This is a genomic window from Paenibacillus sp. BSR1-1 (genome assembly GCF_030403775.1).
In the GTDB taxonomy this organism is placed as follows: domain Bacteria; phylum Bacillota; class Bacilli; order Bacillales; family Cytobacillaceae; genus Neobacillus.
In genome coordinates this window covers 114,465-172,135 of the sequence record NZ_JAQMWQ010000005.1, presented here as the reverse complement: position 1 = coordinate 172,135, position 57,671 = coordinate 114,465, and the positions used below count along the sequence as shown (strand labels likewise).

Annotated in this window: 68 protein-coding genes and 1 riboswitch (2 of these 69 cut by a window edge); of the genes, 8 read left to right on the top strand and 60 right to left on the bottom strand. The window is 37.5% G+C overall.

Going from position 1 to position 57,671, the window contains the following annotated elements:
• From folE to PH210_RS10865, 8 genes are all read right to left on the bottom strand, one after another.
• Positions 1-31: the start of a GTP cyclohydrolase I FolE gene (gene folE / locus PH210_RS10900; protein ID WP_223593495.1), read on the bottom strand. It extends 536 nt beyond the left edge of the window; only the first 31 of its 567 coding nucleotides appear in the window; the start codon lies at positions 29-31; its stop codon lies off the left edge, out of view.
• Between the two features lie 149 nt (positions 32-180).
• Complete coding sequence (gene hbs / locus PH210_RS10895; RefSeq protein ID WP_007084878.1) at positions 181-453, bottom strand: non-specific DNA-binding protein Hbs; 273 nt, start codon at positions 451-453, stop codon at positions 181-183.
• A gap of 363 nt (positions 454-816) precedes the next feature.
• Positions 817-2,295, bottom strand: a complete 1,479-nt coding sequence (gene spoIVA, locus PH210_RS10890) for a stage IV sporulation protein A (protein ID WP_289985293.1) — start codon at positions 2,293-2,295, stop codon at positions 817-819.
• A gap of 295 nt (positions 2,296-2,590) precedes the next feature.
• Positions 2,591-3,301 (bottom strand): YphF family lipoprotein, encoded by a 711-nt coding sequence (locus tag PH210_RS10885; protein ID WP_289985291.1) that lies wholly within the window; start codon positions 3,299-3,301, stop codon positions 2,591-2,593.
• Between the two features lie 32 nt (positions 3,302-3,333).
• Positions 3,334-3,519 carry a DUF2768 domain-containing protein gene (locus PH210_RS10880; protein ID WP_289985290.1) on the bottom strand — a complete coding sequence of 62 codons (186 nt, stop codon included), beginning with the start codon at positions 3,517-3,519 and terminating at the stop codon, positions 3,334-3,336.
• A 224-nt stretch (positions 3,520-3,743) separates the two neighbouring features.
• Complete coding sequence (locus PH210_RS10875) at positions 3,744-4,805, bottom strand: NAD(P)H-dependent glycerol-3-phosphate dehydrogenase (protein WP_289985288.1); 1,062 nt, start codon at positions 4,803-4,805, stop codon at positions 3,744-3,746.
• Positions 4,806-4,820: 15 nt separating this feature from the next.
• Positions 4,821-6,131, bottom strand: a complete 1,311-nt coding sequence (der, locus tag PH210_RS10870) for a ribosome biogenesis GTPase Der (RefSeq protein ID WP_289985287.1) — start codon at positions 6,129-6,131, stop codon at positions 4,821-4,823.
• A 177-nt stretch (positions 6,132-6,308) separates the two neighbouring features.
• Complete coding sequence (locus PH210_RS10865; protein ID WP_289985286.1) at positions 6,309-6,917, bottom strand: YphA family membrane protein; 609 nt, start codon at positions 6,915-6,917, stop codon at positions 6,309-6,311.
• Positions 6,918-7,025: 108 nt separating this feature from the next.
• On the opposite strand from PH210_RS10865, the gene PH210_RS10860 reads away from it, so the two are divergent.
• Complete coding sequence (locus tag PH210_RS10860; RefSeq protein WP_007084885.1) at positions 7,026-7,166, top strand: YpzI family protein; 141 nt, start codon at positions 7,026-7,028, stop codon at positions 7,164-7,166.
• Between the two features lie 56 nt (positions 7,167-7,222).
• Here PH210_RS10860 and PH210_RS10855 read toward each other — a convergent pair.
• The 16 genes from PH210_RS10855 to PH210_RS10780 all read right to left on the bottom strand — a co-directional run bounded on the left by PH210_RS10855 (position 7,223) and on the right by PH210_RS10780 (position 22,021).
• Positions 7,223-8,571 (bottom strand): IS3 family transposase gene (locus PH210_RS10855; protein ID WP_289985284.1). Its coding sequence is split into 2 segments (ribosomal slippage): positions 7,223-8,127 and positions 8,127-8,571, totalling 1,350 coding nucleotides; the frame shifts between segments, so codons are not numbered across the junction.
• A 70-nt stretch (positions 8,572-8,641) separates the two neighbouring features.
• Positions 8,642-9,697: a type 2 isopentenyl-diphosphate Delta-isomerase gene (fni, locus tag PH210_RS10850; RefSeq protein ID WP_289985283.1), complete on the bottom strand. Its 1,056-nt coding sequence runs from the start codon at positions 9,695-9,697 to the stop codon at positions 8,642-8,644.
• A 12-nt stretch (positions 9,698-9,709) separates the two neighbouring features.
• A complete protein-coding gene (rpsA, locus tag PH210_RS10845) occupies positions 9,710-10,849 on the bottom strand; it encodes a 30S ribosomal protein S1 (protein ID WP_289985282.1) in 1,140 nt (379 codons plus the stop codon).
• 152 nt (positions 10,850-11,001) lie between these two features.
• Positions 11,002-11,583 (bottom strand): lysophospholipid acyltransferase family protein, encoded by a 582-nt coding sequence (locus PH210_RS10840; RefSeq protein ID WP_289985281.1) that lies wholly within the window; start codon positions 11,581-11,583, stop codon positions 11,002-11,004.
• Between the two features lie 2 nt (positions 11,584-11,585).
• Positions 11,586-12,260 carry a (d)CMP kinase gene (gene cmk / locus PH210_RS10835; RefSeq protein ID WP_289985279.1) on the bottom strand — a complete coding sequence of 225 codons (675 nt, stop codon included), beginning with the start codon at positions 12,258-12,260 and terminating at the stop codon, positions 11,586-11,588.
• Between the two features lie 123 nt (positions 12,261-12,383).
• On the bottom strand, positions 12,384-12,572 hold the full coding sequence (locus PH210_RS10830) for a YpfB family protein (RefSeq protein ID WP_289985276.1): 189 nt from the start codon (positions 12,570-12,572) through the stop codon (positions 12,384-12,386).
• A 193-nt stretch (positions 12,573-12,765) separates the two neighbouring features.
• Positions 12,766-14,115 carry a germination protein YpeB gene (gene ypeB / locus PH210_RS10825; RefSeq protein ID WP_289985275.1) on the bottom strand — a complete coding sequence of 450 codons (1,350 nt, stop codon included), beginning with the start codon at positions 14,113-14,115 and terminating at the stop codon, positions 12,766-12,768.
• Between the two features lie 14 nt (positions 14,116-14,129).
• On the bottom strand, positions 14,130-15,035 hold the full coding sequence (gene sleB / locus PH210_RS10820) for a spore cortex-lytic enzyme (protein WP_289985273.1): 906 nt from the start codon (positions 15,033-15,035) through the stop codon (positions 14,130-14,132).
• Positions 15,036-15,125: 90 nt separating this feature from the next.
• Entirely contained in the window at positions 15,126-15,815 is a 690-nt protein-coding gene (gene prsW / locus PH210_RS10815; RefSeq protein WP_289985271.1) for a glutamic-type intramembrane protease PrsW, read from the bottom strand.
• Positions 15,816-15,918: 103 nt separating this feature from the next.
• Positions 15,919-16,875, bottom strand: a complete 957-nt coding sequence (locus PH210_RS10810) for an asparaginase (RefSeq protein WP_289985269.1) — start codon at positions 16,873-16,875, stop codon at positions 15,919-15,921.
• Between the two features lie 8 nt (positions 16,876-16,883).
• The gene (locus tag PH210_RS10805; RefSeq protein ID WP_289985266.1) at positions 16,884-17,855 is read right to left on the bottom strand and encodes a YpdA family putative bacillithiol disulfide reductase; all 972 of its coding nucleotides are present in this window, start codon (positions 17,853-17,855) and stop codon (positions 16,884-16,886) included.
• A 161-nt stretch (positions 17,856-18,016) separates the two neighbouring features.
• Entirely contained in the window at positions 18,017-19,294 is a 1,278-nt protein-coding gene (locus tag PH210_RS10800; RefSeq protein WP_289985265.1) for a Glu/Leu/Phe/Val family dehydrogenase, read from the bottom strand.
• Between the two features lie 193 nt (positions 19,295-19,487).
• Positions 19,488-20,072: a genetic competence negative regulator gene (locus PH210_RS10795; RefSeq protein ID WP_289985264.1), complete on the bottom strand. Its 585-nt coding sequence runs from the start codon at positions 20,070-20,072 to the stop codon at positions 19,488-19,490.
• 69 nt (positions 20,073-20,141) lie between these two features.
• Positions 20,142-20,933, bottom strand: a complete 792-nt coding sequence (locus tag PH210_RS10790; protein ID WP_289985263.1) for a metallophosphoesterase — start codon at positions 20,931-20,933, stop codon at positions 20,142-20,144.
• Between the two features lie 24 nt (positions 20,934-20,957).
• The gene (locus PH210_RS10785) at positions 20,958-21,326 is read right to left on the bottom strand and encodes a hypothetical protein (protein ID WP_289985261.1); all 369 of its coding nucleotides are present in this window, start codon (positions 21,324-21,326) and stop codon (positions 20,958-20,960) included.
• A gap of 59 nt (positions 21,327-21,385) precedes the next feature.
• Complete coding sequence (locus tag PH210_RS10780; protein ID WP_289985260.1) at positions 21,386-22,021, bottom strand: CBS domain-containing protein; 636 nt, start codon at positions 22,019-22,021, stop codon at positions 21,386-21,388.
• A 148-nt stretch (positions 22,022-22,169) separates the two neighbouring features.
• Here PH210_RS10780 and PH210_RS10775 point away from each other — a divergent pair, with 148 nt between their 5' ends.
• From PH210_RS10775 to PH210_RS10765, 3 genes are read left to right on the top strand one after another with little or no spacing between them, the layout of a single operon-like run.
• Positions 22,170-22,400, top strand: a complete 231-nt coding sequence (locus PH210_RS10775; RefSeq protein ID WP_289985258.1) for a spore coat associated protein CotJA — start codon at positions 22,170-22,172, stop codon at positions 22,398-22,400.
• Complete coding sequence (locus PH210_RS10770; protein ID WP_289985256.1) at positions 22,397-22,657, top strand: spore coat protein CotJB; 261 nt, start codon at positions 22,397-22,399, stop codon at positions 22,655-22,657. Before PH210_RS10775 ends, PH210_RS10770 begins: the two co-directional genes overlap by 4 nt.
• Before the next feature lie 22 nt (positions 22,658-22,679).
• Entirely contained in the window at positions 22,680-23,249 is a 570-nt protein-coding gene (locus PH210_RS10765) for a manganese catalase family protein (RefSeq protein ID WP_223591615.1), read from the top strand.
• Between the two features lie 107 nt (positions 23,250-23,356).
• On the opposite strand, the gene PH210_RS10760 is transcribed toward PH210_RS10765, so the two are convergent.
• The 5 genes from PH210_RS10760 to PH210_RS10740 form a co-directional block, all read right to left on the bottom strand.
• Positions 23,357-23,812, bottom strand: coding sequence for a YpbF family protein (locus PH210_RS10760; RefSeq protein ID WP_289985252.1), 456 nt, complete (start codon positions 23,810-23,812; stop codon positions 23,357-23,359).
• A 92-nt stretch (positions 23,813-23,904) separates the two neighbouring features.
• Positions 23,905-24,582 carry a LysM peptidoglycan-binding domain-containing protein gene (locus tag PH210_RS10755; protein ID WP_289985251.1) on the bottom strand — a complete coding sequence of 226 codons (678 nt, stop codon included), beginning with the start codon at positions 24,580-24,582 and terminating at the stop codon, positions 23,905-23,907.
• Positions 24,579-25,184, bottom strand: coding sequence for a CPBP family intramembrane glutamic endopeptidase (locus PH210_RS10750; protein WP_289985250.1), 606 nt, complete (start codon positions 25,182-25,184; stop codon positions 24,579-24,581). The genes PH210_RS10755 and PH210_RS10750 overlap by 4 nt, the downstream gene beginning before the upstream one ends.
• Positions 25,181-26,683 (bottom strand): RecQ family ATP-dependent DNA helicase, encoded by a 1,503-nt coding sequence (locus PH210_RS10745; protein ID WP_289985249.1) that lies wholly within the window; start codon positions 26,681-26,683, stop codon positions 25,181-25,183. The genes PH210_RS10750 and PH210_RS10745 overlap by 4 nt, the downstream gene beginning before the upstream one ends.
• Positions 26,683-27,720: a YpbB family protein gene (locus PH210_RS10740; RefSeq protein WP_289985247.1), complete on the bottom strand. Its 1,038-nt coding sequence runs from the start codon at positions 27,718-27,720 to the stop codon at positions 26,683-26,685. Before PH210_RS10740 ends, PH210_RS10745 begins: the two co-directional genes overlap by 1 nt.
• Positions 27,721-27,964: 244 nt before the next feature.
• Here PH210_RS10740 and PH210_RS10735 point away from each other — a divergent pair, with 244 nt between their 5' ends.
• Positions 27,965-28,213: a ferredoxin gene (locus PH210_RS10735; RefSeq protein ID WP_223591608.1), complete on the top strand. Its 249-nt coding sequence runs from the start codon at positions 27,965-27,967 to the stop codon at positions 28,211-28,213.
• Positions 28,214-28,324: 111 nt separating this feature from the next.
• Here the strand turns inward: PH210_RS10735 and PH210_RS10730 are convergent, their stop codons facing one another.
• The 18 genes from PH210_RS10730 to PH210_RS10645 form a co-directional block, all read right to left on the bottom strand.
• Complete coding sequence (locus PH210_RS10730; RefSeq protein ID WP_289985499.1) at positions 28,325-28,891, bottom strand: ECF transporter S component; 567 nt, start codon at positions 28,889-28,891, stop codon at positions 28,325-28,327.
• Between the two features lie 168 nt (positions 28,892-29,059).
• Positions 29,060-29,190, bottom strand: a riboswitch (FMN riboswitch).
• A 100-nt stretch (positions 29,191-29,290) separates the two neighbouring features.
• The gene (locus tag PH210_RS10725) at positions 29,291-30,043 is read right to left on the bottom strand and encodes a peptidoglycan DD-metalloendopeptidase family protein (RefSeq protein ID WP_289985243.1); all 753 of its coding nucleotides are present in this window, start codon (positions 30,041-30,043) and stop codon (positions 29,291-29,293) included.
• A gap of 175 nt (positions 30,044-30,218) precedes the next feature.
• A complete protein-coding gene (locus PH210_RS10720; protein ID WP_289985242.1) occupies positions 30,219-31,403 on the bottom strand; it encodes an RsiX family anti-sigma factor in 1,185 nt (394 codons plus the stop codon).
• Positions 31,378-31,929, bottom strand: coding sequence for an RNA polymerase sigma factor SigX (gene sigX / locus PH210_RS10715; protein ID WP_289985240.1), 552 nt, complete (start codon positions 31,927-31,929; stop codon positions 31,378-31,380). The genes PH210_RS10720 and sigX overlap by 26 nt, the downstream gene beginning before the upstream one ends.
• Before the next feature lie 201 nt (positions 31,930-32,130).
• A complete protein-coding gene (locus PH210_RS10710) occupies positions 32,131-33,915 on the bottom strand; it encodes an ATP-binding protein (protein ID WP_289985239.1) in 1,785 nt (594 codons plus the stop codon).
• Positions 33,912-34,628, bottom strand: a complete 717-nt coding sequence (locus tag PH210_RS10705; protein WP_289985238.1) for a response regulator — start codon at positions 34,626-34,628, stop codon at positions 33,912-33,914. Before PH210_RS10705 ends, PH210_RS10710 begins: the two co-directional genes overlap by 4 nt.
• 164 nt (positions 34,629-34,792) lie before the next feature.
• Positions 34,793-35,980, bottom strand: a complete 1,188-nt coding sequence (ccsB, locus tag PH210_RS10700) for a c-type cytochrome biogenesis protein CcsB (RefSeq protein ID WP_289985236.1) — start codon at positions 35,978-35,980, stop codon at positions 34,793-34,795.
• A complete protein-coding gene (gene resB / locus PH210_RS10695; RefSeq protein ID WP_289985235.1) occupies positions 35,981-37,603 on the bottom strand; it encodes a cytochrome c biogenesis protein ResB in 1,623 nt (540 codons plus the stop codon).
• Positions 37,604-37,623: 20 nt separating this feature from the next.
• Positions 37,624-38,148 carry a thiol-disulfide oxidoreductase ResA gene (gene resA, locus PH210_RS10690; RefSeq protein WP_289985234.1) on the bottom strand — a complete coding sequence of 175 codons (525 nt, stop codon included), beginning with the start codon at positions 38,146-38,148 and terminating at the stop codon, positions 37,624-37,626.
• A gap of 98 nt (positions 38,149-38,246) precedes the next feature.
• Entirely contained in the window at positions 38,247-38,984 is a 738-nt protein-coding gene (gene rluB, locus PH210_RS10685; RefSeq protein WP_289985232.1) for a 23S rRNA pseudouridine(2605) synthase RluB, read from the bottom strand.
• 118 nt (positions 38,985-39,102) lie between these two features.
• The gene (locus PH210_RS10680) at positions 39,103-39,639 is read right to left on the bottom strand and encodes a spore maturation protein (RefSeq protein WP_223591595.1); all 537 of its coding nucleotides are present in this window, start codon (positions 39,637-39,639) and stop codon (positions 39,103-39,105) included.
• 5 nt (positions 39,640-39,644) lie between these two features.
• Positions 39,645-40,232, bottom strand: coding sequence for a nucleoside recognition domain-containing protein (locus tag PH210_RS10675; protein WP_289985230.1), 588 nt, complete (start codon positions 40,230-40,232; stop codon positions 39,645-39,647).
• Positions 40,225-41,370 carry a D-alanyl-D-alanine carboxypeptidase family protein gene (locus PH210_RS10670; protein WP_289985229.1) on the bottom strand — a complete coding sequence of 382 codons (1,146 nt, stop codon included), beginning with the start codon at positions 41,368-41,370 and terminating at the stop codon, positions 40,225-40,227. Before PH210_RS10670 ends, PH210_RS10675 begins: the two co-directional genes overlap by 8 nt.
• Before the next feature lie 116 nt (positions 41,371-41,486).
• Positions 41,487-42,377, bottom strand: coding sequence for a superoxide dismutase (locus PH210_RS10665; RefSeq protein WP_289985228.1), 891 nt, complete (start codon positions 42,375-42,377; stop codon positions 41,487-41,489).
• Positions 42,378-42,686: 309 nt separating this feature from the next.
• Positions 42,687-43,175, bottom strand: a complete 489-nt coding sequence (locus PH210_RS10660; RefSeq protein ID WP_289985226.1) for a YpuI family protein — start codon at positions 43,173-43,175, stop codon at positions 42,687-42,689.
• Between the two features lie 32 nt (positions 43,176-43,207).
• Complete coding sequence (locus tag PH210_RS10655) at positions 43,208-43,627, bottom strand: hypothetical protein (RefSeq protein ID WP_289985224.1); 420 nt, start codon at positions 43,625-43,627, stop codon at positions 43,208-43,210.
• Positions 43,628-43,722: 95 nt separating this feature from the next.
• Positions 43,723-44,310, bottom strand: a complete 588-nt coding sequence (gene scpB / locus PH210_RS10650; protein ID WP_289985223.1) for an SMC-Scp complex subunit ScpB — start codon at positions 44,308-44,310, stop codon at positions 43,723-43,725.
• Positions 44,297-45,067, bottom strand: a complete 771-nt coding sequence (locus PH210_RS10645; protein ID WP_289985222.1) for a segregation/condensation protein A — start codon at positions 45,065-45,067, stop codon at positions 44,297-44,299. The genes scpB and PH210_RS10645 overlap by 14 nt, the downstream gene beginning before the upstream one ends.
• 187 nt (positions 45,068-45,254) lie before the next feature.
• Here PH210_RS10645 and PH210_RS10640 point away from each other — a divergent pair, with 187 nt between their 5' ends.
• A complete protein-coding gene (locus tag PH210_RS10640; RefSeq protein WP_223591584.1) occupies positions 45,255-45,344 on the top strand; it encodes a YjcZ family sporulation protein in 90 nt (29 codons plus the stop codon).
• A gap of 109 nt (positions 45,345-45,453) precedes the next feature.
• Positions 45,454-45,975, top strand: coding sequence for a DUF309 domain-containing protein (locus PH210_RS10635; protein ID WP_289985219.1), 522 nt, complete (start codon positions 45,454-45,456; stop codon positions 45,973-45,975).
• Positions 45,976-46,002: 27 nt separating this feature from the next.
• Here the strand turns inward: PH210_RS10635 and PH210_RS10630 are convergent, their stop codons facing one another.
• Positions 46,003-46,353: a GNAT family N-acetyltransferase gene (locus PH210_RS10630; protein WP_289985218.1), complete on the bottom strand. Its 351-nt coding sequence runs from the start codon at positions 46,351-46,353 to the stop codon at positions 46,003-46,005.
• A 447-nt stretch (positions 46,354-46,800) separates the two neighbouring features.
• Here PH210_RS10630 and PH210_RS10625 point away from each other — a divergent pair, with 447 nt between their 5' ends.
• Complete coding sequence (locus PH210_RS10625; protein ID WP_289985217.1) at positions 46,801-47,664, top strand: DUF1002 domain-containing protein; 864 nt, start codon at positions 46,801-46,803, stop codon at positions 47,662-47,664.
• A 38-nt stretch (positions 47,665-47,702) separates the two neighbouring features.
• Here the strand turns inward: PH210_RS10625 and lysA are convergent, their stop codons facing one another.
• The 12 genes from lysA to deoB form a co-directional block, all read right to left on the bottom strand.
• Entirely contained in the window at positions 47,703-49,007 is a 1,305-nt protein-coding gene (lysA, locus tag PH210_RS10620) for a diaminopimelate decarboxylase (RefSeq protein ID WP_289985216.1), read from the bottom strand.
• 160 nt (positions 49,008-49,167) lie between these two features.
• Positions 49,168-50,658, bottom strand: coding sequence for a spore germination protein (locus PH210_RS10615; RefSeq protein WP_289985214.1), 1,491 nt, complete (start codon positions 50,656-50,658; stop codon positions 49,168-49,170).
• Positions 50,645-51,220, bottom strand: a complete 576-nt coding sequence (gene spoVAEA / locus PH210_RS10610) for a stage V sporulation protein SpoVABEA (RefSeq protein ID WP_289985212.1) — start codon at positions 51,218-51,220, stop codon at positions 50,645-50,647. The genes PH210_RS10615 and spoVAEA overlap by 14 nt, the downstream gene beginning before the upstream one ends.
• 26 nt (positions 51,221-51,246) lie before the next feature.
• Positions 51,247-51,672 carry a stage V sporulation protein AB gene (locus tag PH210_RS10605; protein ID WP_223591575.1) on the bottom strand — a complete coding sequence of 142 codons (426 nt, stop codon included), beginning with the start codon at positions 51,670-51,672 and terminating at the stop codon, positions 51,247-51,249.
• Complete coding sequence (locus PH210_RS10600; RefSeq protein WP_289985210.1) at positions 51,662-52,282, bottom strand: stage V sporulation protein AA; 621 nt, start codon at positions 52,280-52,282, stop codon at positions 51,662-51,664. The genes PH210_RS10605 and PH210_RS10600 overlap by 11 nt, the downstream gene beginning before the upstream one ends.
• A 91-nt stretch (positions 52,283-52,373) precedes the next feature.
• On the bottom strand, positions 52,374-53,132 hold the full coding sequence (gene sigF / locus PH210_RS10595; RefSeq protein WP_289985209.1) for an RNA polymerase sporulation sigma factor SigF: 759 nt from the start codon (positions 53,130-53,132) through the stop codon (positions 52,374-52,376).
• A 12-nt stretch (positions 53,133-53,144) separates the two neighbouring features.
• On the bottom strand, positions 53,145-53,585 hold the full coding sequence (gene spoIIAB / locus PH210_RS10590; protein ID WP_289985207.1) for an anti-sigma F factor: 441 nt from the start codon (positions 53,583-53,585) through the stop codon (positions 53,145-53,147).
• The gene (gene spoIIAA, locus PH210_RS10585) at positions 53,586-53,936 is read right to left on the bottom strand and encodes an anti-sigma F factor antagonist (protein ID WP_289985206.1); all 351 of its coding nucleotides are present in this window, start codon (positions 53,934-53,936) and stop codon (positions 53,586-53,588) included.
• Between the two features lie 145 nt (positions 53,937-54,081).
• The gene (locus PH210_RS10580) at positions 54,082-55,272 is read right to left on the bottom strand and encodes a D-alanyl-D-alanine carboxypeptidase family protein (protein WP_289985205.1); all 1,191 of its coding nucleotides are present in this window, start codon (positions 55,270-55,272) and stop codon (positions 54,082-54,084) included.
• Between the two features lie 122 nt (positions 55,273-55,394).
• Positions 55,395-56,699, bottom strand: a complete 1,305-nt coding sequence (locus PH210_RS10575) for a pyrimidine-nucleoside phosphorylase (protein ID WP_289985203.1) — start codon at positions 56,697-56,699, stop codon at positions 55,395-55,397.
• A 39-nt stretch (positions 56,700-56,738) separates the two neighbouring features.
• The gene (locus tag PH210_RS10570) at positions 56,739-57,557 is read right to left on the bottom strand and encodes a purine-nucleoside phosphorylase (RefSeq protein WP_289985202.1); all 819 of its coding nucleotides are present in this window, start codon (positions 57,555-57,557) and stop codon (positions 56,739-56,741) included.
• A 14-nt stretch (positions 57,558-57,571) separates the two neighbouring features.
• Positions 57,572-57,671, bottom strand: partial view of a phosphopentomutase gene (deoB, locus tag PH210_RS10565; RefSeq protein ID WP_289985201.1) — the 3' end only. It continues 1,085 nt past the right edge of the window; only the last 100 of its 1,185 coding nucleotides appear in the window; the start codon falls outside the window, past its right edge; its stop codon occupies positions 57,572-57,574.

Here is a 57,671-nt window from a genome sequence, read left to right as displayed (position 1 = left end):
CTTCAATTTGGGCACGGTTCACTTCTGTCATACTGAATTCCTCCTATGTCCGTCAAAAATAAAATGACAAATACATATTAGCATAATCAGTAAACTTCAAGCAAAAAATAGAAAAAGGCCATGGAATTTCACCATGGCCTTAGCTCTTAAGCGTTCGCTTAAAGCAATAAATTTATGTAATTATTTTACTGCGTCTTTAAGCGCTTTACCTGGTTTGAAAGCTGGTACTTTGCTAGCAGCGATTTCGATTTCATCACCTGTTTGAGGGTTACGACCTTTACGCGCTGCGCGCTCACGTACTTCAAAGTTACCAAAACCGATTAATTGGACTTTATCACCATTTTTTAAAGCATCTAAAATCGCATCAAAAACAGCATCAACTGCTTTTGTAGCGTCCTTCTTAGAAAGCTCGCTAGCTTCAGCTACTGCATTAATAAGTTCTGTCTTGTTCATGCCATTCACCTCCTCCCAAAGAAATTATCAAGATTCGTAAATAAGATTACTTATCTACATTTCTAAACAATTTTTCTAATTTCTATACGTCATAGCAAGGTTTTCTTACTAAAGTTATACAAATTTGCCACTTTTATGGCTTAAATCTATTTTTTTAATAAAAAACCTTGAGAAATAAAGGTTTCAAGCACTATAACGTAATTCTGTTAAAAGATTATCATAATCAAAACCGCATAGCAAGAACATTTCATGAAATTATGGTAATCTTTTCTTTGCTTCTACAAAATTCTACTCTGCTGGGGTAATATTCCATATTTTTTAGCGAAAAAACAAAAAAAAGACTCCAGGTTGGGAGTCCATAGCTTAAAGGATGATGGCAATTAGACCGCCAGAACCTTCGTTTATAATTCTTTCTAGTGTTTCTTTTAGTTTATATCTAGCGTTCTCTGGCATTAAGGAAAGTTTTGCGTGAATGCCTTCACGGACAATGGAACTTAGGCTGCGTCCAAAGATATCTGAATTCCAAATTGACAGCGGGTCATCCTCAAAGTCCTGCATTAAGTAACGGACAAGCTCCTCACTTTGCTTCTCTGTGCCAATGATTGGGGCAAACTCAGACTCAACATCGACTTTTATCATATGAATCGAAGGTGCTACAGCCTTTAATCTCACTCCAAAGCGGGCACCCTGGCGAATAATTTCAGGCTCCTCAAGGCTCATATCTGAAAGTGTAGGAGAGGCAATCCCGTACCCAGTCTGCTTCACCATCTTTAAGGCATCAGAAATGTGATCATACTCTCCTTTTGCATGGGCGAAATCCTGCATAAGCTCCAGGAGGTGATCTTTCCCTCTAATTTCAACACCGACGATTTCTTTTAATATATCATCATATAATTCATCAGGTGCGATTAAATCGATTTCAGCAATACCTGAACCCATTTCAACTCCGGCAAGCCCAGCTCTTTCAATATATTCAAAGTCACTGAATGACTGTACCACCCGGTCCACATCTCTTAATCTCTTGATATCTTTTACCGTTTCTTTAACTGCTTCTTGATAGCTTTCACGAAGCCAATGATTTTCTCTTAACACCATGACCCAGCTTGGAAGATTTACATTCACCTCTAGGACAGGGAATTCATAAAGTGCTTCGCGAAGTACATTGAGAACATCACTTTCGCGCATGCTTTCAACGCTCATTGCGATGACAGGAATGTCATATTTTTCAGCTAAACTGGATCTTAACGTTTCTGTACTTGGATGGTAAGGCTGTGCACTGTTTACCACCATAATAAATGGTTTGCCTACTTCCTTCAGCTCTTCGATGACTCTTTCCTCTGCCTCTATATAATTGCTTCTAGGGATTTCCCCAATAGATCCATCTGTTGTAACGACAACCCCAATGGTGGAATGCTCTTGGATTACTTTTCTTGTACCAATTTCTGCTGCTTCATGGAATGGAATTGGCTCCTCATACCATGGAGTATTAATCATCCTTGGTCCATTTTCATCTTCATAACCTTTAGCACCTGGAACCGTATAGCCAACGCAGTCCACGAGCCTAATATTCACATTTAAACCCTCATCAACATGAACAGTAGCCGCCTGATTCGGTACAAATTTCGGTTCTGTTGTCATAATGGTTTTCCCGGCAGCACTTTGTGGAAGCTCATCGAGTGCCCTGGATCTTTCTGCTTCACTGCTTATATTCGGTAAAACAACAAGCTCCATAAATTTTTTAATAAACGTAGATTTTCCTGTTCGTACTGCTCCTACTACTCCTAAATAAATATCGCCGCCTGTTCTTTCGGCGATATCTTTAAATAAGTCGACCTTTTCCAAGTGATCCCCTCCCGATCATTGAGTAAAGTGGGATAATTTCATCCATTTAGGTATTTTTGGACAGTATATGTTTATGATGTTGTCCTATCTTGTTATGACTGTTTTCAAAAAAATATTTACCCCCTTCTTAAAATTTCCCCGATTTAATTAACTATCTGTAGTGTCTGAACGTTTGAATTTATGGAGGGTTTCTATCTATAGTCACGGATATAGGCTAAATGCCATATCTAATTTATTAAGCCAAAAAACCCTTCTCCTAAAATATATTTCATAGGAAAAGGGTTATGACAATTTCTTATTTTTCCAGGAATACAGGCTCCTTCGTTTTTTCATCCACGGTATATGGCAAGGAATAGGCAGGAACAAACATCGATTCATTTACCAATATGGAGCGGATATCATCTCCTGGTTTTAGCTGTGTATCTGTCTTTTGAAGGGCCTGATAAAGGTCAGGCCGGTAATCCACAAATACTTCGGCATTGCCGGTTATGACAAAGGAAAGATTTTGATTTGTAAAAGGACTAACAGCATAAGGTGCCTTCTCATATCCTAGCTTTTTGTAATCCAAAGAAAACACATTTTTAGCAATTTGTTCTTTATAAGGCGGGTAGCCCTTTGCTTTAATTCTTAAATTAATATCACGGATTGTTTCTGTAATCCGTAAATCCAATAACTTAACAGTTGGATTGGTTTCTACATCCACAAGCACGTATTGGAAAATACCGCCGTTTTCATAAGCATTCCCCGGAGGCTCAGAAAGATATTTTGGTGTAATTTTTTTGAAATCAATTGGATATTTCTGATAAATGGGAGTTTCAGCATCCTTTGTTTTGATTGGAAGGATACCTCCATTATCCTTTTTAAAATCATCTACAGCTGTTTGAACGGCTTGGATTTGATCTTTATATGGGATTTGATTTTTTGCTAACTCTTCTTTGGGATACATACAACCAGATAGTAAAAAAACAATAAGGACAAAAAATAAACCATGGACTTTCCATTTCATGACAATCACCTTTATACTATGTATTTGATCAATTATGTGAAGAAAACAATAAGAAGCGTAAGTCCAGCAATAATCATAAATATATACGCAAGAATGGCTGACAAGAGCCGAAATACGCCCTTAAGCTTATATCTGCTGAAATATATGGTGATTATGGCAAGGAACATCAGAGCCATGCCAGCAATTGAAATCCACATTTTTAACATTCCTGGTGACAAACATAATTCCCCCTTTTTTTCGAAAGTTATTATACCATAGCTTGGCCAAGACATGAAAAATAAAAAAACTGAAGTAAAGAGGGGCGATTTCTTTACTTCAGTCTACTGGACTAAATAACCCATACTCCAGGCGTCATACTACCAAGTTACTTCGTTGCATTGTATGCAAAGAAGGTAAAAAGCGTATCATCTAAAGCCTATTTTCTTTCTGAAAAAGCACATTTTTAATTTTCAAAGTTTCTTTCATCTAAAACATTAACTAAATCTTCCATTTCATGAGTTCTTCCGCGTGCCATTAATACATCAACCGCATCTTTTGCCTCTTTCCCATTAAAAAGAACATCATAAAGGGCAGATGTAATTGGCATTTTGACCTCATATTTTTGGGCAAGCTGATAAGCCGCTTTGGTTGTCCTAACACCTTCCACGACCATTCCCATATTGTCAAGTACCTCATCCAGCGTTTTTCCTTTACCTAACAAATTTCCGGCTCTCCAGTTTCTCGAATGAACGCTTGTACAGGTAACAATTAAATCGCCGATTCCAGCTAATCCGGAAAAAGTGAGGGGATTTGCCCCCATTTTTGTACCTAGTCGTGCAATTTCAGCTAATCCTCTTGTCATGAGCGCAGCTTTGGCATTGTCCCCATATCCAAGTCCATCGGTAATACCAGCAGCAAGGGCAATGATATTCTTAAGGGCACCGCCAATTTCAACGCCAATAACGTCAGAATTCGTATAAACACGGAAATTGTGATTAATAAAAAGATCCTGAATTTTTTCTGCAGCAGCCATATTTTCCGAAGCAACTGTAACAGTTGTAGGATGGCGCAGGCTTACTTCTTCAGCATGACTTGGCCCCGAAAGAACTACAACGTCCTTTAATAGCTCAACAGGCATTTCTTCTTTAATCATTTCAGTAATGCGCAATAAAGAATCAGGTTCAATACCTTTGCTGACATGCGCAATCGTAATAGGTTCTCGTAAAACTGCTCGGATTTTTCCTAGGACCTCTCGAATAGCTTTAGTTGGAACCGCCAAAATGACCGTTTCTATCCCAATCAGCCCATCATTCAAAGAACCATATCCAACAATCCGTTCAGGCAAGTCAACTCCAGGCAAATACTTTTTATTTGTATGATTTTCATTTATTTCCTTTACCTGATCTTCATTATGGCTCCAAAGACGGACTTCATGAGAATTGTCAGCTAATACCATTGCAAGTGCTGTTCCCCAGCTCCCTGCCCCTAATACAGCTACAGCTTCTTTTTTTTCTTGCACGGCCATCACACCACCTCATCATTATTTTCTTTCTCTTGCATAAATTTTGATAGGTGTTCCCTCAAACCCAAAAGCATCTCTTATCCTATTTTCTAAAAAGCGCTCATATGAAAAATGCAGTAATTCAGGTTCATTCACAAATACCACAAAGGTTGGAGGTTTTACGGCTACTTGGGTAGTATAATAAATTTTCAACCGTTTTCCCTTATCAGTTGGAGTAGGGTTCATAGCAACCGCATCCATAATAATGTCATTTAATACACTCGTTTCAACCCTCATTGAATGGTTTTCACTCGCTGTATTAATCATCGGAAGAAGAGTATGGATTCGTTTTTTCGTTTTTGCCGATAAATACACAATCGGAGCATAGCTAAGGAATAAGAAATGATCCCTAATTTTTTGCTCAAGCTCGTTCATGGTCTTCTCATCTTTTTCAATAGCATCCCACTTATTTACGACAATAACAACTGCTCGTCCTGCCTCATGGGCATAACCAGCAATTTTCTTATCCTGTTCAATAATACCTTCCTCGGCATTAATGACAACAAGAACAACATCCGATCTTTCTATTGCTCTAAGTGCACGGAGTACACTATATTTTTCTGTACTTTCATACACTTTTCCTTTTTTTCGAATACCTGCAGTATCTATTATGACATATTTCTGACCATTGTACGTATAGGGAGAATCGACGGCATCACGTGTGGTCCCGGCAATATTGCTGACGATAACCCGATCTTCACCAAGAATAGCGTTTACTAAAGAAGATTTCCCAACGTTCGGTCGGCCGATTAAGGAAAACTTAATGGTTTCTTCATCGTAATCCATTTGCTTATTTTTAGGAAAGTGTTTTGCTGCCTCATCTAATAAATCCCCAAGTCCTAAGCCATGAGAACCGGAAACCGGAATAGGTTCACCAAAACCAAGCGCATAGAAATCATAAATCTGCTCACGCATCTCTGGATTATCAATTTTATTAACTCCAAGTACAATCGGTTTTTTTGATTTGTATAAAATTTTTGCAACCTCTTCATCGGCAGCAGTTACTCCTTCTCTTCCATTGGTTAAGAAGATAATTACATCAGCTTCATCGATTGCTACCTCTGCTTGTTGGCGGATTTGCTCTAAAAACGGTTCATCGCCAATATCAATACCTCCAGTATCGATTACATTAAATTCATGTGTCAGCCATTCTCCAGAACTATAAATCCGATCTCGGGTTACTCCGGGAATATCCTCAACGATGGAAACTCGTTCCCCCACTATTCGATTAAATATCGTAGACTTTCCAACGTTGGGCCGTCCAACAATGGCAATAACAGGTTTCACCATTATGATCGCCATCCTTTCTATTCTTATATTAAAAATCTTAATTGTTCATTTATCCTAATAACAAATGAATTCACTAATACGAAGAAATAAACCCTTCTTTGTTTAGAAGGGTCTAACTTCAATAGTTTAGCAAATGTTAAAGCTTTCCCGCAATGATAAGCTTAATAAGTTTCAATTTCATGATGATTTTTGTTTTGCTTTTTCAAAAAAGTGAAAATGATTTTGGAAAATAGCTCCAGAATTTTCAAGAATACTCCAGGCAGACAACAATGCAGCAATTAAAGAACATGCATCTAAATATGCAAATGCACCGATGGGATAAGGAAAATCGTATTTACTTAAAATAAATGCATATAAAAATTCTCCCTGCATTGTGCCGCAGATGACTATTAATAACCTTCCTTTTAAGTTTTTCTGCAAAAGAATGGCTAAATAGCCAATCACTATCCCCATCATCCATTCCTTTTTGAAAATAATCCAAACTGGATCAAAAATTTCAAATAAATGAAAGGTCACATAGGCAATTGAAACAATTAAAGCTCCTACAAACAGATAGAGCAGTGCACCAAGTTTTTCTTTTCCTAAAAATAAATAGGAGAAAATTAATAATAATAAACCACTACTATAGATTTCCATGCTGCCAATGAAGAAATGATAATTTGAAAAGATAATAATTATGAGAACAATTGCAGAAAGTTTTAAACGATAGGGGTTTTGCTTTTCCATCATAAAGGTTAAATAAACCCAAAACGTCCAATAAATCCAATAAAACATTGTTCCTTCCACTACACACACCTCCTATTATTTTCATTATTGGTAATCCTTATGTACTTTCATACTTGTTCGCATAATATTTTCGGTCGTGATTCATCTTAAAAAGAGGAGGTGTGGATATTGGGAAAAGACCGCCAAGAAAAAAAGCTTAAGGCAAGCAGAAGGGTTGAATCAGATCGTGATCAGGCTTTACACTACCCTGGTGCAACAAAATTATCAAGCCCTGAGGAAGCACGGGGATTGAATGATGGTAAAAGATAAATAAGAAAAGCTCTCGCGGGTTGAAGTGACCCCATAAAGTTAGACAGGTTATTTCGTTAGGCAGCTTGTTGGGCCTGAACTCGGTATTGTACCGGGCTCAGGCCTTTTAATTTTGCCTTAATTCGTTTGTGATTATAGTAATCAATATATTTTGCCAGTTCTAGCTTGAAGTGTTCCACACTTTCAAATTCTTTTAGGTAAAGAAGTTCAGATTTCATGATCCCAAAGAAATTCTCCATTACGGCGTTGTCATAACAGTTCCCTTTACGAGACATACTTTGCGTAATGTTATGTTCACTGAGGGTATGCTGGTATTTTTTCATTTGGTAGTGCCAGCCTTGATCTGAATGAATAAGGAGGGTATCATCGTCTGTTAAACGCTCCAAAGCTTGATCTAACATTGTTGAAACTAGTGAGTAGGTTGGTCTTGAACCAATTGTATATGTAATAATTTCACCATTATATAAATCCAAAATTGGGGACAAATATAGTTTCTCTCCAAACAATTTAAACTCCGTAATATCTGTAACCCATTTCTCATTTGGTTTCTCAGCTTTAAAGTTTCGGTTTAAAATATTGGGAGCAATTTTACCAACTGTTCCTTTGTAAGATTTATATTTCTTCATACAGACAAGACATTTTAGACCTAATTCTTTCATAATACGCTGGACTTTTTTATGATTTACTTTATTCCCACGATTTCTAAGTTCATCGCGAATACGACGATAGCCAAAACGGCCCTCATGTTCATCATAAATGGTTTGGATCAATTCTTTTAGCTCCGCATCAGGATCTGGGCAACCGAATTTTTTCACCCAATAGTAATACGTACTCCGTGGAATCTCTGCGAGCTGAATAAGTGCTTTCACCGGAAATTTATGCTTTAATTCATAGACTACTTGCGCTTTGTCTTGTTTGGTGATTTTTCCTTGTTTTGAACTAAGGCATTCAACTTTTTTAAATAGGCATTCTCCATGCGTAAACTTTGTAATTCTGCTTGCAGTGCTTCGTTTGTTCTTTCAATAGGTTTTGATTTATTTGTATCCTTTTTCATAGTCGGACGCCCCTTTTTCTTTGATATGAGGGCGTCTTCTCCTTTTGATGAGAATTGTATTCTCCATTTACGGATTAAACCAGGGGAAGGGATATTAAAAATAGCCGCAGTTTCATTTGGAGACGTCCCATTATCATTCATATATTTTAGTACGTCTAGTTTAAACTCTGAAGAATAACTTGTATAGGACTTTTTAAACGCTTCTGGACCATTTTGCTCGTATTGCGTCACCCAGGTTCTAACCATATAATCAGTAGCTCCAATGGACGCTCCGATCGTACGATAGCTCTCACTACCTCTTAAATAGCGTTGAACTGCTGCTAATTTATCCTCTACATTAAATTTAGCCATAAAAAAACTACACCCCTTACTGTTAGATGGTGTCTAACAATTGGGGTGCAGTTCAGGGTGCGAGAGCTTTTTAAATGGTTCTTTGACCAAATGTTCTTGTATCTATTCCTCTTTGATTTAACCAATGGCAGGTCTCACCAGTGATGATAAGGGGAATTCTCTTTAAATCAGCAATTGTCCTTGCCCCTAGGGCCGTCATTATCATTATCATTTCTTTATGAAGAGTTTCGATTTCACCCATTAAGGAATCTACCCCTTGGTCAACAAGAATTCGTAAGAAATAACCAGCAATTCCAATCGCATCGGCTCCGATAGCTAAGCCCTTTACCATATCAATCCCGTTATTAAATCCCCCAGAACCAATGATGGAAATATCATTCGATACTGAGGATGCTTCAATTATGGAAATGGGGGTAGGAATGCCCCAATCTGCAAAGAAGGATAGTGATTTTTCCCTGCGCCTGTTTTCTATATCTGCAAAATTCGTGCCACCAAAGCCGCCACAATCCACCACTGTCACACCCACAGAATTAAGAGTTCTTACTGTTTCCATAGACATTCCAAATCCTACCTCTTTAACAATAACCGGAACTTCTACGTTCTTTACAATAGCTTCAATTCTTTTTAAAGCACCCGTAAAGTCACGGTCCCCCTCAGGCATCGTAAGCTCTTGAATCACATTTAGGTGAATTTGGATAGCATTTGCTTCGATCATGTCAATGGCAGATTTCGCTTCATCTGGTGTCGCTTCACTTCCCAAATTTGCGATGAGAACACCATCAGGATTTTCTTTTCGGACTATTTCATATGTATATTTTTGCGTTTTATCCTTTAACGCAGCCATCTGGGAACCAACAGCCATGGCAAGCCCTGAATGTTTTGCTACCATTGCCAGCTCTTTATTTATTCTATAGGTTTTTTCTCCGCCGCCGCCTGTCATAGCATTGATAAAAATTGGCGAACTTAAATAAAGTTCGCCAATTGAGTGGTCTAATCGAACATCGAGCACATTAATATTCGGTAAGCTTTGGTGAATAAACTTAATATTTTCAAAAGCGGATGAACCGTCTTGCCCATTTTCGAGGGCAAAACGAATGTGGTCCCATTTACGTTCAGATCTAGACACTTCTTATCACCATTATTTTCTTAGATTCTTTAATTTATCGCCAATGACTTCACCAAGTTGAAATCCTTTTGACTCTTCAGGAAGCTCATAATCAAGGTTTTCCTCAACTTCCTTTTCGAGAAGTTCTTTAATACTTAAAGATAGACGTTGATCCTGTTCATTAGTATCAAGAACCTTAACTTTTACTTCTTGTCCTTCTTTTAGTACTTCGTGAGGTGTGCCAATGTGCTTATGAGCGATTTGGGAGATATGAACAAGGCCTTCTACACCTGGAAATACTTCAACAAAGGCACCATAAGAAACTAATCTTTTGACTGTACCAGTTAAAATACTGCCTTTTGGAGCTTTTTCATTAATATTTGACCATGGTCCAGGAAGAGTTTCTTTAATAGACAAAGAAATTCTTTCATTATCGCGATCAACACTAAGAACTTTAACTTGGACTTTTTGACCTTCATGAACAACATCCGTTGGTTTACCAACATGTTCATAGGATAATTGGGAAATATGAACAAGTCCATCTATTCCGCCAATGTCCACAAAAGCACCAAAATCGGTAATTCTTTGAACTGTTCCATCAATAATTTGACCAACCTGAAGGGCACCTAAACGATTTTGTTTTTGTTTACCTTTTTCTTCCTCCACAACAGCACGGTGGGAAAGAATCAAACGGTTCTTTTCCTTATCAAGTTCTACAATTTTAAACGTAAGCTTGCGCCCTTTGTAATCAGAGAAATCTTCTACAAAATGAGCTTCAACTAACGATGCAGGTACAAAACCGCGGACCCCAAGGTCTACAACAAGACCGCCTTTTACAACATCCTTAACTTCTGTTTCAATAACTTCGCCGCTTTGGTATTGCTTTTCTAAGCTATCCCATGCTTTTAAAGCATCAACCTTCTTTTTTGATAGTATTAATGCTTCCTCTTCCACCTTTAATACCTCTAATTCAAGAGTATTACCTTCCTGGACAGCATCAGATGCCTTTTCAATATGAAGGCTGGAAAGCTCACTAATCGGGATGATCCCATCAAGTTTACTATCTTGAATGTCGACATATACCTGCTTTTCTTCAACTTTAGTTACTTGTCCTGTTACTTTGTCCCCAACTTCAAAGCTTTTCACTTCTACTTGATTTAACTCTTCCGACATATGTATTCCTCCTTAATCCATTAACTGCAAAATCTATATATGATTCGGTGGATACCACACAGTATACACCACATATAATAAACCATGTGAATTTTCAAAAAAAATCTCTTTTTATAAACTTCTTACAAATAGTCCTTTTTGTCAAGCAATAGCTATTGATGCTCTTTTATCAGTTTATGAATTTCTGACATAATTAATTCAGTAACCTGTTCGGCAGAAGCCTTTGTATTTCTGGCTTCATCCATTGCAATCGGTTTTCCATAAACGACCCTTAGCTTTCGTAAGCTTTTATACGGACCAATAATTGCACAAGGAACTACAGCGGAATTTGTCTTTAAGGCAAAAAAACCAGCTCCGGCTAATCCCTTACCTAATTCACCAGTTTTACTTCTAGTTCCTTCAGGAAAAAGACCTAAAACATGTCCATCCTTTAAAATACCTAATCCTTTTCTTAATGCTTCTCGATCGCTCATTCCTCTTTTTACTGGGAAGGCATTACATTTCCGAACAATTTCACCTAACACAGGGACTCGAAATAACTCTTCCTTCGCCATATAGTGGACAGGACGAGGAGCCATGATTCCCAATACAATCGGATCAAAATTATTAATATGATTGCAGCAAAGAAGGACACCGCCATCCTTCGGGATATTTTCTACTCCCAGGGCCTCAATCCTGTACCAAGGTTTAAAAATCCCATATGCAACTGATCTTGCAAAAGAATAAAACGTCACACTTATCCAACCCTTTCGTGCACCAGAGCCATAATTTTTTCTACAACTTCAGGAATCGCCAAAGAGGTTGTGTCGATTTCAATTGCATCATCGGCTTTTTTCAAGGGGGCAATTTCTCTTTCTGAGTCGATTTTATCTCTTCGTGCAATTTCTTCTTTTAATTGATCTAAATTTGATGTAAAACCCTTTTGAAGGTTCTCCTGATGCCGTCTCTCAGCTCTTTCATCTACACTAGCCAGTAAGAATACTTTTACTTCAGCATTTGGCAGAACATGGGTACCGATGTCACGTCCATCCATCACAACGCCTCCATCGAATGCAAAGGCTTGCTGCCTTTTTACCATTTCTTCACGGACTAGTTGATGTTTTGCAACGATGGAAACGGAATTTGTTACTTCTGAAGAACGTATCTCATCCGTTACATCCTGATTGTCTAAAAATACTAATTGTCCTCGTTCTGAAGGAAAAAGCTCGATACTAGTCGACAAAAGCATTTTTAGTAAAGTATCCTCTTCTTCAAGATTAAGATTGTTTGCAATTGCCTTATATGTTAATGCCCTGTACATCGCACCAGTATCGATATATATATAACCTAAATTTTCAGCAACAATTTTAGCTACAGTACTTTTCCCAGCTGCAGCAGGGCCGTCAATTGCGATAGATAGTTTCTTGTTCATAAATCCTCCTAATTGCAATCATGATTTCTCATAAGCTGTCTTCCTTTTATTTTACCATAAGATAAAGAAATGCTTCTTTTTTTTACTATTAAATTCATAAAAATAAAGCAGGTTTCCCTGCTTTTATTTTTGCCCTTGGAAGGTTTGAATAATTTCTGTAAAGGTATTCTCATTTACACCTTCATATTTTGTTAATTGCTTAATTTGCGGAAGGGCATCGAATTGATGAAATATTAGTTGTGAAAGGAATAGAAATAAAAATTGAATAATAATTATCTTGGCTAAAATTCTTTCTGCCTTTTCCAATACCACCACTCCATCTAGCTAAGTTACCCCTATTATTGGATTTGATAATTTTTTTTATTCTAGGCTCTGTTAAACTAGGTTGTTGATTTGCGCCGCAGGAGTCTTCGCGCCTTCCGCTCCAATCAACAGTGTTAAAAATCAACAATGTTCTTTAACACAGCCTTATTCTATGAAAAAAAGGATAAGCGTCTGCTTATCCTTATAACACATCTTCATATATTGCTTCGGCATTTTTCAGTTTTTCCACTTTTTCTTCTTTACCATCTTTTGCATTAATAAAGATACGGTAGGTATCATTACCGATTGTTCCAAGAAACTCATAACATGTCACTTCTTCATTGAGATCGTTTAGAATTACTGCCTGCCTATCTTCCATCACCTTTAATTTCGGATTTACTTTAGAACGTGCTTGTTGTAGTGAAATTGCCGGCTTATCGATTTTTCTAGTTTGGAAGGATTTTAAATAATCCTCAGCGGATTCACCCATGATGTCCCCGTTATCAAGAGCTACCTTCACCTTAACGGATTCAGGGTAAATCCTTATCCCATTGATACTCGTAACAAAATTGAAAACACCTATATTATCGTATTGCGTGCTTTCAAAAAGCTCCAAGTCTTTAAAGCCCGTTTCCTTTAAAAAGTTTTGTGCCTTATTGGTAGCGTCATTTAAACTTAAAATCTGTTTCTTAATATCTCGGTTGTTAATAAACCAAATGGGATGTCCAGCTTTTTTAGTAATATCCATACTTGCTTCCTGACCGGAATCTGGATTTTTCATTGATACACTGTAAAAGCCATAATCTGACCCTTTGCCGTTTTCTGTTACTTTAACTTTGGCATTTCCGTCAAAATTCATATATTTTTTGGCAATAGTAACAGCTTCTTTACGTGAAATAGTTTTGCCTTGTATCTTTTTGTAATTTTCATCCTTTTTTTGAAAGTTCACTGTTGTTGGTCCTTGATTGGTTTCATCAAAACCTGTCACAGTTTTCTCCACTGTTTTAAAACCATCAATTATGGTATTGTCCGTTTGCTCTTTTCCAGAAGCAAGCGCCAGCTCAACATCCATCCAGCGCAGGTTATTTTTTAAAACCATATGCTGGACATTTCGAAGTTCATTCTGAATGTCCCCCGACTGTTTATAAAGAACCTTTAAGTTTTCATACTCTTTATCAGACAATGGTTCCTTATCCAAATCTCTTACGGCTGTTCGATAGCTAAAGTTACCTATATTTGCTAGAAACTCTTCGGTTTTGTTAAAAGGCAATAATGTTAATGGTAGCTGCCCGACATCACTATGTGCTTCTGACGTGATTCTCCATACTTCAGTTAATGATGGTGACAGGGAATGCCTTGAGTTCATTGCCAATGTTGTCCCAATTTTATCGTGTAATAAATCCATTTGATAGGAAAGATCATGGAATGCCCGCTGATAGTTATTTTCAGCATTTAACAGAATCGCATTTTTTTCTTGGTGCTCTTGATAACCCCAGTAAGCTGTTCCGGCAACACCGACTGCAAGGACACCTATTAATATACCTCTTATCAATTTTACTCACCTCTCTACTTGCAAAAAATATGCTTTCCGATTCGTTTGATTTGCGGTCTGCCCCAAATCCATCCGCTTGTTGCTGTAGCAGGGTTAAAATAATACAATGCTTCACCTGTAGGATCCCACCCATTAATGGCATCGATGACCGCTTTCTTTGAAGATTCATTAGGTGTAAGCCAAATTTGCCCATCTGCAACAGCAGTAAAAGCTCCCGGTTCAAAAATTACTCCCGATACTGTATTTGGGAAATTTGCACTATTTACTCTATTTAGGATGACAGAAGCGACTGCAACCTGGCCAATATATGGCTCGCCCCTTGACTCCCCATGGACCGCATTCGCCATTAGTCGAATATCATTTTGTGAAAAACCATTAGGAGTATTGGCAGCTGTCGGTTTCTTTGGTGCTGCTTTTGGAGTTGCTGCTCCCTTTTTAGGTGCAGCCTTTGTAGCTGCCTTTGGTGTAGCTTTTGGTGCTGCGTTGTTAGTTTGTGTGTTATTAGCCGGTGCTTTTTTACTCGGAGCTTCTTGTTTGCTTTGGTCTACTCCTCCATAATGAGTAAATTTTCTTCCCTTATTTAAATTGGTTTTAACAAAATACTCATTATACTTGGATGCCTTTGCCAGTTTATTCTTAGTTGTTGTCCCTGCTAACCCATCAATTGGCAAACCGAATTCATATTGGAAATTTCGCAATGCCCAATAGGTACTCCATCCAAAAACTCCGTCAATTTGACCATTATAAAAGCCTAAATACTGGAGCCTTGCCTGAAGTTCAATAACATCTTCTCCAACAGCTCCCTTTTGGATTACTTGTCTGGAAAATGCATACGCCCCATCAGGATTTACCAATGACAGAGGCATAATGAAAACAGAAATTAAAACGAAAGACTTTATTAGGATGTTTTTCATATGCATGGAATAATAACCCCCGTTGTAAATCTTTTTGCAGTAACCCTATTTTTTGTCTAATTGGTGTTTTTATTCCAAAAATAAAAAAACCCTTCATCAGGAATGAAGGGTTTTTTGAACTGGATACTGTTTTTTTAAATGTTTGGCACTCAATATCTTAGCTTTTTTCACTTTTCTTAAGCCAAACCACCAAAGAAAGATCATAAACGGAAAAATAATAAACAGCCAATGTTCTTGTGAAATTAAAATAAAATCATAGAATCCATGGAGAATGAAAGGCAGTAGAAGCGAAAGGAAAATCCACTTTGCTTTGTTTCCATCCGTGAACTTCGCCTTTCCAAGATAAAAGCCCATTATAACCCCAAACAATGCATGACTTGATACTGGCAATAATGCTCTGGTCATCGCATGTTCAATCCCATTTGCAACTAGATAAAAAATATTTTCCACTGTCGCAAAACCAAGTGAAACGGAAACGGCGTATACAATTCCATCGAATGGCTCATCAAACTCAACATGCTGGTATATAGCATAAAAAAGGATAAACCACTTAAAAAATTCCTCCAGAAGACCGGTGTTTAGAAATGCATCGAACAAGTGGGTTTGAAGCAGATTTTCAGTTTCAAGAACATGCTGAATAAACATAATCGGAAACACCAATAAAGCACCGTACAAAAAGGTCCGAAGTACGAATGAAATTGGCTCTGGCTCATATTCATCTTTTAAATAAAAATAACTAAGTAAGGCCAGTCCGGGGGCAATCCCGGCAGATAATATCCCCAGCATGTTGAACCTCTTTTCCAATCCGTTTTCTTTATCGTAACATGGAAACAATATAAAGAAAATGATAGTTTCCTTCCACTTTATTTACAAGGATTTGTCTAATCATTTAAAAAATTATTTTTTCTAAGCCGCTTGCAAGTGCCACAGCCAATTTGATTCTAGCTTTTTTAGAATCATTGTCACTTCCTAAAATTACACCTTTTTTATAGAGATCATAAGCACTGCCTTCATAATCATAAGTAGTGTAAACAGCACCCTCTTCTGCGCTAGTTGTAACAACCAATTTAATTCCCTGCTTAATTGCCTTTTCAATTTCCTCCATCATTTGAGGAGCCACCTGGCCGCGGCCGACACCTTCAAGAACAATTCCTTTTACCCCAGCTTCACGTGCTGCTTTAATGAATTTTCCATCTGCACCAATATAGCATTTAATCAATTCAACTTGCGGGATTTCAGTCTGAATTTCATAATATTCTCTTTTAATCGGCTTTTGAAAGACATGGACTTGATCATTATCAATAATGCCAAGATATCCAAAACCAAAGGCATTAAACCCTTGTATATTAGAAGCATGTTCTTTTTTTACATAGCGTGCAGCGAATATCCTTTCATTAAAGACAACAACTGCCCCAGCATCATGCAGGTCAGTGGAGCAGGCTGAGTAAATGGCATGTCGTAAATTAATATAAACATCGCTCCCTAAATCTTCAGGAGAGCGTTGAGAACCTGTGACAACCACAGGCCGATGGTCTTTTATTGTTAAATCAAGAAAATATGCAGTCTCTTCCATCGTATCCGTTCCGTGTGTCACTACAACCCCAGCGACAGTCTCATCTTTAAAATAGTCCACTATTTTGTTTTTTAATGCAGTAAGATCTTCAAATGTAATATGAATACTTGCTTTTTGAAAAACAGATTCTACGATGACTTCAATGTCTTTTGGTAAATTACACATTGCAGCAAGTTCTTCCCCGGTAAGAGCTCCAGAAGCAAGTTTTCCAGTATCCTTATTTGGTTTACTAGCGATTGTTCCACCAGTTGTTAATAAAACAACCTTTTTCATCATCTCAATCACCCTTCAGCTTCTTTTTCTATGATAGAGTGCGCAATTTGTCCACCATGGAACCTGCCATTTTCGATAAATATTTCATTCGCATTGTTCCCGGCAGCAATTACCCCCGCTATATAGATCCCCTCCACATTTGTCTCCATGGTTTCAGGATTAAATAACGGTCTTCCTGATTCTGGATCAATTTTCACACCCATGGTTTTTAAAAATTGATGATCGGGATGATAACCTATCATCGCAAAAACAAAATCGTTGCTAATTGTTTTTTCAACTCCATCTTTATTATATATAACTTGCTCCTCATTTATGGCTTTAACATTTGCATTAAATTCCATTAATATAGTCCCTGTACGAACTAATGCTTCAAATTCCGGGAGAATCCAAGGCTTAATGCTTGGAGAATATTCTTTTCCGCGATAAAGTACGGTCACCCTCGCTCCTGCCTTCACCAATTCCAGTGCAGCATCGACACTAGAATTTTTTCCTCCTATAACACACACATCTTTATCAAAATACGGATGGGCTTCTTTAAAATAATGTTTAACTTTAGACAAGCCTTCTCCAGGAACATTCATGTAATTCGGATGATCGTAATAACCAGTTGCAACAACGACATAACGAGCGCAGAAACTGTTTTTATCCGTATTGATATGAAATAAATTATCTTTCTTTACCACTTCAATAACCTTTTCGAAGGCGTTTATACGAAGCTGCTTCCGCTTAGCTACCTCCCTATAATAGACCAATGCCTGATTACGTTTCGGCTTATAGGTATCTGTTACAAAGGGAATATCTCCAATTTCTAATTTTTCACTCGTACTAAAAAAGGTTTGATGGGTTGGATAATGATAAATGGAATTGACTACATTCCCTTTTTCTATTATTAATGGCTTTTTTCCAATCTCCTGAAGAGAAATAGCTGCTGCCATGCCGCAAGGTCCGCCGCCAATAATGATTATGTCCTCTATTTGCACTTTAGGTACACTCCTTAATAAATACATTAGCTGTGTTAAACTTGGCTGTTGATTTGCGCTCCAATCAACAGGATTTCAAAATCAGTTATATCCTTAAACAATAAAAAAACTCCTACCGTTTAATGATAGGAGTTTTTTCATTTTATTTCAATGTTTTGCGTTTAAATCCAGCCTCTGAAGCGGCTTGCTTCAGCCATCTTTCTAACCCCAACCATATAAGCAGCCAGGCGCATGTCTACCCGGCGTGTTTGGGCAGTATCATAAATATTTTTAAAGGATTTAACCATTACTTTTTCAAGCTTTTCTTCCACTTCTTCTTCTGACCAGTAATAACCTTGGTTATTTTGTACCCACTCGAAATAAGATACCGTAACCCCGCCAGCAGATGCTAAAACGTCTGGAACAAGCAGAATACCTCGTTCTGTTAAAATTTCTGTTGCCTCTAATGTAGTTGGCCCATTTGCCGCCTCAACTACAATGCTAGCACGAATGTTATGAGCGTTCTCCGCAGTAATTTGATTTTCAATTGCAGCAGGAACAAGAATGTCGCACTCAAGTTCTAGTAATTCTTTATTTGTAATTGTATTATTAAATAATTTTGTTACTGTTCCAAAGCTGTCTCTTCTATCTAAAAGATAATCAATATCCAGACCATTTGGATCGTATAATGCACCGTAAGCATCCGAAATCCCTACAACCTTTGCCCCTGCGTCATGCATGAATTTTGATAGGTAGCTTCCTGCATTACCAAAACCTTGGACTACTACTCTTGCACCCTCGATTTGAATTCCCTTCTTTTGGGCTGCTTCACGAATACAAATGGTTACACCTTTTGCAGTTGCAGATTCGCGTCCATGTGATCCGCCGAGAACAAGGGGCTTACCAGTGATAAAGCCTGGAGAGTTAAATTCATCGATTCGGCTGTATTCATCCATCATCCATGCCATAATTTGTGAATTGGTAAATACGTCTGGAGCAGGAATATCTTTCGTAGGTCCTACTATTTGACTGATAGCGCGTACGTATCCACGGCTAAGTCTTTCAAGTTCTCTAAAAGACATATCACGAGGATCGCAGATGATACCACCTTTTCCCCCTCCGTATGGAAGGTCGACAATTCCACATTTTAAGCTCATCCAAATTGAAAGGGCTTTCACTTCTGTCTCTGTTACTCCTGGATGGAAGCGAATTCCGCCCTTTGTTGGCCCAACGGCATCATTATGCTGTGCACGGTAGCCAGTAAATATTTTTATTGAACCGTCATCCATTCTAATTGGAATTTTTACTGTCATCATACGTAACGGCTCTTTCAAGAGCTCGTATACCTCTTCAGGATAACCTAACTTTTCAAGGGCCTTATGTATCACAGTCTGTGTTGATTTTAACACATCATGTTTTTCCTCTTGATTAGTCTTTTCATTAGCTTTTTCGGCTCCCATTTGTAATCCTCCTAGAAATTGCTTTTACGAATGTTGTCCGCTTTCAGACACAAGTATACACCTTTAAATGATTTATGCAAGAAAAAAAACATTCTTTTCATCAATAACTCGTTATTATGTAAACGCTGCCATCCATGATTAATTTATTGAATTATGGATAGCATTTGTCCAATAGGTTTCCTTCATCCATTTTTTATAATTTAAAAAAATGAAGAATAGTTTCCACCGCTTTATTTTCGATAATTCCTTTTCCATATTCCATAAGTACAAATGGACTAATGATTGAAGCATTGCCAAATTCAGAAAAAATACAAGCAGCTTGTTCGTTTATGTTAGAGTCTAATTTTTCCATTAAAAAGTAATAGTGGTTATTCATAAAATATAGGCTTCCGCCAAATATATTCATGTAAGATAGCCTTTGGGCTAGACTAATAATGTCTTCAAAATCCTCAAATTCATATATTAGGTCATCAAATCCTCCGACCCTGACCTGCATTTCAATAAATCCATCATATAATATCTCTTCATCTTCCTCTGCTTCGTTTACAGTAATGATCATAATCATCCCCTGTGCCTGAAGGGAGAATATTTCCACTGCCACAGACCCCTGGATATCTACATCAAATTCCTCACTAGCTTCCTCAAGCATATCATGAAAAAGCTGATTCCATTTGCTTGAATCCTTCCAAATATCTTCCTTGGAAAGTCCCCTATCAATTAAATCATCAGAGGTTAAAAAAATTTTAATTTTATTGGCTGTTAAGCGTTCTAAGCGCATGATTTTGCCCCCTGCTGTGACATCACTCTTGTTTGTAGTGTATGCCTCAGGGCTTTGTTGGTGAATTGTCTACATCACCTTATCCGGAGCAGGACCATTCCTAAGGGTAATGAGATGGCATTCTGCCGGTGCGCCTAACCTTAAGGGCACCGAAGTTGTTCCATATCCATTACTTATTAAAAGGATTGTATTTTGAAGTCTTATCAGCCTTCCACGTTTATAGGGACTATACCCAAAAATATGAATCTGACCTCCATGGGTATGTCCGCTTAGTACTAGACGTATTTCATGCTCTGGAAGAATTTTGTTTGTTATATTAGGATAGTGGCCTGCCAAAATTTTAAAACTGTCTTCCTCTGCATCTAGCAGAGCTAAATCAAGTCGGTCACGATTTTGGTTTAAGTCATCTACTCCAAGCAAACATAATTTTTCTCCTTGATTTGATTCAAAGGTAACAGAGGTATTGTCTAACACTTTTATCCCATGGTCCATAAGGACAGCATCTAGTTCATGATAGTCAACCTCATAATCATTGTTTCCCCATACAAAGTAAACAGGTCCAATTTGTTTTAAAGCGGTTAAATTGGTTTTCACCCTTTCCAAGGGGACTCCCTTCTCTGTTAAATCTCCCCCTATGATGACAATATCAGCCTTTCCTTTAACATTGTTAATGATGGTTTCTGAGATTGTTCTTCTATGTATATCTGAAATAAAAAAGATCTTTACTTCTCCAAACGTTGCCGGAAAGTCCGGAAAATAAATATCCTGTTCTATTACTTTATTTAGAAAAGCTTGATTTAGCATATATAAAAGCAAAAGTATGCCGCCTATAACCATCAAAGCAACTAATATAATAATCATTCCCTTTGTTCCCCTTATCAACGCTTAATTTTCTACCGAAATCATACCATAAAGAAGACTCAAACTAAAAAAAATGAGTGTTTCTTCCCAGCTAATATAAAAAAGAAGGAAAAACACGAATCCAAAACCACAATATTCCAATAACATTAGGATACTCCATGACGATTGCTTCTTCCTTGTCTTTATCGTCTTATTAATAATCCCATGAATTACTCCTCCGCTGATTAAAATCCCAATGAATAAAGCAATTGCGGCTGCGAAAAATTGCAATGGATTAATGACAATTCCGACAAAAAAGTCAGTAAGTGCATAAGGATGTGGTATTAGAATCCATTTAATCACTAAATATCCACATAAAAAAACTAAAGAAAAATGAACTAACCTGATAAACATAAAAACCCCCTCCCATAAAAATATATGAGAAGGAGTCTATTTTTTTCCTTTATTTGATTTTAATCATCCTCTTGAATACTTAAAATTCGGAATCCATGCTCTTCTAGTTTCTTTGTGAACCGATCTATGTTGTTTTTCTTTTCAACCTTCATCACAATTCTCCGAACAAGTCTATCTGTTTCATCAAAAGTAACAAGTGAGATGATATGCTCGTGGAATTGATGAGCAATTTCAGAGAGGCGGGCAATGCGTCCCTCAGTTTCTACCGATGTAAAAGCAATTCTAACACCTGGGCGGTTTACACCAAATGCACTTTCAAATGAGCTTAATACGTCAGACCGTGTAACAACCCCAAGAAATTGATGATTGGAATCAACAACGGCCAATAATGGAAAATCCTTCAAATCAAGGAGTGTCTTTTCAAATAATTCAGAGCCCTCTAGGAACTTTTCTTGGTGAGTGGCAATATCTTTCACTGTAGTTAAATTTAAATATTCATCCTTTTGTTTATTCGAAAGGAAATAATTTGCATAGATGCTGTATCTTGTGACTACACCTGCATATTGCTCACCTTGCAAAACCGGTAACCCATCAATTTGATGTTTTTCAAGACTTTCCAAAGCCTGTTTAAGGGTTACATCTGCTTGAACTGTAAAGCATTCATGCTTGGGTATCATAATATTTTTCACGAACAATTTCCATCACCTCAAAAGTTATAATCCTGACTCTTTTATTATACTTCTACAAGATAGTGAAATTCCCTTTCATATATTAAAGTTTTATGTCATGTCTTAATTTAAATTTCATATATTTAATTGATATTGAAAAAAAGGGAGGGTCACAATGCACACCCATTATAAGGTCTTTCATCCGTTTGCAAGTCAGTTTGATCCCTGCAAGCCGATACTTGAAAAAACCTATTCTACTCCACCCCATTTATATATAGGATTCCAGCCGCCAAATCTTCCGCAATTTTCCCCGCTTGAGGCTTTGAGAGCAGGCACACTTTGGAAGGATTTTTATGACCCGTATTACAATGCTTTTGAGAAAGCGGGAGGGGGACAGCCGACATGAGACAGGTTCCTGCCGAATATTATCAGATGATGGAACAGCTGCAAGCTGTCGACTTTGTCTTGGTAGAGCTTACCTTATACTTAGATACTCACAATGATGATCTTGAAGCAATAAACCAATTTAATCATTATGTGAAGGAAAGGAAAAGACTCAAAAAAGCATTTGAAAGCCAATTTGGTCCTTTACAGCAGTTTGGCAACAGTTACTCCGGATATCCTTGGAACTGGGACGATAGTCCATGGCCATGGCAGGTTTAATTTAGAGGAGGGATTACACTAAATGTGGATTTATGAAAAGAAGCTCCAATATCCCGTTCGAGTCAGTATTTGTAATCCGACTTTAGCAAAATACTTAATTGAACAGTATGGAGGTGCTGATGGAGAACTTGCCGCAGCATTACGATATTTAAATCAGAGGTACACCATTCCGGATAAAGTAATCGGTCTTTTGACAGATATCGGTACGGAAGAATTTGCCCATTTGGAAATGATTGCGACAATGGTATATAAATTAACAAAAGATGCCACACCAGAGCAAATGAAGGCTGCAGGTTTGGCAGAACATTATGCAGACCATGACAGCGCATTATACTACCATAATGCTGCAGGAGTTCCATGGACAGCCACCTATATCACCGCAAAAGGAGACCCGATTGCCGATTTATATGAGGACATTGCAGCCGAAGAAAAGGCACGGGCAACTTATCAATGGTTGATAAATATCAGTGATGATCCTGATATCAATGATGGTCTCCGTTTCTTGCGTGAACGTGAAATCATTCATTCCCAACGCTTCCGTGAAGCAGTGGAAATATTAAAAGATGAGCGTGGCAAAAAGAAAATATTCTAATGAGCAAAGGCTATTTTCGCTTAGTAAGTGAACCTTATGAGTTTTCAAAAAGTAACAAAGTTTACGAAAAGAGCCTTAGCAAAAGAAGCAGGAAAACTATCTGCTTCTTATTTCTTTTCATGATAAAGGTTTATATCATAATTTTTTTTCATAATCTCAAATACTAAATGGCGGTTTTTCCATTCTTCTTCTTTTTTCCAATAATCCTTGCTTCGGTCCACGATTTCACATCGTAATTCATGATACTCCTTTTCTGCTTTATCTTTTTTTTCTTTTAACAAATTCATCGTGCCGTACATACCAACCACAAAAACTAATAAGGTAAAATTATTCGAATCGTTAACAAAAGCAGAAAACATCGCGGCAAATGAATAAGAATATACGCTGGCTACGGTAAAGTACAGATAAATAAAAAAGCAGGTTGCTAAAATGATTGTTCCCCAGATAGATAAATTATGGCGGCGTTTGAACCTGTCAAACTTTTCTTTTCTTTTCCTTACATTTTCAAGTGCCTGTTTTGTGGCTTGATCCGTATTTTCAAGTAATTGGATTGGAGAATCCATTTTATCCCCTCCTTTATCTCCGTATATTAATATGAACTTGTCCGTTTTAATATGATTTTTTATATAAAAAAACCGATCTAAAGTTAGATCGGTTAGTTATTTAATGGTATTTTTAGCACTTGGCCTGCATTGATATTATCACCTTGAAAATGGTTGGCCTGTCGGATAATGTTCATTCCTGATTGAGACTTATAGTACTTCATCGCAATATGATATAAAGTTTCTTTTGGCTGAACCGTGTGGTAGACAATTTTACTTGTTTTTTTCGGTGCAGTTGGTTGGCTCTTTTTCGTTTCTTGTATTGGCTGACTATTTTTGTCTCCTGACTTATTTGCATCGATGTTGACAGGTCTCGGAGGTGTTGAAATTTCTTTTGTACTATTCTCTTCAGTTAAAGCCGCTTCGTTTTTTACTTGGTTACTTTCCATCTGTTGCTCATCGGCCTGCTTATTTTTCTCATCGATTTCAGTCTTTTCTAGATTAATAGTTTCATAGCCGACAGAATCCCCTGATGTCTTAACGGTACTGCCTATTCTCTTACCATCTATATATGATATCACGCTAAAAATAATGATAGGAAGAAGGATAAAGAAAAGAACCAATAGACGAATAACCGGGTATTTAAACTTCCATTTTGTTTTCTTCTTTTTTTGTCGGTGCAGCTGCTCCCTTGGGGGCAAATCACCTGATTCATCAATTTTTTCATTAATTTTTTGAATCCGTTGTTTTAACCTTTCAGCTTGATCTCGATATGGCTCCTCTTTATTCACGTAGAAACTCCTTTCTCGTCGTCATTACCTGGTGAACGCCTAAATTTTATATATACACCTAATAAAAAATCGATGATAAAATGCATGACAATTGTAACGGCTAAATTATCTGTCCACTCATAAATCATACCGATAAAAAAACTGAGGACGACAATATTTAAAAATAAAAACCAATTAAAAAGATATCGATAATGGATAATAGCAAAAATAATACTTGCCAGTATGAGACCAACTTTTGTTTGGATGATCCCACGAAATAACAATTCCTCACTAAACGCGACAATGGCAGCAATGATGAAGATATGAAGAATATTTCTATGTTTGAAAATTCTTTCATTTAATCCACCATCATCATAAAAGGAGGAAGGAAGAAACTTCATTAAGATTAAATCGACGATCACAACAACTGCTCCAGAGGGTATCCCTATTAGAACAATATTAAAGTCCTTAAAGTGCAAATGATTCAAATAGGAGAAATGATCAAATAAAATAAATCCTAATATGAACGATATGACTAAAAGGATGCCTTGCGTCATATAGAGATGAAGAAGCAACTCTTTGTCAGTTAGGTTTTTTATCAATTCATTATACTTCTTTTTCATTCGCTCAACTCATTCTTCATTAAAATTTTACCGAGATATTCCATCCAAGACAGTTCATTTGTTGTCGTTTTTGTATGGTCGATAGAAGAATGATAATCTTTCAGCTGAAGCCCGCACTGATCGCAGCAAGGAATCACCTTATTGGTTAATTCATCATCAAAGTATTCCATTATAAATTCTCTTCTACATACATTTGATTCTACCCATGTTTTCATGTGAAATATATTGTTCATTTTTGCAGTTAACCTTTTCTTTAAAAATAATTGAATGGTTTTCTGAAGTTCTTTTCGGTTATTTTGAGGTGTATCATTAATCAATTCTTCAAGGATACGCCATTGAATTTCATTAAAACCACCGAGCTCACATAAATGATTATTCAAATGGAGATTCCCATCCGTATACTTTACTTCCTGCTCTATTTTAGAAAAAAGCCAATCAATTTGCTGCTCAGATGGCAGTTCCCCCTCTGCCAACTGAATCGGAAGGTGCTCGTCCCCGGGGGAATACAATAAAATGGCAATGCTAAGCTTTCCATCACGACCTGCTCTCCCAATTTCCTGAAGATAGGATTCAAGTTGCATCGGCATATGATAGTGGACGATAAAACGGATATTTTCTTTATTTACACCCATTCCAAAGGCACTAGTAGCACAGATGACATCCAACTGTCCGTGAATAAATTGCTGTTGGATTAATACTCTGGTATTCGGATCTTGTCCCCCGTGATAAGCCATAGTCCGGCAAATCCCTTTTTCTGCTAGTAAAGAAGCCATTTGTTCCGCTAATTTTTTACTAGAAAAATAAATAATTCCCGGTTTCTGTAGTTTAGTAACCAACTCAACTACCCGATTTTGTTTATCATGGTATTCCGCTAATTTCTCCACTTTAAATGCAATATTGGGACGATCAATGGTTGTTTCTACTTTTCTACAATTTTCAATACTGAGTGATTGAATTATATCCTTCCGAACTTGCTTTGTTGCTGTGGCAGTCAGAGCAAGTGTCAAGGGATCCCCCAGCTTTTGGCGAATATCGCCTAATTTTGAATAATCAGGCCGAAAATCATAGCCCCACTGTGAAATACAATGTGCCTCATCTACAACGAATAAGGAGATAGATAACTCACTAAGCTTCCGTAAAATAAAAGGAACACTTAACATTTCCGGTGATATAAAAATAAATTTATATTTTTTTAACTGCCGCAAGACACTATTTTTTTCCTCTTGTGTAAGAAAGGAATTCAATGCAACCACTCTTTTTTCACCAAAGCGCTTAAATTGCTCTACCTGATCCTGCATTAGGGAAAGGAGGGGAGAAATAACTAAAATGTGACCACTAAGAATAAGCCCCGGAAGCTGGTAGCATAAAGACTTTCCAGTACCAGTAGGAAGCATAGCTAGAGTATGCTTTCCTGCTAAAATAGAAGTGATTACTTCCTTTTGTCCTATCTTAAATGAGTCATAGCCAAAATGTTCTTTTAATAGGATCTCTAAATTCATTATCGCTCACCATACTTCGCCAACACTAATCTTATTTGAAAGTAACTAGCCGTTTTCACTTTATCCCTGATAAACTTAAGCTGTCGTGAATTTATTTGCCGTGAAATTTCTAGAATTGTGTCCTGCAGATTTTTTTCAACATAGTCATCAATTGAAAAATCATTAATATGTAGGGCAAATTCTACGAAGTGGTCCTCAATTGTACTTAATTTTAAATGTCTTATGTCTGCAATCCTTTCAAGGGAATACCCCTGATTTAATAGGGTCCATGTTTTTCTGGATGAAATCGTTAATTCATTATTTTGCTTTAAATCCCTAATAAGCAGCGATAATAATGGAAAGTTCTTAGTTTCCCGATTAATCTTTTGCAGCAAGTAATGGATAATATTGATAAATTCAATATGATAATCGTGAATATCCATATTGAGCCTTTTAGCTGTCTGCTCAGGAGTTAACCCAATTTGTTGATACCCTGTTAATCGGAAGATTAACACAGAAGGATCGGCATTTTTTGCTTCTTTAAAACAATCTACCAGCTCGGAAAAAAGCATGCTTCCCATTTCCAGCCTGGGTACTTGGATTTCCTTTAATATTGTTTTTAACCAAAAATGAACATCTTTGTTTTTTTGTATGGGGATATATTGGTTTTCGTGGTTTACAAAATTCGAAGCTACTTGAACTAACAACGATAATCTTTCCCAAAAATCATTCGTAAATTGGTGATAAATCCACCCATTAAGAAAACTGGGTATATTGCTGTGAAATAAATTTACTTCACCTTCTGGTGTAAGGTCAAATCGCTGCTCCCCGCAATTGTTAATCCACTTTTTTTTAATCATATTTTGAATAATAATTTCGAAGGATTCCCGAGTTAGCGTATCGTAAATCCCAAATAAATGCTTCAGTGAAAATAAATGTGCATCCTGAATCGTTTGGGATGATTTTTTTCCATTTAACAGGTGATAGATAGAATAAATAGTCCTTTCCCTGTTTAATTTCTTTAAACAATATAGAGAAATCGATTCAATTTGTTTCATCAAGGGCCCCACACTTTTCTGACGTTATCGACAAATTACCCATTTTTTCTATCTTATTTTAACATGAAATGACAGAACTTGTTGCTCAAAATTATGTTAAAGTAACATAAACAAATCAAGATACCGGTTTATTTAAAAGCAACTTTCTATTGAAAAGTTACTCGTACAGTTTTACAATAGATATGAGTAATGCATTTCCATAAAATATGGATGAATTTTGTTATATTACTGGGAGGTTTTTTTCATGGCAAAGTACACAATTGTTGACAAGGAAACTTGCATCGCATGTGGCGCATGCGGCGCAGCAGCACCTGATATCTACGATTACGATGATGAAGGCATTGCATTCGTAACTCTTGACGATAATGAAGGAATCGTTGAAATTCCTGATGTATTGGTTGATGACATGATGGATGCATTTGAAGGCTGTCCTACAGATTCCATTAAGGTTGCTGATGAACCATTTGATGGCAATCCAACTAAATTTGAATAATATTTTGTCAATAAAATATTGTTAAGCTGCTAACCCTCTTCTGACTTTGAAGAGGGTTTTTCATTTTAAAATATGATAAAGGCACTTCACATTTGAAGTGCCTTACGTTAATTATACACTCTTTATTACGGATAATTTATTTATCCAAGTTTGCAGTCGTATGAATAATAACATAAAGATGGATGACATCAACACACCTTTAATAATGTTAAATGGAAGGATTGCAGGTACAACTATGTTACGCATGTCAGGATATTTCAATAAGGCTGTATATGCTGGAAGAATGACAAAGTAATTGGCAATACTCATGATCACAGCCATCGTAATTGTACCTAATACTAATGCAATGGTCATTCCCTTTCGCGTTTTCATTTTGTTATATAAATAATAGGTTGGCAAAACAAATGAGATACCCGCGAGAAAATTAGCTATATGACCAACTGGTATTCCTGTTGGACTTCCAGTCGCGAAATAATTTAGTACAACTTTTATAAATTCAACAACAATTCCTGCAATAGGCCCAAAAATTAATGCTGCAATTAACGCTGGGATGTCACTAAAATCAACTAATAAGAAATTTTGGAAAAACGGCAGCGGAAAGTTTAATAGCATTAATAGGTAGGCAATACTGCTGAGCATTGCAATTGAAACCATGGCCTTTACATTCGTTTTCTTCATTTTATTCATCTTCCTCTCTCCTTTTTTGATCCATCACCTTAGGAAGAGAGGTTCAGCATATAGACGCCCTGTAAATAAAAAACCCCCAAGTAAAATACACTTGAGGGAGTACAAAGGCATACTTAATAAACGTTCATAAAACCATTATTTTTTGAACGCTTGCAGAACCTCCATCTTCTCCCATCCAGACTATACTGTCGGCTTTGGAATCGCACCAAATCCTGCCTAAAAGGCTCGCGGGCTTAAGAGTAATCTCTAATACCGCCGATCGGGAATTTCACCCTGCCCCGAAGATAGATCGATATGAAATTATAAAATTATTATACTTGAGAAATGGTAATTTGTTAAGTAAAAAGAATGAAACCCGCAAACGATATCGTTCACGGGCCATGTTCTCCTTTATTCGATAAGCAATATTTGTTTCGGTTTTATTACATCAGAATGCAAATGATTGATATCCTTTAACCTCTTTACGGACATATTTCTTTTTTTAGAGATCGCGTAAAGGGTATCTCCTTGTTGAACAACATATTTATTTGCTTTTGCTTGTATTGAACGGCCTTTAGTTGAACTTTTGACATGTGAGCTTGCTTCAAGGACATTATATCCGCTGGCGGCAACTCCGCCTTGTACAAACTCACCCACATCTGCTTTTCCTAAAAGCATTTCAGGGTCGATAGCATATTTCTTATCATATCTCCATTCTAATTCATGTGTTTCAAAATGGAGGTGAGTTCCTGTAGCTTGTCCAGTTTGCCCCATTTTTCCAACCATGTCACCTTGTTTTATATTTTGGCCAACATTAACGTTACGTCTAGTTAAATGAGCATAAACAGTAACAACCTTACTTGGGTGTTTAATAAACACGACATTTCCGTATGTATTGGAAAAATATGATTTGATGACAATTCCGTCATCAACCGCCAGTATGGGCGTATCCATTTTCCCTGCTATATCTATTCCTTTATGTTTTCCCTGCCTTGTTCCATATGTATCAGAAATGACACCATCTGCGGGCCAAATCCAGTGTTCCTGTAATTCCTTCATTTCGTCCAAACTTGCAGCTTGTGAATGTTTCCCACCTAAAAACAATAAACTGACACAAAGTGCCATAATAATGGCAATCAAAAACCTCTTTATGTAGTCACGCATTCTAATCCTTTTCCTCCTTAAATCTTCTACTCAAATCCACCATATGTTTCCAGTATCTAGTTTAGAACTGAAACTAATTTGATAATGGACCCTGAGCATACTTGTTATAATTTGGAGACATCCACTATTTTATACATAAATAAAAAAATCAACCCATTATAGGTTGATTTGCAATTTATTGGATATTGCGCAAATTTGGAGCAATTGGCACTTTATTTTCCTTTGATAAATCAAAGGGCCCTATATGTGTTAACGGGGAATTCTTAACAATAATTTTCTCAACACCAAACTCCTTAGCGGTTAACATCAAAGCCTCGAATGAATATAATGTCAGTTGATTATCTTTTAACGTAGAATCGTCCTTAAGAGAAAGAGATAAAGTTTTATCTGAAATGGTTACATCATAAATCTGTAATGATGGCGACAGCGAACTTTTCAAACCATTTTCAGGTTGATCGGCCTTCATCGCCTCTAATGCAGTTCCAAAATCTTTATAAATAGTGTTGGTTGGAGTTAAGTAAGGTAATTTACTGCCTACAGGATAATAAAACAAAAAGGCATGTTTCTTTTGATCGGATTCAATATTTTGTTCTTGCATGCTCCCGTAATTACCTAATTCTATACCTGGTTCTCCATTTGTTTTGAACTTTATCTTTCTAAGGTTACTATTTGATGCTATATCTTTTTGTAATACATTTATAAAACTTGTTTCATTGGTTGATCCTTGTCCGTATAGATGGTTTGAAGGGACATCAACAATAACGCTATTATTATTTTTGTCTAGCTCCAATTTCGCATTTAGGGGGTAGAAATCACTTAATCCCCATTCTTCTTCTTTTAGAGAAGCCATTTTTTCTTCAAAAACAGTCAGCCAGGATTTATTGCCTGCGTCTGAAACAATAGTAGAAACAGGAATAAGAATCTGTGCTTGTTGGTCAGGTATCCAATAGGTCAACACCTTGCCATTTCCTACTTCATCATCATAAATCGCAGATTTCACGCTTTCAGTTCGTAAAAGTTTTACCTCTTTGGTACCAGAGTTTACCCCCTCCTTTGAGGTTGCTTCCTCCTTATCCATGGCAATTCCAGCATCCTTTTTAGCTGTTGTTTGCTCCAAGGATTTTTTTTCTTGGGCTTCATTAAAAGAATTATTTGTTCGATCCATTAAGTTAGGAACTAAAATAAGAAAAAGAAGCATGGCTGCTGCAGTTGCGATTCCTGGTAATATCCAGGGTATCAATTTGCGCTTTTTTATAGAAAGATTCTGGTAAATGTCACGAGGATCGCGATGATCTTGTATTTTAGGCATTTGCCTTATTAGTTCCTCGAGCTGTTTATCGCTCCACTCTGACTTTCTCACTAGTTAATCCCTCCTTTTCATAAAACAATTCCATGTGCTTCTTTAAAACTTTTAAGGATCGATGCTGTGTTGTTTTTACTTTACTTTCTGTCCAACCTAATGTTTTTGCTGTTTCAGAAATGGATAAATCATTTAAATATCGTAAAATGATTACCGCCCGTTGATCCATCGTGCAAAATTCTAAGCATTTATATATCCATTTAATCTCTTCCTTTTGAACGGTTATCTCTTCTGGAATTGGATAGTCATCCTTAACTTGGTTGGATGACCAATCAAATTTTTCAAAAATTCTTTCCTTCCATCCCTTTTGCTTGCGAAAAAAGTCTATTGCCACATTACGAGCAATAGAAAAAAGCCAGGTCTTTTCACTGCTTTTCCCCTCAAAACGATTATAGGACTTAAAAACTCTTATATAAACTTCCTGGACAAGATCCTCTGCATGTTCTTTGTTTCTAACCATATAAAAAAGAAATTGAAAAACGTCATGATGGTATTTTTGATAAAGTTCATCGAAAACGGAGTCCATCAATTCCCCTCCCCGTTCATTAATATTAGTCGATATTTATGTATAAAAGGTTTCACCTATAAATATAGACGTTTTTTAGATAAAAAGGAAGGTATTTATTGGAAGCACTTATCGGAAGCAAAAAAGCTCATCCAAACTGGATGAGCTTTAATAATGTTCCTCGTGAATCAAGAACAATCGGCAAAATATCTGATGTTTTTACTATTTTCGTGGAAGAAGGAAGGAAAATGTCGTCCCCTGTCCTAGCTTGCTTTGAACAGAAATATGCCCCCGATGGGCATCAATAATATTTTTGGCTATAGCCAGTCCGAGTCCAGTACCTGCCCTTCCCCTTGTCCTTGCTTTATCGGCCTTATAAAAGCGTTCAAAAACAAAGGGTAAATCTTCTTCAGGAATACCTGAACCTGAATCTTTAACTTCTATTCGTATCCCTTTGTCCTCTGAAGTTACGTTTAACCGAACTGAACCGCCTTTAGGTGTGTGTCTGATGGCATTGTCAATTAAGTTTGTTAAAACCTGTTCAATCCTGTCAGGGTCAAAGAAAACAACGGAAATTTGATTATCTATGTCTGCGTGCAATTGAATCGCATTATCTTTGGCAAGCCCTTGAAATTTATGGATAATCCTATGAATAAAAGTAGAAATATTTATTTCATCGATTGTTAATTGAATATGACCCGCTTCCATTCGAGCCAAGTCAAGAAGTTCATTAACCAGCCTTCCCATTCTAAGGGACTCATCATAGATAACCTTAGCCATTTCTTTTTTCTCTTCTTGGGATTCAGCAATATCATCCACAATTGCTTCACTGTATCCCTGTAACATCGAAATAGGGGTTCTAAGTTCATGTGAAACATTGGCAATAAAGTCTCTTCTCATTTTTTCCAATTGCTTTTCCTTCGTCATATCCCTTAAGACCGCAACAGCTCCACGAATAAAGCGATTGCTGTATAAAGGACTGACAAGGATCACCCAATGGCGGCCCTGAAGAGAAATTTCCCCGACCTGTTCTTTTTCTGTATCCACTGCCTCTTGAAAAAGCTCCATGACTTGAGATGGAATGGCCTCCGAAGCAGGTCCAAACTCACCATTTTCATAGTACCAGTATTGGAGAAAGCGGTCTGCCGGAGGATTGGTGATCAATATTGTTCCATCCCGATTAAACGTGATTACTCCATCTGCCATACTGCTTAATATACTAGAGAGCTGTTCCTTTTCCTGACTTAAGGCATTCATATTGAATTTCAATTGTCGCCCCATTTGATTAAAGGCAGTTGCCAATTCCCCGATTTCATCATGTGTAAGAATCGGTACCTTTGTATCAAACTTTCCTCTCGCCACTTCAAAGGCTGCCTCTCTCATTTTCCGTAATGGCGCTGTAATTCTGGTTGATAAAAAGAAGGCAAATATAGTGGTCAGAATTATCGCAACACCTGCAACAAGTAAGATAAATCTTGTTGTAGAGCGGGATGTTTCCTGCATATCTTCTAGGGATTGATAAATAAAAACAGCACCATTTTTATCATCAGTCAAATGAAGAGGTACACCAATAATGGAATAACTGGCATCTTCATTATTCCTAATCTTTTCCGATGAAAGGTTAGAGATTTTTTCAACAGTAATGTTTTTACTAAATACCTTAGACAATTCTGGATCATTTTTAATATCTGAAAGGGATAATTTCATCCCCTTTTCCGTGTTCGGAGAGTAATAGGTATCTTGATTGTTTTTAACAATTAACACTTTGGTATCATTATCAAGGACTTCCCAAGATATTTCTAACCCTAACGGAAATTTATCATCAGGATGGTTTTCGAGAACACGGGCAATTTTTTCTGCTGTGTGTGTCAAATCACTTTTTGTTACCTTGATGTTATTGTTTTGGGTGTATTCCAAAAGCATTACTGTTAGGATAAATAGTACAAATGATACTAATAAAAGGATGGTAAACCAAAGTTTACCTACAACACTTCTTAAAAAGGTCATTCATTAATTACCTCAAATTTATACCCTACGCCCCATACTGTAACGATCATACTTGCAGCCTGCTCAGACACTTTGTTTAACTTTTCGCGAAGACGTTTTACATGAGTATCAACGGTTCGCAGGTCACCGAAAAACTCATAATGCCAAACTTCTTTTAATAGCTGCTCCCGATCAAATACTTTATCTGGTGCCTTTGCAAGAAAATATAGCAATTCATATTCTTTAGGCGTCAAGCTTACCTCTTTGCCATCAGCTGCGACTCTATGGGCATCATTATCTATTGTTAAATGTGGAAACACAATAACATCCTTTGTTGTTGTCTCGGTTTGCAGGTAGCTAGTTTGCGAAGATCTTCTTAAAAGAGCTTTTACACGCAGGACAACTTCCCTTGGGCTGAAAGGTTTCACAATATAATCGTCTGTTCCTACTTCAAATCCTTGAACGCGATTAACTTCTTCACCTTTTGCCGTTAACATGATAACAGGAGTTGCCTTTTTCTCCCTAAGCTCCCGGCATACTTCTATTCCATCTTTACCAGGCATCATTAAATCGAGAAGAATGACATCATAGTCATTTTCTATTGCTTTGGTTAAAGCCTCATTACCATCTTCAGCTTCATCAATTGTATAATCTTCACGCTCTAAATACATTTTTAATAAGCGGCGAATTCTTTCTTCATCATCTACTACTAAAATTTTCACGTCTTTATCCATTATTAATCCCCCCATGAGGTTTATTTTACAAAATGGTAATGGTTTTTGCTATATTTTCAGGTAATTACTCCTATTAAAAGTGTCAATATTATGACAAGGTATTTTTTTTACAAAAAACTATTGCTTTTAAAAAAAACCTTCACTAATGTGAAGGTTTGATTCAATTAACTGCCTGCGTAGGAATGAAGTCCGGCAATAACTAGGTTTACAGCAACTAAATTAAACATAATAATAACGAAGCCTATTACGGCTAGCCACGCTGATTTTTCTCCATGCCATCCCTTGGATAAGCGAAGATGCATAAATGCCGCATAGAAAAGCCACGTAACTAATGCCCATACTTCTTTTGGATCCCATCCCCAGAACCTCGACCATGCCATTTGTGCCCAAATCATAGCAAAGATTAATGCCCCAAGTGTAAACACCGGAAATCCAATAAGTACTGATCGATAGCTAATTTCATCAACGAAATCAAGCTTAATATTTTTTACTAGCGGCTTAAGTGCAGCTGCAATCCGCTTTCTCAAAATAACCCGAATTACTCCATAAAGAATAAGGCCTGCCATCAAGGACCATATAACCGTATTTAATTTTTTGGCATTAATGAGAGCGGGCATTTCTACCAGGGGTTGAAATCCCTCTTTTGTTAATAGTTTTCCTTCATGCGGGCCAGTTAGGGCGGGCATTGTATATTCAAGATTTGCTTCATTTCCATGTTTATCAATCCAGGTAAATTTTTCATGATATCCTAACCCTGAAAATGTCGAGGAAATTGCAACAAAGCCTAGCACTGTAACTAGCGAAAACATGACTACTTCAAGCCAAAAGGTTCTTTTTGATGCTTTCGATTGATCAATTGCCTTAACCAGATAAATTAACCCCGCAGCAAAACTAATGGCTAAAATTGCTTCGCCAATGGCTGCAGTGGTTACATGAATATGAAGCCAGTAGCTTTGTAATGCCGGAATTAATGGGGTTATTTCTCTAGGAAACATGCTGGCATAAGCAATAACCAGAATCGCAACAGGCATTGTAAACAAACCGAGTAAAGTTGTTCGATAAATAAAATATATAACTATAAATGCACCAACTAAAGCCATTCCAAAGAAAGTGGTAAATTCAAACATATTACTGACCGGTGCGTGTCCTGCCGCTATCCATCTGGTAATAAAATAGCCCAACTGTGATATAAAACCAATAATTGTTAATAAGACGGCAATTTTCCCCCAGCGATTAGTTCCCTTCTTATCAATTGCCCCCTTCTTAGAGGTAATGGCTCCGCCGTAAAAAAGCGTTGCAACTAAATAAAGTATAAAAGCAATAAACAATAAATTACTACTTATTGTTACCAACTAAACTACCTCCTTATCCTGTTTTTCGATTTGAAGTTGATCCTCCGGTATATTCAGCTTCGTATCGGTTAAAACAGTTTCTATTTCTCTCTTTAGGCCGTACCAATTTTTATTCGTGTGTGCCGCAATCCAAACCTCACCGTTTTTATTTTGAACCCAAATCCTGCGGTGATTCCAATAGGCCCCTTGAATGACACCAATCATAAAGATAATGCCTCCTAATATGATAGCCCATAATGATGAATCCTTGCGCACGATAAATCCGGAAACATTTTTAGTTTCAATTCCTTTAAAGGACATTTTATAAGTATTATTACCTGACGGTTCAATTGTTTGCTTAATTGCAACGAAACTCGTTTCTCCTTTTGGATTTTCAGGAGATATCATCCGAAAAACAAAGGCAGGGTTATTGGGAACTCTTGATTTTGTAGAAGGTTCTCCATTTTTTCCAAACTCAAAATCAGGAAAATAACTAAGAAGTTTAACCGAATAGCCATTACCTAGGTCATAAACTGACTTAGGATTCCTAAGGTTGATTTTCATTTCTCCAAAGGATTGATTTGTCTCTTTATTGGTCAAGGCAAATGTCATTGCTTCTAGGTCACTTCTAAACGAAGCTTGGAAAATAGAATACCCTTCATAGGTTAAAGGATGATTTACTCGGACCTTATAATCTTTTATCGCTTCAAGCTTTGGTTTTTCTCCGGGAATATTTTCACCGACACGATTGTAAAGAATAACGTTAGATTGGTAATTTTTCACCACTTCTCCTGCTTCTTCAATCGCCTTTTTAAAAGTTTTATCTTTGTTTTTATCATAATGCTGCAAGATGAATTGATTATTTTTCAGATAAAGCTTTTCACCTGTCTCAGGCACAAGGGCCGTTTCGCCTTCCCTGACCCAAAGGTTCTCATTAACGTACATTCCAGGCACAAAACGAAGCATTCCGCCAAATAGGAAGATAATTAACCCGACATGGTTTACATATGGACCCCATCTTGAAAAACGTCCCTTTTCAGCTAAAATATCTCCATTTTCCTCTCGAACCCGGTATCGTTTTTCTTTTAGATGCTTCTTAATGACCGTAAAGTCGTCGTTATCCACATGTGTATTGATACCAAACACGCGCTGGCGCTTTAAGAAGCCCTCGTGTCTTGTAACCCGTTGGGCTTTTAATGCCTTATATAAAGGGATGACCCTGTCTAGGCTGCAAATAACAAGTGAGATCCCTATCATGGCAATTAATAATAAGTACCACCATGAACCATACAAATCATTGAACCCTAATTGATAATATAATTTTCCAAACCAGCCGTATTCCTCTTCATAATACACTTCCGGAGGCTGGTCAATATACATTTCCTGCGGCAGAATTGTGCCAAGGGCAGAAGCAATTAGGGTAATAATAATAAGCCAAACTCCAACCTTTACAGAAGAAAAGAAATTCCAAATTTTATCAATAATTGTTTTGTTATAGGTCTGTGAGCGGCGAGCACTGCCTTCGTAGCGCATATCAAGCACTGGATTCTTCTTCTCATTTTCATCCAGTACTTTTCCGCATGCTTCGCATAACACGGTTCCATGAGGATTTACGTGCCCGCATTCACATTTAACATCTTTCATTGTAAAAAACTCCCTGTAATCTAAGGTTTAATTTTCTCCATAAAATCCCTGACAGTATCCTCAGACATTTCTCCAGTACTGTATTTAATCACCTTGCCGTTTTTATCAATCAAGAAGGTAGCTGGCAATGGATCAATTCCATAGGCAGTCATTACTTCTTTATCAGTATCAATCATAATCGGAAAATCAAGCTTGTAGTGCTCAGCAAATTGATTAACAGCAAGTTCAGATTCTTGGATATCAACCGATAAAACCTGAACCCCTTTGTCCTTAAATTGCTGATATTGATTATTGATATATGGCATTTCCTTCTTACATGGCGGGCACCATGTTCCCCAAAAATTCAAAAATACCCCTTGTCCACGGTAATCTGAAAGGCGATGCTTGTTTCCTTGCATATCGGTTAAAACAAAATCCGGAGCCGTTTCACCAACCGCGACTTTTAATTTATTGTCTTTTGTAAAATTAGCATACAGCGTATAGATAACGGCTGCACCTAGAACAAGTAATATTACCGTTCGGATTACTAATCGCCGTTTTTTCATTCCCAACCCTCCATTAAATCTCCTGACACAGTTAATCTAAATTATATCATTTTTCAATCCTGTCATAGTGTAAACCCTCGCTGCGAATTGTGACGGTTCTATGAATTTTTTTTAGAAACATCATTTGCAAGAGTTCGTAATTGTTTTACTTCATGCCGAGTTAGTTCTCTTGCCTCTCCCGCCTTCAAGCCATTTAAGGTTAAAAAAGCATATCGTTCCCGCTTTAATTTCACAACCTCGTGACCAATAGCTTCAAACATTCTTCTAACTTGACGGTTGCGGCCTTCATGAATGCTTATCTCGACAATGGCTGTTTGTTTCTTCTTATCAACCGAAAGAACCTTTACTTTGGCAGGTGCTGTTTTTCCGTCTTCCAGCTTAATTCCCTTTTCCAATTTTCTAATGTTTTCTCTTTGGGGAATTCCTTTGGTTTTGGCAACATACACTTTTTCAATTTCATTTCTTGGATGCATCAGTAAGTTAGCAAATTCTCCATCGTTGGTTAATAACAATAATCCTGATGTATCATAGTCCAGTCGGCCAACCGGAAAGATTCTTTCTTTAAATTCAGAAAAGAAATCGGTTACAACCTTTCTTCCTTTGTCGTCACTGACACTTGAAATGACTCCTCTTGGTTTATATAAAAGAAAATAGACAGGTTCTTCTTTCTCGATTTGGATTTCATTCACTTCTACTCTATCGGAAGAAGATACCTTGACACCGAGTTCCTTAACAACCGTGCCATTTACTTTAACTCTTCCTTCTTTAATTAATTCCTCCGCTTTTCTTCTTGATGCAACACCTGCTCGAGCTATTACTTTTTGCAATCTTTCCAAATTTTTCACCTCAAAATTAATCCATTCTATCCTAATGAATTATGACACAAATTCTTCACTTTTCAAAGTAGCGGGTTTTATTAATACACATTAAAAAAGTAGATTCAATCGAGTGAACCTACTTTGTTCCAAATATGAGGACTACAACAACAATTGAAACTATGATTCCGAATACATCGGCGAGGAGTCCTACCTTTAAAGCATCTCCCATTTTTTTTATCCCAACTGCACCAAAATAAACGGTTAATACGTAAAAGGTAGTATCTGTGCTTCCTTGCAGAACCGAAGCAAGTCTGCCAATAAAGGAATCTGGTCCGTATACAGCAATTAAATCACTTGTCATTCCAAGTGCAGCTGTACCGGAAATTGGTCTAATGAACAATAACGGCACGATTTCAGCTGGTACTCCAATTGACTTCATAAAAGGACGAATCCAATGCATTAAAGCATCTAATGCTCCTGAGGCCCGAAATATGGAGATTGCTACAAGCATGCCGACTAGGAAGGGAATGATGGTAATGGCAATTTTTATCCCCTCTTTGCCGCCTTCAACAAAACTTTCATAGGTTGGAACTTGTTTAAAAGTTCCATATAATAGAATAAATCCGATTAACAGTGGGATAAAAGTAAGCGAAAGCCCCGAAATCAGCCCCATATAGTTCACCCTTTTCGGCTTCTGCGATAATAAAAATAACGATCTATGAGAATTGCACCTATTGCTGAAAGTATAGTAGCGATTATAGTAGGAACAACAATTTCTGTTGGGGAAATGGATTTATAATTCATCCTGATAGCAATAACGGTGGTAGGAATAATTGTTATGCTTGCAGTATTGATGGCTAAAAAGGTGACCATGGACCTGCTCGCAGTATTTTTTCCGCCGTTTATCTTTTTTAATTCTTCCATTGCTTTGATGCCAAGAGGTGTGGCTGCATTTCCCAAACCGAACATATTAGAAATCATGTTGGACAATATATACCCCATTGCAGGGTGGCTGGCTGGTACATCTGGGAATAGGATCTTTACAAGAGGCCGGAATAGCTTCGACAACCGTTCGAGGAGACCCGATTCCTCAGCAATCCGCATCATTCCAAGCCAAAAGACAAGGACACTGATTAATCCGATACATAGGGTCACAGCCTCTTTAGCTCCATCAAACACTGCCTTATTTACTGCCTCCATTGTTCCGTTAAAAGCCGCGAAAACGATCCCAACAATAGTCATGAAAACCCATATATAATTAACCATTTGCGTTCACACCTATAAAGGAATAGAAAATTTCTTTTACAGAATCAAGCAGCCCTTGCTTCTCTTCTTTTACTTTTTGATAGTAAATAGGAGTTTCAGTAACCATTCTGCCATCCAAATAGACGGCAGCCTTACCAACTATTTGCTCGGTTTTCTTTCCAATGTTCCATTTTTTCTCTGGCTTGTTCAATTTATATTTCACTGAGAATAAATCCATTTCCTCGCTCGTAGCTGGATACACAATTGTTTTTTTTACAAATAAATGATTTTTATACACCTTATTGGTCGTAACATTAATTTTCCCCTTTTCTATAACCTCAGCCATATCATAGTTTCTAAAGCCATCTTCGTACATGGAGATATGGTCATCCCAATCATTGGAATCATTCAAGGTAACCGCTATTAAGCTCATATCCCCTTTTGTTGCGGTTGTTACAAGCGTTCTTTTTGCCAGCTTTGTATAGCCGGTTTTTCCACCTGTGGCATATTTATATTTTGTCAGCAGCCGGTTTTTGTTCTTCCAAACACGATCCCATGCTTCTGTTGGGTTAGGGGCCCGGTGTACCTTTGTGCCCGAGATTTTTGCGAACGTTTTATCTTGCATTGCATAACGCATTAAAATAGCCATATCATAGGCAGAGGAATAGTGATCTTCATGGTCATCTAGTCCATGCGGGTTGGAAAAATGAGTATCAAACATTCCGATTTCCCTGGCCTTTTGATTCATTAAAAAGGCAAAGCCCTCGACACTACCGCCCACATATTCGGCGATGGCTACTGCGGTATCATTTCCGGATCTTAGCATCAACCCATATACCAAGTCACTCAGTTTAATTTTTTCTCCAGGTTTTAAATAAACCGATGACCCTTCGGCACGGGTTGCCTGCTCACTGACTTTAACATATTGATTCATTTTTCCTGATTCAATCGCCAAAACTGCCGTCATGATTTTCGTTATACTGGCAATTCTCCTTTTTGTGTGCGCATCTTTTTCATATAGGACTCGTCCAGTCTTCTGCTCTATGAGTACTGCACTTGCCGCACTTACTCCAAGGGAAGCATCCACCTTTTGAGGAATGTTAGCAACGAGTATTGAGACCATGAGGAAAAAAATGACTAGCTTTGAAATCATTCTCATTAGATTTACCTCGTCCCCTTCTTTTATTTTATAAAAGTTTATGCAGGACAAGGCTTGTTATGACAATAACCCATATAAAAAGGCAAGCTGCCAATTGGCAGTTGCCATTCCAATTCTTAAAAAGCCGGCCATTTTATATCTGCTGCTTTTTCAAATCTCATTTCAACATCACTCCAGTTCACAACATTCCACCAATTATCTACATAGTCTGCCCGCTTGTTTTTATATTGAAGATAATAGGCATGCTCCCATACATCTAAAACAAGCAGCGGTATGGTATCCCACTGGGTTAAAAGCATATGCCGTTCAGATTGTAAAATCTCCAGATGCCTTGCTCTCGGTGACCAGACCAATAGCGCCCAGCCGACTCCTTCCACTTGCTTTGCCGCTTCGGAAAACTGTTTTTTAAAAGCTGTTAAGCTGCCAAAATAATTTTCTATTTCCTCTTTAAGAGGTCCATGGGGATTTCCGCCGCCATTTGGGCTCATATTTTTCCAAAAAATCGTATGAAGGTAATGACCCGATCCATGAAAAGCGAGTTCCCTTGACCAATGCTTAATAAGCGAAAAATCATTCGTTTCTCTTGCCTTTTTGAGATTAAGTTCGGCCTTATTCAAACCGTCGACATAGGAACGGTGGTGTTTGTCATGGTGAAGCCTCATAATTTCCTCTGAGATATACGGCTCTAATGCGTTATATGAATAAGATAGCTCCGGTAAAGAATGTCCTCCAGGCGGAATTGTCTTTTCAACTACCCAAAGCTGCCCGATTTCCTGCTTCCGTTTAAAGTAGGTTTCCATTTGTTCATGGATGTTCTCTGCTTTAGTTTGAAGAGAAAGAAGCTCCTCATTAGACAGCTCTCGATTGGTCCCTTCTATTAATTCCGTAAATGCATCTAGCTGTTCCCATAATTCAGAGTTATTACCAACTGCTTCTGAACGAAGAAATTGTTTCATTTGTTCATTCCATTCAAACAATTCAGTCACATAGTGGCTAAACCGATTCATGTTATCCACTCCTATTTATGTGTAAATCTACATAAATAGTATGAAAATTTTAGTCTATTAAGAACCCAAAAAAAGCTGCCATTGGTAATACTATTACCAATGGCAGCTCGCTTTTTCTATTTTGACTCTGTTAAACTTAGATGTTGATTTTCGCTTCAGGCGCTTCGCTTTCCGCGGGCGTGCCGGGGAGCCTCCTCGGCGCATAAGCGCCTCCGGGGTCTCCCCTGCCCGTACTCCCGCAGGAGTCTTCGCGCCTTCCACTTCAATCAACAGTGGTAAAAAATTAACACTGACCTTTAACAAAGCCTTCTATTTAGATTGAATCATTTTTGTCCGGTAATCTGTTTCATAATATTCAAGTTCTTCTCTAATCCGCTGGAATTCGCCCTCAAGACTTTTGATCAGCAGACTTACTGCTTCTGGCACATTCCGATAGTATTTAATGGCGTTTCTGCCAGTATAAGCAGATCGGCTATTTTCGAACCACGCATCATTTTTAGGAGCAAAGAACTCTTCGATACAATTGTGGTAAATCTTATATAAAGTTTTTTCGGCTGCGGCTTTTTGAAAAGGTTCACTTTGCAAAATGACGGAACAAGCCTCGAAACCTTCTTCACTATAAACAATTAGTTTTCTTAGATTTGAAAAAATTAATTTAATGTACGATTGATCTTCTTCATTTTCTAGATTGAACCCTTTAATTGTGGTTTCATTTAAGAAATCCTCTAATGTTGTAATGGTCTTAGTTAAAAAACCTTTCACATCATTAAGCTGAGATTTTACTAATGAATTTCCCATTATTTACCCCCTGGAATTTATCCAATTTGAATTTATTTAGGCTGTAATATAAACTCTAGCGGAGAACGAATCTCATAGCTATTTTTCTGCTTAAGTGACTGAAAAACTTCAGGTAATTTTTTAAAATCAATATCTTGAAAATATGATGCAAATTCATACTTTGAATTAAGATAAAGACGTTTGCGCCCGCGTAAGCCGGGATTTTTCAATAAACATACAAGGGCAACGATATCTTTAAAAGTCACTTCAAGGCCTTGTCCTGACATAATAGGGTCTGTTGTGTACGGTGTAAATTCTTGGAGACACTCATCAAAATACCTTACATATAAAACATGGAGCGTCCTTTCTTCCCCATTTTCAATAAAGGTCACTTCACTTCTGTTAAAAAAATCCTCTGAGGTATTGGATTTTTCTTTTTCTAATTCGAACCCTTTACACTCTTTAATTAGCAACTTAATCCCGCTCCTTATCGAAATGCACAACCATGTTAAAAGATTTTGAAATCTTATATTTATTTTAGCATAAATTCTGATGATTTGATTGTATTTTAAGAGTTAATTGTTTCTTGGAATTTCTCAAAAAATAAATCTGCTTCTTCTTGAATATAATCATCCTCCACTTTTTCGGGAAGCTTAGGAAGCTCATTAACACTTTTTAATCCAAAATAATCAAGAAACTCTTTTGTGGTCCCATATAAATAAGCTCTTCCTGTTCCTTCAGCGCGGCCTACTTCTTTTATTAATGCTTTTGATACAAGTGTATGCAACGGTCTTTCTGTTTTCACACCGCGAATTTCTTCAATTTCAGCACGAGTGATTGGCTGTTTGTAGGCGATGATAGCCAGAGTCTCCAAGGCGGCTTGAGAAAGAGTCGAATTATTCGGGGAATCAACCAGCTTTTTTAAATAAGGAGCATTTTCCTTCTTCGTTGCCAGTTGATAAGTTCCGGCAAGCTGAACAACAATTATTCCTCTATTTTCATCCTTGTCATATTCCTGCTTTAATACCTCAATAATTTCATTTGCCTTTATTTCATCTATATCTAAGACCTCTGCTAATTGTTTAAGTGAAAGGCCTTCATCGCCGGCTGCAAACAAGAGGCTTTCTAGAATACTGCTCCAATTAATAATTTCCAACCACTTTTGCTCCTTTCTTCACAGCTTCTACAAAAATTTCACCGAAATTTTCTTGCTGTTCGACGTCAACTTCTTTTCTTTTAATCAGCTCCAAAATGGCTAAAAAAGTGACGACAACATGGTCTTTTGCTGGGTAAGGAAATAATTCGTTAAAGTTCTTCCTTCCTTTTAGCTGTTTTAGTTCATCTAATATTTCTGTCATTCTTTTCTCAATGGAAATCTCCTGCCGCGCAATTTTTGTTGCCATCGGACGCTGCAGCTTTTTCCTTCTTAATAATTTTTGAAAAGCCGCTAACATGTCATATAAGGATACATTTAACTCTGTCTTTTCTGGTCGGATATCTTTTACATAATCAGACAAATCACTAGGGGGCTTTGTGTACATTAGACCACGTTCTTCTTCCATTGATTTTAAATCATGGGCAGCCTCTTTATATTTACGGTACTCAATCAAACGTTCTACAAGCTCATCTCTTGGATCTTCTTCATACGAAAACTCATCTACATTCTCATTTGTTTCTTCTTCATGCTTGGGCAGCAGCATTTTACTCTTTATTTCCAGCAATGTCGCCGCGATTACTAAATACTCACTGGCTATATCGAGTTTTAATTCGTTCATGGTTTTAATATATAGCAAGTATTGCTCCGTAATTTGGGCAACCGGTATATCATAAATATCAATTTCGAGTCGATTAATTAAATGAAGGAGCAAGTCCAGCGGTCCCTCAAATGCATCAATTTTCACCTGATATGGCATCGTTTCTCACCAAAATTCTTTTTACTTAGACTATTAATAGTATAGAGGATTCAATCTAGGTTATCCAATAGAAAAATCAAAACATAACAGCTTTATTATGTAATCATGATGTTTGCCCAAACAATGGACAAATCCCCTACATATGATGACAAAGAAAAGAACAAAAACTTTTTAGGAGGTATTTAATATGGCTGATGGCGGATATGGTGCCGGATTTGCTTTAATTGTAGTTCTATTCATTTTATTAATTATCGTTGGTGCTTCCTGGATTTACTAAGGCACAAACCTTGAGGAATGGATTAGAACTAGAAGCCTGTCATGATTGACGGGCTTTTTAGATTGTTTATGCTAAACTATACATACATTCTTTTTTTAGGGGGGATACCTTGTACCCAATAGAATATGTTCAATTTTTAGCCCACTTTCATGGTGACAGAGATTATTTTGAGTGTCATGAGATCCTTGAAGAATTTTGGAAAAAAACTGATCCAGGTAACAAAGAATCCATTTGGGTCGGTCTTATACAATTAGCAGTATCATGCTATCATTACCGCCGCGGAAATTATAATGGGGCTGCAAGAACATTAGAAAAAGCAATAAAAATATTAGAATCAAAAACAGCCTCAGTTACTAGTCTTGGCCTTAATCAACAGCTGCTTCATGAATTATTAATGAAGCAATTATCAGTCATCAAAGCGAAAAATGAATATATGAGCATCAATTTGCCGATAAGTGATCCCTTTCTAATTGAGAGTTGTAAATTATTTTGTGATGAGCAGGGCTTTCAATGGGGGGAAAAAAGTGATATTACCAACGTGGAACTGGTCGACCGCCATAGATTAAGAGACCGAACAGAGGTCATTGAGGAAAGATATCGGTCTTTAAAGATGCGAAAGAGCAGCGAATAAGATATTCGCTGCTCTATTTTTTTGAAACTAGCAAAAGTTACATTTTTCAATAAACGGAGCTGTATCTTCATTTGCAATAATTTCTCTATCAGCATACATTTCTCTGAGTGCTTGAACCATCCTTTTTCCAACCCCTTGAAAGCGATGTGAGGGATTTACGGAAATATGCTGTATTTCAAGAGCATTTGTATCACGATGATATAGAACGCCAAGAAGCCCAATAATATCTTCTTCCTTCCATAAAAACAGCTGCCAATTCTCTTCTGTTTCATATTCCTTCATCGTTTGCTGAAGTTTCTTTAAGTCCTTTTCATTCGGCATAAAAGACAATAAACCCATTGCAATTTTTTCGAATGCTTTCTTGTATCGAATTAACATTTAGATCCCTCATTATATTAAATAAACCGTTGAAAATATTGGTTTAACAATAGTATATTTTTTCCTAATTAATCAATATTAAACATTTATTCATTATATGTAGTTAAAATTATTATGTTTACTAACCACCATCATACATAATTCTAGGACAATCATCAATGAGAAATATTACTATTGCTTTGGTCCAATAAACATCCAATAAATGATTCCCCAGATAACAGAAAGACCAATAAGAATACCAAACAATACCCAGTTGCTTTTTTTCATGAAAAAGGTTCCTCCAAAAAGAGTGCTTGCTCGACCTTCATTCTACACTATTTGACAAAAACAATCCATTTCCTCTATTAATTAAATTTTCATTCTATGAAACTTCTAAATCGTTTTTTTCGTTATATTTAATGAAATCGGATATATTATTAAGGTAAGATATTTTTCAAGGAGGGTAACATGAAAAAAATTCTTATTCTCCTAATGGCAGCTATTATGTTCACATTCCCTATCCAAAGCTTTGCGGATTTGGCTGAAGGCGACATGATTGTAACATTGGGTGAAAATTTAACAGCAGAACAAAAGGACGCACTACTCGCAGAAATGAATGCTCCAAAAGATGTTCAAATCGTGACCGTATCGAATCAGGAAGAGCATCAATATTTAGGGAAATATGTAGCCAAATCACTCATCGGAACAAAGGCGATTTCTTCCTCATCCATCACCATTGCTCCCAAAGGTGCCGGCATAACAGTTAAAACAAAGAATATTAATTGGGTAACTGATGAAATGTTTGTCAACGCCCTTATTACTGCAGGGGTCAAGGATGCCAACATTTACATTACTGCTCCAATTTCTGTTTCAGGAACCGCAGCTTTAACAGGAATTATTAAAGCATATGAAATCTCGGCAGACAAAACCATTCCTGAAGAAGTAAAGCAGGCTGCTAACCAGGAAATGGTCGAAACAGCCAAGCTTGGTGATTCCATCGGTGAAAAAAATGCGGCAGCATTAATTGCAAAAGTAAAAGAGGAAATCGCCAAGAATAAACCAAAAAATGATGCAGAATTGCGAAGCATTATTGAACAGGCAGCTAAGGAATTAAACATTACCTTAACGGAAGAACAAATGAAACGCTTGATTGACCTTTTTAATAAGCTAAAGGGTTTGGACATTGACTGGAATCAGGTAGGGGATCAGCTAAATAAAGCAAAAGACCGCATTTCAAAATTCCTTCAATCGGAGGAAGGGCAAGGATTTTTAGAAAAATTAAAACAATTTTTCATTTCGCTCATTGATGCCATTAAATCGCTCTTTTCATAAAAAGTTAAAAAGCTGCCGTATCTTCGGCAGCTTTTTTTCTATCTTAGTGGTAGATCGTGTCTGATTAAATCCTCGTACGACTCTCTTTTTACGACAAGAGTAGCCTTGCCGTTTTCAACAAAAACGACAGCGGGACGCGGTATGCGGTTATAGTTGTTTGACATGGAATAGCCGTACGCACCTGTGCAAAATACAGCCAGAATATCCTCATCGTCCGTTTCAGGTAAAGGCAAATCCCATATCAACATATCTCCTGATTCACAGCATTTCCCTGCAATCGAAACTGTTTCATTTGGCTGTGCCAAGGGCTTATTAGCAAGAACAGCCTCATATTTTGCATGGTAAAGGGCTGGACGGATATTATCGCTCATCCCTCCATCCACTGCTAAATATTTTCTAACCCCAGGAACTTCTTTTGAAGAACCGACTTTATATAGAGTAATACCAGCATCACCGACTAACGAACGTCCTGGTTCAATCCATATTTCCGGCATTTTTAGCGAGTATTGTGCAGTCAAATTTTTTACTTCTTTTATTATCTCACTAACATATTGCGATGGCGGAATCGGTTCATCCTCTTTTGTATATCGAATGCCAAAGCCTCCGCCTAAATTTAAAACCTCTGCTTCAAAGGATAACTTGTTTTTCCACTCCGACATTCTTTCAACAATTTTTTTAGCTGCCAGCAAGAAACCCGTGGTTTCAAAAATTTGCGAGCCAATATGACAATGAAGTCCAAGGACATTAAAATGTTCAAATTGGAGAGCGGATGTTAAGGCCTGTTCCGCTTGTCCATTTTGCAGGTCGAAACCAAATTTGGAATCCTCCTGACCCGTTAAAATATAATCATGGGTATGGGCTTCAATTCCCGGCGTAATTCTTAATAAAATATTTACATTGGCCTTTTTCTCTAAACAGATCGATTTTAAAAGTTCCATCTCAAAAAAATTATCGATGACAATGCATCCAATTTCATGCTTCAATGCCATTTCTAATTCTTCTCTGCTTTTGTTATTTCCATGAAAATGAATTCTCTCCACTGGGAATCCAGCAGCAATCGCTGTATATAATTCGCCGCCGGAGACAACATCCAGTGATAATCCTTCTTCTTCTGCCAGCTGAACCATGGCAACTGTTGAAAATGCTTTACTGGCATATGCAACTTGAGCCTTTACTTGCTGGTCTTCAAAAGTCTGTTTAAACCCACGCGCTCTTTCTCTCATTAATGCTACATCATAAACATATAACGGAGTCCCAAATTGCTGTGCCAGCTCGAGGGCATCAACACCGCCTATTTCTAAATTCCCGTTTTTATTTACACCTGTTGTTCCGTAAAAAAACATTCCCTTCCCTCTCTCCGTAACGACTCACTACATTTTATGTAGACAATCACAAAAGATAATAAATAAATAGACAGAATCTGCATAGAAACTGCCTATTTTTTTTGCACTCTATTGAATATTTAATTAAAAATACTTTAGCATAACAGAGAAATTTCCGCAATCATTTCTCGTTCGCTTTTGGCGGCTGACGATAACGATTCCTTGGATGGACAATGCTTGGTCTGAGAATTGACCCCGGAATTGCTCTTCGAAAAATAATTTGCATAAATCCTTTAGGCTCGAACGGAAGAAATGGCCAAAAGTATGGTGTATTAAGAGCACGCATCCTAACAATATAGATAAACAAAAGTGTGGTACCTATGACAAACCCAGGTGTATGGAACAGGGCAACTAAGATTAACAAACCTAATCTAGCCATCTTATTGGCAATGCTTAACTCATAGCTTGGTGTTGTAAAAGAACCGATACCTGCAACAGCCACATAAAGAATTACTTCGGGAACAAATAGACCAACACTTATCGCAATTTGACCAATTAATACAGCTGCAATTAAACCCATTGCTGTCGATAACGGTGTAGGGGTATGAATAGCGGCTAATCTTAAAAATTCGATTCCAAAATCCGCTAAAAAAATTTGAATAATTACAGGTATATTTGTTTGTTCATTTGGTCCAATAAAGGCTAGTTTTTCAGGCAATAAGGATGGTTCTAAGACAAATAACAGCCAAAGCGGGAGCAGTAAAATAGACGTAAAAACCCCTAAAAATCGAGTCCAGCGTAAAAATGTTCCCATTGCCGGTGATTCCCTAAACTCTTCCGCATGCTGAACATGATGAAAAAAGGTCGTTGGAGTAATGATAACACTCGGCGAGGTATCGACTATGATGATTACATGTCCTTCAAGGATATGTGTAGCCGCCACATCTGCCCGCTCTGTGTACCTAACTAGAGGAAAAGGATTGAAACCTTGTTTTACTAGGAATTCTTCAATCGTTTTATCAGCCATCGGAATTCCATCAGTACTAATAGCATTTAGCTCTTTTCTTACAATATTAATTAAATCAGGGTCTGCCACATCCTCTAAGTATGCTAATGATACATCTGTTCGTGACCTCTCTCCAACTTTTAACATTTCAAAACGAAGACGCTCGTCGCGAATTCTCCTTCTGATTAATGCAGTATTTAGAATGATATTTTCTACTAGGCCATCTCTTGAACCCCTTACAACCTTTTCGGTGTCAGGTTCTTGTGGCGAACGCCCAGGGTAGCTTCTTACGTCAATTGCAAAGCCGGTATCTTCGCCTTCCATTACGACAACAATTAACCCAGATAAAACTTTTAGAACAAGCTGATCTAAATCTTTAATTTGCTCCACAGATTGATTGATAAGCCGATTATCAATAACTTTGAAAAGGTTCGTTGATAATTTTTCATGATCATTTATCTCAACTAATTCTTTAATTAACTGGATGATATAACTGGTATCACATAGACCATTTACATAATAAATATTGACTTCTTTTTTGAGTATGATTAATTTTCGAATCCCTAAATCAAAGCTTTTCCCCAGCCCAACTCGTTGTTTCATATAATTTTCAATTTCATGGACGGATTCCGGAATCGGCCAAATACGATCCTTACTTCTTGTCATGGAAGCCACTCCTTTCTAATATAAGCTCTACTGCTTTTTTCGTAATGGGGGAACCTAATTTATAAGAATCACGCCGTGCCATTTTACCAATATCGCCTATTCCAACAATTATCGGTACATTCAATTCATCAAGACAGTAAACGGTATCTCCATTTATTCTGCCAATTTCAAGTTCTGGTATACCGTATTTATCTACTCCATATGGCGTTAATTCGCCATCGCGATCGATACTGATATCGACTCTCGTCCATTCCTCATCATGTGATTTTGCTGCCACTGCTATAATTCCCAAAACTTCAATATCTTTATGTAATGCCACATATTTTAGGGCATTTTCTCCATATCCTTCCCCTACAATTCCACTATCATCAAACATCACCAGTACTGGATCATGCGGAGTTTTTTTTATTAATCGGACAAGCTCAGCACCTGTTAATTTGGACGGATTCCCTTGCGACATGGAAAGACAGCGGCCGCCTATTTCTTTAGCAACATGCTCAACAGCTTTCTTTGCGTATTCATCACCGTCTGTAATTAATATTACACGCCTCCGATTACTCATCCTGTGATGTCCTTTCATGGAGAAGTTTACTTAATATGTACAAAATAAAGCCATTGAAAAATGGATCCAAAAATTTTTCCTAATACAATTGCCATAATTAAAATGACAATTTCTCCATCTAACCTAATCCGTTTAGCGAGGATTGGCAGAACATTTAAAACTTCCGTAAGAGCAGCTGCCAACATGCCAACAAACACTCCCCCGCTGATACCAAGCGGAATTAAAAAATAGGCTGAAATAGGAAGGAGCGGGTCCCTTAAGCTTGCGAGCACACCGCTAATCGCACCAATCACAACTGCCCATTCATAGTGCTGGATCATTTTCATTGTTTTGGTCAGCTGAGTAAGTCTTGGGATTATTCCAAGAACGGTTAGAAACGCTACAAATCCTGACCCAACGGCTAATCCACTTGCTAATCCTAGAAATATGATTGATACAATTTTAATCGTCATTAACGCGTTTCATACTTTCTTTATTTTCATGGATAATCACATAATTATCTAAATCCATTTGATAATTAAACATTTCTACTTCAAGTGGACTAGGTTCATCATTTAATCGTTTCTTAAAAAAATGATTAAAGAATAAAATCATGCCGAGGCCTAAACCAATCGAATAAGGGATTTGAAAGAGTAATGGCTTTGCTTCATTTTTCCCGGTAATAATGGTGTAAATTTTTTCCTGGACACTCTTCATACTTACGTCATCATGAAAATTCATAATCGCCATGGCCGATCCAAAAAATAATAGAAACCAAATTAGCAGAAAAAAAGGAATAGATATTCCTTTTTTCTTATTTGTTACTTCAATGATTGTCTGCGCAGGGCCTATCGTTTGAACCTCCATATCCCCGAACTTCGTTGTTATCAACTGAATGATATGCATAACATCAATAACGATAATATTTCGATCCATATCTGTCACCAGGTGAACAAGCATTTCTTTTAAACTTGAAAGCACAGCATCTGGGGCAATAATCTGTGCGACATCCTTCAATAACACTCTTTCTTCAGGCTTCGTTTGGACACGGTTCCGCATGCGAATGTAGATTGTTTTTTCCAAAACATTCACTTCCCACACAATGTTTTCCTTGTGTATGTAGTATGAGTTTTAAGGTAGAGTTTCATGTATGAAAATGAAAAAACCGCATGAATCAGAGATCCATACGGTCTTTCATTTGTTGCAATATCTTTTTTTCGAGTCTTGAAACTTGTACCTGAGAAATCCCAAGGCGCCCGGCAACTTCGGATTGAGTTTGGTCCTTATAATAGCGCAAATAGACAATCAGCCTTTCCCGTTCATCTAATTCGCGGATTGCTTCTTTTAAGGCAATTTTATCAAACCACTTTCCTTCGTTGCCATCATCAATTTGGTCTAATAATGTAATTGGATCTCCATCATTTTCATAAACGGTTTCATGAATGGAGGAAGGTGTTCTGCTTGCCTCTTGTGCAAGAATGACATCCTCCGGCGACAGCTCCAGATACTCAGAAATCTCATTAACAGTAGGTATTCTTCCTAATGTTTTTGATAACTCATCCTTGGCCTTGCGGATTTTGTTTCCCATTTCTTTCAGTGAACGGCTGACCTTTACGGTTCCATCATCACGAATAAATCGTTGAATTTCTCCGATAATCATCGGTACGGCGTAGGTGGAAAACTTGACGTCGTAGGAAAGGTCAAACTTATCAACTGACTTCAATAATCCAATGCAGCCAATTTGGAATAAATCATCAGGGTCATACCCTCTATTAAGAAACCTTTGAACTACTGACCAAACAAGTCGCATATTCTTTTCAACAATTAAATCCCTTGCTTCTTGGTCTCCGTCCTGGCTCTTTTTGATGAGCTCTTTCACTTCATGATCCTTTAAATACGGTTGACTTTTATCGTTCTTGACCTCCACATCCATCGGCAAGTCTCCTTAATTGCAAAGCATTTTGCGGGATTGTAAATGCTTACGTAATCTAACCTCGGTTCCGCTGCCTGGCTGTGAATGAATCTCTACCTCATCCATGAAATTCTCCATGATGGTAAAACCCATACCGGACCTTTCTAAGTCCGGCTTTGTTGTATATAATGGCTGACGAGCTTCCTCCACATCGATGATTCCTAATCCTATATCTTTAATTGTCATATCAATTAAACTATCCTCAATGGAAACACGGATATAAACAATTCCATTTGGATCGTTTTCATAACCATGAATAATCGCATTCGTCACGGCTTCTGAAACCACTGTTTTTATTTCGGTTAACTCATCCATCGTTGGGTCTAGTTGGGCAATAAATGCAGCTACAGTCACACGGGCAAAGGATTCGTTTTGACTTAAAGCACTGAACTCAAGATTCATCTCATTTTTCATTCAGGCAACCCCCAATCTTTGCAATGCAAATTCCTCAGTCGGTTCCATTTTGATAATTTTAAATAAACCAGACATATCGAATAATCTTTGTATTGCTGGGGAAATTGCACAAACTACCATTTCACCATGCACCTGTTTAATTTGTTTATATCTTCCTAAAATTACGCCTAAACCTGAGCTATCCATAAAAGAGAGTTGTTCTAGATTCAAGACGATATGGCGAATGTCATTTTTTTCGATCGCTGCTGTTGCTTTTTCACGAAGTTCATCCGCAGTGTGGTGGTCTAATTCACCGCTTAAGCGAATGCATAGAACATCATGTTTTGTAATTAATTCAATGTTAAGACTCACTATCCCCGGCCTCCTTAATCTGGTATAGTGAGTCAATTCGCTTTTTTATTATCAATATCCTTCTATAAATACAAAACTAGTCTTATTTCGTCAAAAGTAGTGGATTATCTTAACTTTCGACATTGAAAAGCGTATGCGCTTTGAATTATTTTCCTGCTTTTGTAAACATTCCGAATGAACGCTTGTAAAGGGTCCACCAGCCTGCTTCTTTTACTGACTTACTTGCTACGAGCGGACTTTCAAGGATTACCTTTCCATCCTTAATCAGCTTAATCGTCCCAACCTTGTCACCTTTATTTAATGGTGCGTTGAGGTTTTTTTGGAGAATTACTTTTTGCTTTACATCCTCCGTTTTTTCACCCTTTTTAGTCAGTAACGAAAGTGGTTCACTAGTGACTGCCGCTACTGACTTATCCTTGCCTTTACTGATTCTGGCTGTGCCAATTGTTTGATTTCGTTTATACAGCGGGTGTGTTTGGTATTGACTAAAAGCATAATTAAGCATTTTTGTCACTTGAGCATTTCTCTCTTTCGACGTTGGTGCTCCAAAGACAACCGCAATGACACGCATGCCATCCTTTTGTGCTGTCGCTGTTAAGCAATATTTCGCTTCAGCCGTAAAACCCGTTTTTAACCCGTCAACTCCAGGGTAAAAACGAACCAATTTGTTTGTATTAACGAGCCAGAACTTTTTGTCTGTATTTTCACGAAGGTATGCCTCATACATTCCCGTAAATTTTGTAATGCCTTCATATTTTAATAGTTCTTTTGCCATTACTGCCATATCATGTGCTGAGCTGTAATGGCCGCTCACAGGTAAGCCGGTGGTATTTTTAAAAAAGGTATGCTTCAATCCCAGTTGTTTTGCCTTTGCATTCATCATATCGACAAAGGCTTCCTCCGAACCGGCAATTCTCTCAGCCATCGCTACAGATGCGTCATTACCTGAACCAATCGCAATGCCCTGAAGCATTTGCTTGGTTGTCATCTCTTCACCCGGTTCCAGGAATATTTGTGATCCACCCATGGAGGCGGCATATTCACTCGTCCGTACTTTTTCATTCCAGGAAAGCTTTCCTTTATCAATCGCTTCCATAATGAGTAACATCGTCATAATTTTGGTCATACTTGCAGGCGGCAATTTTTCTTGGCTATTTTTCTCATATAGAACCTTACCTGTGTCCCGCTCAATTAAAATGGCAGAACTGACGTTACTGACAATATCTGTACCCTTATTTTCTATTTGGGCATTCTTTTTTTCTGCAGCAAAGGAAGAAGGTACCCATAAGCTAGTCAGGAAAAAAGATGCTACTATAAAAGAGAACAATCGTTTCATTCGCATAACCCTCCATTCTTTATAGCCACCATTTTTACCAAAATAAACAAGTTTATACATAAAAAGGTGTCAGGCACCATGTGAAATTTTCACATGGTGCCTGACACCTTAGAGCACGATTATTATTCTGTTATTTCTCCATGGATGAGAACTGGCGCGTCGACTTTGGCTACCGAGATTTTGATATTTTCATAAAGCTTTTGTTTTACTTCACTTACATCTTCAAAGTTACTGTAGATAGTTACTAACGATTCACCTTTATTGACTTGGTCGCCGATTTTTTTCCTTAATACAAGGCCAACAGCCAAATCAATAATAGATTCCTTCGTTGCTCTTCCTGCTCCTAGTAACATTGCTGCTGTTCCAACCTCGTCAGCGACGATTTCGGAAACATACCCATCTTCTTTCGCTTCAAGCTCAAACGTGAATTTAGCCTGAGGCATTTTAGCAGGATCATCGACAATCGAGGCATCCCCGCCTTGAGAGCTTAAAAAGACTTTTAATTTTTCAAGGGCCGACCCATCTTTAATCACATTTTCAAGGAGGGTCCTTGCCTCTGCTAATGAGCCTGCCTTTTCTGCCAGATAAACCATATGGCTGCCGAGTGTTAAGCATAGCTCTGTTAAATCTTCGGGACCCTCACCTTTTAATGTGTCAATAGCTTCCTTTACTTCAAGCGCGTTTCCGATCGCATATCCTAGCGGCTGGCTCATGTCGGAAATGACGGCCATTGTACGTCTGCCGACATTATTACCAATCCGAACCATTGCTTTTGCCAAATCTTTTGAATCATCAAGCGTTTTCATGAAAGCACCGGCGCCTGTTTTTACATCCAGTACAATGGCATCAGCTCCTGCAGCAATTTTTTTGCTCATGATGGAACTGGCAATCAGCGGAATACTTTCAACGGTTGCCGTAACATCTCTTAGGGCATAAAGCTTTTTATCCGCAGGTGTTAAATTTCCGCTTTGGCCGATAACGGCGATTTTATTTTTATTTACTAGATCAATGAATTCAGCATTATCAATTTCAACATGGAAACCATTAACTGCTTCTAATTTATCAATGGTACCGCCGGTATGTCCCAATCCACGACCGGACATTTTCGCAACAGGGACTCCCAAAGCAGCTACAAGCGGGCCAAGAACAAGAGTGGTAGTATCACCAACTCCGCCAGTTGAATGTTTATCAACTTTTATTCCTTCAATTTGCGATAAATCAATTTGATCCCCTGATTCCACCATTGCCATTGTTAAATCGGCTCTTTCTTTCTCGGTCATCCCTTGAAAGACGATCGCCATGGTTAAGGCACTCATTTGATAATCCGGTATGGAACCATCTGTATAGCCGTTAATAATAAATTTGATTTCTTCCGTTGTTAATTCAAGTCCATCTCGTTTTTGCTCAATTAGGTCAACCATTCTCATCGAATATCACCACTTTACAATAAATTGGTTTCTGCTCAATTACGCCATATTTTTAACGATTTCTTTTATATATAGAAGGAAATTCGCTTTAACTTTTTCAGTTGTTTCAATGACTTCATCATGTGTCAGCGGCTGGTCAAGAATACCGGCAGCCATATTTGAAATACAAGATATACCAAGAACCTTCATTCCACTGTGGCGTGCAACGATTACCTCTGGCACAGTAGACATTCCCACTGCATCACCGCCCAATACTCGAACCATGCGAATTTCAGCTGGTGTTTCATATACAGGGCCAGGGTTTCCGAAATAAACACCCTCTTGAACCTTAATATTTAAGCGAGAAGCGATTTCCTTTGCCATAGCACGCAATTCCTTCGTATAGGCTTCTGACATATCTGGAAAACGAACGCCTAATTTAGCATCATTTGGCCCAATTAACGGATTTGTTCCCATATTATTAATATGGTCGGTAATAATCATCAAATCTCCCGGCTCAAAGCTTTCATTGACACCGCCGGCAGCATTCGTAACGATTAACATTTCAACTCCCATTTCTTTCATAACGCGAACAGGGAAGGTTACTTTATCCATTGCATATCCTTCATAGAAATGAAAGCGGCCCTGCATTGCAACAACCTCTACTCCACTTAATACCCCAAAAACAAGCTGTCCTGCATGTCCTTCTACTGTGGAGACTGGGAAATCAGGTATTTGATTGTATGGAATTTTGACAGGATTCTCAATTTCATCCGCTAACACACCTAATCCAGATCCTAAAATGAGACCAATTCTAGGTGTATTCGCATATTTATCTTTAAGAAATCCAGCAGCATTTTGAATTTTTTCAACGTTCATGTTCATTCCCCTTTTTAGCTTAATTCTTTTAAAAAGCTCTTTCCGTAATTTGGCATTTTCACATTGAAGTTTTCCGCCACTGTTGCTCCTAGGTCAGCAAATGTTTCTCGGAGT

Coding starts and splice junctions, on each gene's coding strand:
- hbs (WP_007084878.1), bottom strand. CDS start 453: ATGAACAAGACAGAACTTATTAATGCAGTAGCTGAAGCTAGCGAGCTT.
- PH210_RS10885 (WP_289985291.1), bottom strand. CDS start 3,301: ATGAAATGGAAAGTCCATGGTTTATTTTTTGTCCTTATTGTTTTTTTA.
- PH210_RS10875 (WP_289985288.1), bottom strand. CDS start 4,805: ATGGCCGTGCAAGAAAAAAAAGAAGCTGTAGCTGTATTAGGGGCAGGG.
- der (WP_289985287.1), bottom strand. CDS start 6,131: ATGGTGAAACCTGTTATTGCCATTGTTGGACGGCCCAACGTTGGAAAG.
- rpsA (WP_289985282.1), bottom strand. CDS start 10,849: ATGTCGGAAGAGTTAAATCAAGTAGAAGTGAAAAGCTTTGAAGTTGGG.
- cmk (WP_289985279.1), bottom strand. CDS start 12,260: ATGAACAAGAAACTATCTATCGCAATTGACGGCCCTGCTGCAGCTGGG.
- sleB (WP_289985273.1), bottom strand. CDS start 15,035: ATGCATATGAAAAACATCCTAATAAAGTCTTTCGTTTTAATTTCTGTT.
- prsW (WP_289985271.1), bottom strand. CDS start 15,815: ATGCTGGGGATATTATCTGCCGGGATTGCCCCCGGACTGGCCTTACTT.
- PH210_RS10810 (WP_289985269.1), bottom strand. CDS start 16,875: ATGAAAAAGGTTGTTTTATTAACAACTGGTGGAACAATCGCTAGTAAA.
- PH210_RS10800 (WP_289985265.1), bottom strand. CDS start 19,294: ATGGGAGCCGAAAAAGCTAATGAAAAGACTAATCAAGAGGAAAAACAT.
- PH210_RS10795 (WP_289985264.1), bottom strand. CDS start 20,072: ATGCGCTTAGAACGCTTAACAGCCAATAAAATTAAAATTTTTTTAACC.
- PH210_RS10790 (WP_289985263.1), bottom strand. CDS start 20,933: ATGATTATTATATTAGTTGCTTTGATGGTTATAGGCGGCATACTTTTG.
- PH210_RS10785 (WP_289985261.1), bottom strand. CDS start 21,326: ATGTTTATCAGGTTAGTTCATTTTTCTTTAGTTTTTTTATGTGGATAT.
- PH210_RS10775 (WP_289985258.1), top strand. CDS start 22,170: ATGCACACCCATTATAAGGTCTTTCATCCGTTTGCAAGTCAGTTTGAT.
- PH210_RS10770 (WP_289985256.1), top strand. CDS start 22,397: ATGAGACAGGTTCCTGCCGAATATTATCAGATGATGGAACAGCTGCAA.
- PH210_RS10765 (WP_223591615.1), top strand. CDS start 22,680: ATGTGGATTTATGAAAAGAAGCTCCAATATCCCGTTCGAGTCAGTATT.
- PH210_RS10760 (WP_289985252.1), bottom strand. CDS start 23,812: ATGGATTCTCCAATCCAATTACTTGAAAATACGGATCAAGCCACAAAA.
- PH210_RS10750 (WP_289985250.1), bottom strand. CDS start 25,184: ATGAAAAAGAAGTATAATGAATTGATAAAAAACCTAACTGACAAAGAG.
- PH210_RS10745 (WP_289985249.1), bottom strand. CDS start 26,683: ATGAATTTAGAGATCCTATTAAAAGAACATTTTGGCTATGACTCATTT.
- PH210_RS10740 (WP_289985247.1), bottom strand. CDS start 27,720: ATGAAACAAATTGAATCGATTTCTCTATATTGTTTAAAGAAATTAAAC.
- PH210_RS10735 (WP_223591608.1), top strand. CDS start 27,965: ATGGCAAAGTACACAATTGTTGACAAGGAAACTTGCATCGCATGTGGC.
- PH210_RS10730 (WP_289985499.1), bottom strand. CDS start 28,891: ATGAAGAAAACGAATGTAAAGGCCATGGTTTCAATTGCAATGCTCAGC.
- PH210_RS10725 (WP_289985243.1), bottom strand. CDS start 30,043: ATGCGTGACTACATAAAGAGGTTTTTGATTGCCATTATTATGGCACTT.
- sigX (WP_289985240.1), bottom strand. CDS start 31,929: ATGGACTCCGTTTTCGATGAACTTTATCAAAAATACCATCATGACGTT.
- PH210_RS10710 (WP_289985239.1), bottom strand. CDS start 33,915: ATGACCTTTTTAAGAAGTGTTGTAGGTAAACTTTGGTTTACCATCCTT.
- PH210_RS10705 (WP_289985238.1), bottom strand. CDS start 34,628: ATGGATAAAGACGTGAAAATTTTAGTAGTAGATGATGAAGAAAGAATT.
- resB (WP_289985235.1), bottom strand. CDS start 37,603: ATGAAAGATGTTAAATGTGAATGCGGGCACGTAAATCCTCATGGAACC.
- resA (WP_289985234.1), bottom strand. CDS start 38,148: ATGAAAAAACGGCGATTAGTAATCCGAACGGTAATATTACTTGTTCTA.
- PH210_RS10680 (WP_223591595.1), bottom strand. CDS start 39,639: ATGGGGCTGATTTCGGGGCTTTCGCTTACTTTTATCCCACTGTTAATC.
- PH210_RS10675 (WP_289985230.1), bottom strand. CDS start 40,232: ATGGTTAATTATATATGGGTTTTCATGACTATTGTTGGGATCGTTTTC.
- PH210_RS10670 (WP_289985229.1), bottom strand. CDS start 41,370: ATGAGAATGATTTCAAAGCTAGTCATTTTTTTCCTCATGGTCTCAATA.
- PH210_RS10665 (WP_289985228.1), bottom strand. CDS start 42,377: ATGAATCGGTTTAGCCACTATGTGACTGAATTGTTTGAATGGAATGAA.
- PH210_RS10660 (WP_289985226.1), bottom strand. CDS start 43,175: ATGGGAAATTCATTAGTAAAATCTCAGCTTAATGATGTGAAAGGTTTT.
- PH210_RS10645 (WP_289985222.1), bottom strand. CDS start 45,067: ATGCCATATCAGGTGAAAATTGATGCATTTGAGGGACCGCTGGACTTG.
- PH210_RS10640 (WP_223591584.1), top strand. CDS start 45,255: ATGGCTGATGGCGGATATGGTGCCGGATTTGCTTTAATTGTAGTTCTA.
- PH210_RS10630 (WP_289985218.1), bottom strand. CDS start 46,353: ATGTTAATTCGATACAAGAAAGCATTCGAAAAAATTGCAATGGGTTTA.
- PH210_RS10625 (WP_289985217.1), top strand. CDS start 46,801: ATGAAAAAAATTCTTATTCTCCTAATGGCAGCTATTATGTTCACATTC.
- lysA (WP_289985216.1), bottom strand. CDS start 49,007: ATGTTTTTTTACGGAACAACAGGTGTAAATAAAAACGGGAATTTAGAA.
- PH210_RS10615 (WP_289985214.1), bottom strand. CDS start 50,658: ATGACAAGAAGTAAGGATCGTATTTGGCCGATTCCGGAATCCGTCCAT.
- spoVAEA (WP_289985212.1), bottom strand. CDS start 51,220: ATGAGTAATCGGAGGCGTGTAATATTAATTACAGACGGTGATGAATAC.
- PH210_RS10605 (WP_223591575.1), bottom strand. CDS start 51,672: ATGACGATTAAAATTGTATCAATCATATTTCTAGGATTAGCAAGTGGA.
- sigF (WP_289985209.1), bottom strand. CDS start 53,132: ATGGATGTGGAGGTCAAGAACGATAAAAGTCAACCGTATTTAAAGGAT.
- spoIIAB (WP_289985207.1), bottom strand. CDS start 53,585: ATGAAAAATGAGATGAATCTTGAGTTCAGTGCTTTAAGTCAAAACGAA.
- PH210_RS10580 (WP_289985205.1), bottom strand. CDS start 55,272: ATGAAACGATTGTTCTCTTTTATAGTAGCATCTTTTTTCCTGACTAGC.
- PH210_RS10575 (WP_289985203.1), bottom strand. CDS start 56,699: ATGAGAATGGTTGACCTAATTGAGCAAAAACGAGATGGACTTGAATTA.
- PH210_RS10570 (WP_289985202.1), bottom strand. CDS start 57,557: ATGAACGTTGAAAAAATTCAAAATGCTGCTGGATTTCTTAAAGATAAA.